This window comes from Paenibacillus sp. VTT E-133291 (assembly GCF_002264395.1).
Lineage (GTDB): Bacteria > Bacillota > Bacilli > Paenibacillales > Paenibacillaceae > Paenibacillus_AQ > Paenibacillus_AQ nitricinens.
The window spans coordinates 1-57,671 of the sequence record NZ_NFVA01000024.1; the positions used below are offsets into that span (position 1 = coordinate 1).

The 57,671-nt window shown below is 40.8% G+C and carries 43 protein-coding genes (1 of these 43 running past the window's edge); 4 read left to right on the forward strand and 39 right to left on the reverse strand.

Translation table 11 applies throughout. From position 1 onward, the window contains the following. The 37 genes from CA598_RS12165 to CA598_RS12350 all read right to left on the reverse strand — a co-directional run. Nucleotides 1–763: CBM35 domain-containing protein (locus CA598_RS12165; protein ID WP_143812162.1), on the reverse strand; the 763-nt coding region annotated here is incomplete at its 3' end. Nucleotides 764–1,119: 356 nt separating this feature from the next. Further along, complete coding sequence (locus CA598_RS12170) at nt 1,120–1,617, reverse strand: LURP-one-related/scramblase family protein (protein ID WP_094876663.1); 498 nt, start codon at nt 1,615–1,617, stop codon at nt 1,120–1,122. 103 nt (nt 1,618–1,720) lie between these two features. Further along, a complete protein-coding gene (locus CA598_RS12175) occupies nt 1,721–2,149 on the reverse strand; it encodes an SRPBCC family protein (protein WP_094876664.1) in 429 nt (142 codons plus the stop codon). A gap of 354 nt (nt 2,150–2,503) precedes the next feature. Then, nucleotides 2,504–2,905, reverse strand: coding sequence for a hypothetical protein (locus CA598_RS12180; RefSeq protein WP_094876665.1), 402 nt, complete (start codon nt 2,903–2,905; stop codon nt 2,504–2,506). Between the two features lie 224 nt (nt 2,906–3,129). Continuing rightward, on the reverse strand, nt 3,130–3,426 hold the full coding sequence (locus CA598_RS32930; protein ID WP_306440463.1) for a cysteine hydrolase family protein: 297 nt from the start codon (nt 3,424–3,426) through the stop codon (nt 3,130–3,132). A 304-nt stretch (nt 3,427–3,730) separates the two neighbouring features. Next, the gene (locus tag CA598_RS12190; protein ID WP_094876666.1) at nt 3,731–4,636 is read right to left on the reverse strand and encodes an NAD(P)/FAD-dependent oxidoreductase; all 906 of its coding nucleotides are present in this window, start codon (nt 4,634–4,636) and stop codon (nt 3,731–3,733) included. Between the two features lie 208 nt (nt 4,637–4,844). Next, entirely contained in the window at nt 4,845–5,678 is an 834-nt protein-coding gene (locus CA598_RS12195; RefSeq protein WP_094876667.1) for an aldo/keto reductase, read from the reverse strand. Nucleotides 5,679–5,719: 41 nt separating this feature from the next. After that, nucleotides 5,720–6,286, reverse strand: a complete 567-nt coding sequence (locus tag CA598_RS12200; RefSeq protein ID WP_094871726.1) for a TetR/AcrR family transcriptional regulator — start codon at nt 6,284–6,286, stop codon at nt 5,720–5,722. A gap of 210 nt (nt 6,287–6,496) precedes the next feature. Next, complete coding sequence (locus CA598_RS12205) at nt 6,497–7,462, reverse strand: glycoside hydrolase family 43 protein (RefSeq protein WP_094876668.1); 966 nt, start codon at nt 7,460–7,462, stop codon at nt 6,497–6,499. Between the two features lie 52 nt (nt 7,463–7,514). Then, nucleotides 7,515–8,369 (reverse strand): carbohydrate ABC transporter permease, encoded by an 855-nt coding sequence (locus CA598_RS12210; RefSeq protein WP_094871729.1) that lies wholly within the window; start codon nt 8,367–8,369, stop codon nt 7,515–7,517. Continuing rightward, entirely contained in the window at nt 8,359–9,345 is a 987-nt protein-coding gene (locus CA598_RS12215) for a carbohydrate ABC transporter permease (protein WP_094876669.1), read from the reverse strand. The genes CA598_RS12210 and CA598_RS12215 overlap by 11 nt, the downstream gene beginning before the upstream one ends. Nucleotides 9,346–9,407: 62 nt before the next feature. Then, nucleotides 9,408–10,814 (reverse strand): ABC transporter substrate-binding protein, encoded by a 1,407-nt coding sequence (locus tag CA598_RS12220; RefSeq protein WP_094871732.1) that lies wholly within the window; start codon nt 10,812–10,814, stop codon nt 9,408–9,410. Nucleotides 10,815–11,016: 202 nt separating this feature from the next. Then, on the reverse strand, nt 11,017–12,198 hold the full coding sequence (locus CA598_RS12230; protein WP_094876701.1) for an extracellular solute-binding protein: 1,182 nt from the start codon (nt 12,196–12,198) through the stop codon (nt 11,017–11,019). 141 nt (nt 12,199–12,339) lie between these two features. Continuing rightward, on the reverse strand, nt 12,340–13,143 hold the full coding sequence (locus CA598_RS12235; RefSeq protein ID WP_094876671.1) for a response regulator transcription factor: 804 nt from the start codon (nt 13,141–13,143) through the stop codon (nt 12,340–12,342). Continuing rightward, complete coding sequence (locus tag CA598_RS12240; RefSeq protein WP_094876702.1) at nt 13,140–14,891, reverse strand: sensor histidine kinase; 1,752 nt, start codon at nt 14,889–14,891, stop codon at nt 13,140–13,142. The genes CA598_RS12235 and CA598_RS12240 overlap by 4 nt, the downstream gene beginning before the upstream one ends. Before the next feature lie 302 nt (nt 14,892–15,193). After that, nucleotides 15,194–15,565, reverse strand: coding sequence for an iron chaperone (locus tag CA598_RS12245; RefSeq protein WP_094871735.1), 372 nt, complete (start codon nt 15,563–15,565; stop codon nt 15,194–15,196). 368 nt (nt 15,566–15,933) lie between these two features. Further along, entirely contained in the window at nt 15,934–20,628 is a 4,695-nt protein-coding gene (avs4, locus tag CA598_RS12250) for an AVAST type 4 anti-phage nuclease Avs4 (RefSeq protein ID WP_094876672.1), read from the reverse strand. A 216-nt stretch (nt 20,629–20,844) separates the two neighbouring features. Continuing rightward, complete coding sequence (locus CA598_RS12255) at nt 20,845–21,591, reverse strand: hypothetical protein (protein WP_094876673.1); 747 nt, start codon at nt 21,589–21,591, stop codon at nt 20,845–20,847. Nucleotides 21,592–21,998: 407 nt separating this feature from the next. Continuing rightward, nucleotides 21,999–22,865, reverse strand: coding sequence for a hypothetical protein (locus tag CA598_RS12260; RefSeq protein WP_094876674.1), 867 nt, complete (start codon nt 22,863–22,865; stop codon nt 21,999–22,001). 219 nt (nt 22,866–23,084) lie between these two features. Beyond that, nucleotides 23,085–25,742, reverse strand: a complete 2,658-nt coding sequence (locus CA598_RS12265; protein WP_094876675.1) for a DEAD/DEAH box helicase — start codon at nt 25,740–25,742, stop codon at nt 23,085–23,087. An 80-nt stretch (nt 25,743–25,822) separates the two neighbouring features. Then, complete coding sequence (locus CA598_RS12270) at nt 25,823–26,287, reverse strand: hypothetical protein (RefSeq protein ID WP_094876676.1); 465 nt, start codon at nt 26,285–26,287, stop codon at nt 25,823–25,825. Beyond that, on the reverse strand, nt 26,280–27,116 hold the full coding sequence (locus tag CA598_RS12275) for a hypothetical protein (RefSeq protein WP_094876677.1): 837 nt from the start codon (nt 27,114–27,116) through the stop codon (nt 26,280–26,282). The genes CA598_RS12270 and CA598_RS12275 overlap by 8 nt, the downstream gene beginning before the upstream one ends. Before the next feature lie 918 nt (nt 27,117–28,034). Then, entirely contained in the window at nt 28,035–29,318 is a 1,284-nt protein-coding gene (locus CA598_RS12280) for a TnsD family Tn7-like transposition protein (protein WP_094876678.1), read from the reverse strand. A gap of 47 nt (nt 29,319–29,365) precedes the next feature. Then, on the reverse strand, nt 29,366–31,171 hold the full coding sequence (locus tag CA598_RS12285; RefSeq protein WP_094876679.1) for a TnsD family Tn7-like transposition protein: 1,806 nt from the start codon (nt 31,169–31,171) through the stop codon (nt 29,366–29,368). A gap of 12 nt (nt 31,172–31,183) precedes the next feature. Beyond that, a complete protein-coding gene (locus CA598_RS12290) occupies nt 31,184–32,911 on the reverse strand; it encodes an AAA family ATPase (RefSeq protein ID WP_094876680.1) in 1,728 nt (575 codons plus the stop codon). After that, nucleotides 32,895–35,069, reverse strand: coding sequence for a Mu transposase C-terminal domain-containing protein (locus CA598_RS12295; RefSeq protein ID WP_094876703.1), 2,175 nt, complete (start codon nt 35,067–35,069; stop codon nt 32,895–32,897). Before CA598_RS12295 ends, CA598_RS12290 begins: the two co-directional genes overlap by 17 nt. 19 nt (nt 35,070–35,088) lie before the next feature. Continuing rightward, complete coding sequence (locus CA598_RS12300) at nt 35,089–35,928, reverse strand: TnsA endonuclease N-terminal domain-containing protein (protein WP_094876681.1); 840 nt, start codon at nt 35,926–35,928, stop codon at nt 35,089–35,091. A 1,009-nt stretch (nt 35,929–36,937) separates the two neighbouring features. Next, a complete protein-coding gene (locus CA598_RS12305; RefSeq protein ID WP_094876682.1) occupies nt 36,938–38,158 on the reverse strand; it encodes a hypothetical protein in 1,221 nt (406 codons plus the stop codon). Nucleotides 38,159–38,227: 69 nt separating this feature from the next. Next, on the reverse strand, nt 38,228–38,425 hold the full coding sequence (locus tag CA598_RS12310; RefSeq protein WP_256990480.1) for a PTS glucose transporter subunit IIA: 198 nt from the start codon (nt 38,423–38,425) through the stop codon (nt 38,228–38,230). A gap of 322 nt (nt 38,426–38,747) precedes the next feature. Then, a complete protein-coding gene (gene glmS / locus CA598_RS12315; RefSeq protein WP_094876683.1) occupies nt 38,748–40,580 on the reverse strand; it encodes a glutamine--fructose-6-phosphate transaminase (isomerizing) in 1,833 nt (610 codons plus the stop codon). A 640-nt stretch (nt 40,581–41,220) separates the two neighbouring features. Further along, nucleotides 41,221–42,561 (reverse strand): phosphoglucosamine mutase, encoded by a 1,341-nt coding sequence (gene glmM / locus CA598_RS12320; protein ID WP_094871744.1) that lies wholly within the window; start codon nt 42,559–42,561, stop codon nt 41,221–41,223. 111 nt (nt 42,562–42,672) lie between these two features. Beyond that, the gene (locus CA598_RS12325; protein WP_094871746.1) at nt 42,673–44,130 is read right to left on the reverse strand and encodes a CdaR family protein; all 1,458 of its coding nucleotides are present in this window, start codon (nt 44,128–44,130) and stop codon (nt 42,673–42,675) included. Next, the gene (gene cdaA / locus CA598_RS12330; protein WP_060625814.1) at nt 44,123–44,953 is read right to left on the reverse strand and encodes a diadenylate cyclase CdaA; all 831 of its coding nucleotides are present in this window, start codon (nt 44,951–44,953) and stop codon (nt 44,123–44,125) included. Before cdaA ends, CA598_RS12325 begins: the two co-directional genes overlap by 8 nt. Nucleotides 44,954–45,171: 218 nt before the next feature. Further along, nucleotides 45,172–45,786 (reverse strand): zf-HC2 domain-containing protein, encoded by a 615-nt coding sequence (locus CA598_RS12335; RefSeq protein WP_042192079.1) that lies wholly within the window; start codon nt 45,784–45,786, stop codon nt 45,172–45,174. 121 nt (nt 45,787–45,907) lie between these two features. After that, a complete protein-coding gene (gene sigW / locus CA598_RS12340) occupies nt 45,908–46,474 on the reverse strand; it encodes an RNA polymerase sigma factor SigW (protein ID WP_042192081.1) in 567 nt (188 codons plus the stop codon). A 1,153-nt stretch (nt 46,475–47,627) separates the two neighbouring features. Then, nucleotides 47,628–50,420: a phosphoenolpyruvate carboxylase gene (gene ppc / locus CA598_RS12345; protein WP_094871748.1), complete on the reverse strand. Its 2,793-nt coding sequence runs from the start codon at nt 50,418–50,420 to the stop codon at nt 47,628–47,630. 236 nt (nt 50,421–50,656) lie between these two features. After that, the gene (locus CA598_RS12350) at nt 50,657–51,550 is read right to left on the reverse strand and encodes a LysR family transcriptional regulator (protein ID WP_094871749.1); all 894 of its coding nucleotides are present in this window, start codon (nt 51,548–51,550) and stop codon (nt 50,657–50,659) included. Between the two features lie 167 nt (nt 51,551–51,717). Here CA598_RS12350 and CA598_RS12355 point away from each other — a divergent pair, with 167 nt between their 5' ends. The 4 genes from CA598_RS12355 (at nt 51,718) to CA598_RS12370 (ending at nt 56,848) form a co-directional block, all read left to right on the forward strand. Further along, on the forward strand, nt 51,718–52,686 hold the full coding sequence (locus CA598_RS12355; RefSeq protein WP_094871751.1) for an ABC transporter ATP-binding protein: 969 nt from the start codon (nt 51,718–51,720) through the stop codon (nt 52,684–52,686). A 90-nt stretch (nt 52,687–52,776) separates the two neighbouring features. Next, nucleotides 52,777–53,856, forward strand: coding sequence for an ABC transporter substrate-binding protein (locus CA598_RS12360; RefSeq protein WP_094876704.1), 1,080 nt, complete (start codon nt 52,777–52,779; stop codon nt 53,854–53,856). A gap of 5 nt (nt 53,857–53,861) precedes the next feature. Further along, on the forward strand, nt 53,862–55,541 hold the full coding sequence (locus tag CA598_RS12365; protein WP_094876684.1) for an ABC transporter permease: 1,680 nt from the start codon (nt 53,862–53,864) through the stop codon (nt 55,539–55,541). Next, complete coding sequence (locus CA598_RS12370) at nt 55,538–56,848, forward strand: MBL fold metallo-hydrolase (RefSeq protein ID WP_094876685.1); 1,311 nt, start codon at nt 55,538–55,540, stop codon at nt 56,846–56,848. Before CA598_RS12365 ends, CA598_RS12370 begins: the two co-directional genes overlap by 4 nt. Nucleotides 56,849–56,951: 103 nt before the next feature. Here CA598_RS12370 and CA598_RS12375 read toward each other — a convergent pair whose 3' ends face one another. Both CA598_RS12375 and CA598_RS12380 read right to left on the reverse strand, forming a co-directional pair. Further along, entirely contained in the window at nt 56,952–57,233 is a 282-nt protein-coding gene (locus tag CA598_RS12375) for a holin (RefSeq protein ID WP_094876686.1), read from the reverse strand. A gap of 13 nt (nt 57,234–57,246) precedes the next feature. Next, nucleotides 57,247–57,671 carry the 3' portion of a M15 family metallopeptidase gene (locus tag CA598_RS12380; protein ID WP_094876687.1) on the reverse strand. It continues 268 nt past the right edge of the window, so 425 of the gene's 693 nt are visible here — the last part of the coding sequence; its start codon lies beyond the right edge, outside the window; its stop codon occupies nt 57,247–57,249.

The window sequence follows — 57,671 nt, forward strand, 5'->3', positions numbered from 1 at the left end:
CTGTTGGCGTTGATGTTGGTGCTGCGGTAGAAGTTGGTGTTGCTGTGGCTGAAAGAGTTAGATAGTCGATATTGATATTCCCAGTATCATCCGAGTCATATTTGTAGGCGATTGAATTATTGCCTGCCTGTAAAGAGAGCGTTTCAGGTTGGTCACCCCATGCATCCCAGCTTGCCAAATTCGCTAAAGTGGTCTGCTTTACCTTTACACCATTTACATAAATGGAAACGATCTTAGCACTGCCGGACCCATTGGCGTAGTGGAGCGTGGCATTATAGGTACCAGTCGCGGAGGATTGAACACTAAAGGTGGTTGTTGCTCCTATGGTTGTGTATCCATCCACAAAACCGGTGCCAGTATATCCGGTGTGATTCGTATTTATTTTGGCGCCACCTGACAAGGCTGCGTTCTCAGCTTCGTATTTACCAGCAACCGGGACAACAACCGTCCAGTTCTTCCCTCCGTTGCTATCCCAACTATCTGTCGGGGCCGTAATATGATAACAATAAATGAGTGTGGCGCCTTCCTGAACATTGAGGTTGGCCGTAAATGTGGTTCCATTTTTAGTCATAACCGTATCGGCAATATCCGTCCAGTTATTCGTGGTCCAATGCAGTGTTACAGCAGATGCTGTGGAGTTCGTGTAGGAGACTGTATAATCAGTATTGCTGGCTGAAGCCCCGCCGGATAAACCAAATAAACTAAAAATAAGCGAAAAAATAATCAACCAAGAAACAAACCGCCTAGATTGTTGTCTTCCCAAGTAAATAACCTCCTCATTATTTAGGTGCAACCACTTGTGCAAACGTTTGCAAAAATAAGAAAAAAAGAGACTTTCTAACTTATCAAATCCCTCCTTCAAAGAAAGTATGGAGAAACTTCATTGTATGCGTTTACAATTAGACCTTTTGAGAAATCCTCAAGTTCCAAATCACTCCATATCAAATGAATTTTCCCTGTTTTTGATTATAGGCTCCAACCTTTTCCAGGTCAATGCATCTTTTAGGCTAAAAACATAAAAATTTTAAAGTCTAGATATAAAAATACAATCGTTTTCATTCATCAGTTGTTCAAACAAATCAAAATCTTAGACTACCGCTATTTAAAGAACTAGGCTAATTATATCGTTGCTGATGAGGAAGAAGCTGCTTGGTCAGCTTTTACACAATCAATTGCAACAACAAACGCAATCATGATTGCCTCCATCTCCTCATTTAGTATTTGAACCTTGTAGCTATCGCCCCAAGTAAACCACTCCTTGTTCACTTTACCTATGACTACACCGTACTGCAAGACCTGAAAATCCATGTCCCACCAGTTACCATGTACCTCAATGTCAGCCGCATGAATCGTATAGCGCGCTTTAATGAAAGTAAACTCTTTCTTAATCGTTAACACCTCTCGACCATTGACCTCAACAAAAAACTTCGGTAAAAAACTAAATACCTTCTTCGTAATAAGTCCGACTTCATCTCTTGTGGTATTCATAATGGAGAACGTCTTTGGTATTTGCATAAAACTGCCCTCTACATAATAGACATCCTGCTCCTGCTGATTCTTTACCGTAAATTTACCACTTAGACTAAATACCTTCTGCTTTATATAAAGTTGCTTCATTCCAATGCCTCCTTCGATATAAGCATATTATTAAAGCGCAGTACTTCCGAAATCAGTTCTCGGGATCATGTACTTTAGTCACCCATCCGTGTTTGGGATGGTTCTAAAACTTCCGTTTATGATACGGAAGACCCAGGCCTTCTTCACAATACTGTTTAAGACTGTACAAAAAAATAGCCCAGTTATAATTACATAGGCGATAAAATGCGGTTACATTCTCCCAATTCATCTGACGAAAAATGATTGAAGTCTTCCCGTTTTTCTCCTCTAAATTAAAAGAAATTGTCGTACCTATCCATTCTGGATCTGAATCAACACATTGCCACAAAATCTTTTTATCGGTAACAAGCTCATCAACTCGCATCTTTGTTAAGCCTTTGCCGCCGAATCGGAACTCGTTTATACAACCGATCTGATCATTGACTATTAGTTCATTTGTCCATATTTCTGAAAGTCCTTTTGCAGTGGTTAGTGCTTCATATACCGTTGAAGCCGGAACATTCACGGTCTGCAAGTGCTCGATATTTGCCATATAGTGCATTCCCCTTTTTCATAAGGATTTAATTTATGTAATTATTTGTATGCGAATATTATACCATGGTACGGTTGATTTGATTGCTTAGTCCATAACCTTTGTTAATTTTTTACCATTTGAAAACAAAACATCGATTGTGATTTTTTTCATGTGATATATCAGGATTCCAATCCACAGCAAAGGATTCATCACCGAGTTGTTTCATGTTATCTGCTCCTTATAGTTTCCCGCCGATTTCTTATAACGTCTTATTCACGAAATTACTGAATTATACTGCCTTTTACTTCAATAAAACGGCAGCTGATCCTCTGATCGGCTGCCTTCTTGTTGCGATTGAACTATCGTGTCCCGTTAGCGTAATGGATGATTGTTATTTTCGCTACGGATAACACGGAAATCACTCGCTTTATATCCGTCTGTATTAGCTTTGAAAGTAATTTGAACTATATCCGAGTTAGAATCTTGTGTCATAACTTTCCCTTCAAGTATGAACTCTTGTTGAGGATAAGAATCCGATTTCCTGATTGGTATGATATGAGCGCCGCCGATGAGATAGTTATTACCATATTCTTTTTCAAGTACGCTCATAATTTTAAGACGAAGTTCAAAAATAAGGATCTCATCCAAGCACTCCCGTTGAATGTCGACGTTATATTTAGTTGGTGACTCCTCATCGTAAGCTTCAGCACAATCCATTACTGTAAAGTTGGTGACCCCTATTATCAAAATCAAAATTAGACCTCTCCACCACATGAGAAATAACCCCTGTCTATTTTTGGTTATTTTCCCCAATCGATTATTAAACTATCCTACCCGTTGGCATAACATTAACATAGCATACTGATACATAGGTTCTATTCATCAAATGAATATAGAAGAATCAATTAGTGAAGGACGATTCTATAAAAAATGGAGTTACATATTAGTTATCTAATACGTAACTCCACTTATTATCATTAGCTTCTATTAGTAGAATCTCAAGCAATGGTCTCCATTAAAAATTCGATCACCGGGTAAGAGATCATATGCCGATCACGGTAAATCGAAGTAATTGCCTCTGGCTGTGTGCTAAGGACACCCTTTTGTAGAATGGCTGCTTGAAAACCTCTTTCTTGTGCACCGTTAATAGTAAAGGTTACGCAATGTTCTGCGGCGAATCCCGCAACGATGATGAATTCAACACCATGTTCACGTAGCAGTTGTTCCAAATCCGTTTTCCAAAAAGCATTAGAGAATTCTTTCGCCATCTGGATATCCGTGGGTGCAACTGTAATTTACGGTATACTATTTCTAGCTTCTGGATCCGTATCTGTATTCGCCCCTTCCATGTCTTGTATATGGATAACGATTTGGTCCTTCGCACGAAGTAACCCAGACACATGATTAATATATTCACAAGCCTCACTTACATTTAATCTCTCCATATGATCGTGTAAGAAAAGGTTTTGCATATCAATAATTAGGAATCCGATTTTTATTTTGAACTACCCCTCTCAGAACAAATATAGTTTCTATATTAATCTGGATGTAGATTCAGCTCAAGGGAATAAATGAATTAGACGATTTTGTACAATAGCATCATATGTTACGCCACGCCTCTTCATTTAGTTCGTTATTAATGCCGACCCCAGCTAAGGAGCCCATAGAAGCGGCAATAATGGCTTGATGAAGATGTGTTGTTGCATCACCGGCACTATAAACGCCTGGAACGTTCGTTTTACCGAGATTATCGATGATTACTGTTCCTGTTTCTGTGAATTCACAACCAAGGGCTTGTGGCAAATCCGACCCGATCATAAGCTTCGGTCTAAAAAATATCCCCGTACATACTATGCTAATACCATCCTTCAACACAACTTGCTGCACCATGCCATTGTCAGATTCGATCGACTGAATCGGTGAGTCATAGACAGGAATGTTATGTTGATTTAGCTCTTCGCGTTGTGCATCCGTCAAGTCATCAGATCCATTAGTACATATGGTTATCTTTTTCGTCCAACCAGATAACACTCGGGCCATATGCGTTGCATCGGCTCCCTTAACAATTACGACAAGAGGCTGATCTCTTAGTTCCCATCCATCACAATAGGGGCAGATAAAGGCGCTTTTACCATATACGTCTGTGAGTCCCTTAATATCCAACGGGAGGTCTTTCATCCCTATGGCGAAGAGCACCTTTTTACTTTGAAAGGTCTGACCCTGAACCGTCTTAATTTGAAAATCACCATCGGTTCCCGTAATCGATATGGCGGTATCTTCCGCAAAAGTAACGGAGTGATAGGCACTAATCTGCTCCTTCGCAATTCTCCTGAATTCGCTTGGACTTATAGAATCTCTAGTAAGAAAGCCATGCGTTTCTCGAGTCACCCTATTACGTGCGCGACCTTCATCAATCACAACCACACTTTTTCTTGCCCTGCCTAGCACCAGAGCAGCATTTAGACCTGCCGGTCCTCCACCGATAATTACACAATCATGAGTCATCCTAATTCTCCCTTTCGCTTTCAATTTATATTAAAGATATTAGAGACTTACGTTATCCATTATGGATTTAAAAAAAGAACACTCCATAATCAGGAATATTACACTCGAATCTTTAATTAAAGACTTTATGAATCTATAATAACTTCAATAAATCTAAAAGGCAAGGATTTTTCTATTTAATCATTGCCCTCTTGGAATCCCAGCTAGATTACCGCAAAAGTGTAGTAGCCCATAAAAACAGCTTGTTGTCAGGATTAACAAATCCCTTTTTATTTTTATCTAATGTCGATATTTGTTTCATTTCCTCATCAGATAAACTAAAATCAAAAATTTCCAGATTCGCCTTTAATCTTGCAGGATTAACCGATTTGGGAATAACTCCAACATTGCGCTCAATGTTCCACCTTAACATAACTTGAGCCGTTGTTTTACCGTGTCTTTCAGCAATGCTTGTTAATATAGGGTTATCGAATAAATCTTTATTTCCATGTCCAAAAGGACTCCACGCTACATGTTGGATATTCTTATTCACCATATAATTATGCAAATCGGGCTGCTGTAAAAACGGATTCGTATGAATTTGATTTACAGCAGGGACTATTGAGCCATGCTTCAATACATCACTCAGGTGCATTTGTTCAAAGTTAGACACACCAATGGCTCTAATTTTACCCTCTTTGTACAATTCCTCTAATATCAACCAGCTCTCAACATATTTCGGGGATGGCCAATGGATCAAATAAAGATCTATATAATCTGTTCCCAGTTTTTTCAAACTCATTTCAAAAGCCTGTTTCGTTCTTTTACCATGATCTGAATTCCACAGCTTTGTTGTAATAAATATATCCTTTCGATTTACACCTGATTTTTTAATTGTACTTGCAACAAGTTCCTCATTATGATAAAAAGCGGCGGTATCAATATGCCTATATCCATTTCTCAATGCCCAAATGATTGCATCTTCGTGTTCATTTTTCATTTGGTATACACCCAATCCGACTTTCGGTAACAAAACTCCATTATTTAACAAGTAATTTTCCAAAGAATAATCCTCCCATACACTATTATTTTATATCAGCAGAGTCAGTCGATTCTGATAGCATTCCAGCAGCTTCGTTCTATTCCTTGAATAAGCTCTGGTGTCTCAATTATTTTTCCATGTTGAATTTCTTTGAAGAAGCTAACAAATGCGCCATAAACAATACAGATTAATGCATTTGAAGGAAGCGAGCTGAACACCTCTCTCTCTTTGCCACTTTCTATGATTGCGACTAAAAAATTCATAAATCCATCAAACACGCTCCGGCTCTTCTCATTTAAATAATATGACTCTGCATGTGAATCTATAAATAGCAGCGCGTATATATTGCTTTTTGCAAATCCGACCATTTGATAAAACACATGGCGAAATTGCTCACGAATTTCATTTGAGTTTGGAAAATCAGTTTTAATGGTCTCTGAAAACTCCATCACTACTTTTTGAAACAATGAATTAACTAGTGACTCTTTACTTTCAAAATATCGATAAATTGTTCCCGCTCCTACTTTTGCCGCTTCCGCAATCATTGGAACAGTCGTTCCATCATAACCTCTTTCTGCAAATAATTTTAAAGCCGCTTTATAAATTTCCTCTTCCTTGTTTGTAGACAATAAGAACACCTCTCCTTCTTGCGGAATGAATATTCATTCCTCTTCACAATAAAACTCCTTTATAAAAAAAGCAATCAAAATATTAGAATTTTTTTCCTATAATTTAAAGATGAAAAGACAAATAAGGATGTCTCTGAAGTATTTGCTTCAAGACATCCTTAAGTACAATTTCATAATAAGCCCTATCAATAAGGGATGCTGTACTTTCAATTAGAGCACTACCGGCCGGATTCTGCCGTCTTCCTCATAATGAAGCTCCGTAAATTTCATACTGCGTTTATGGTCCACACCGCCAGACAGCGATGCGTCATGATAGAACAAATACCATTTCTCGTTAAATTCCACAATAGAATGATGGGTCGTCCAGCCAATGACTGGATTCAGGATCGTTCCTTGGAAGACAAAGGGTCCGCAAGGCTTGTCACTCACCGCATAGACGATCTTATGGGTTGTGCCAGTAGAGTATGAGAGATAGTATTTCCCTTTATACTTGTGCATCCATGGACCCTCGAAGTATCTCCTGTCTTCATCACCCGCAAGGATTAATTTCCCTTCTTCATCAATAATGGTGATCTCCTGAGGATCAGATTTGAATGTCAGCATGTCTTCACTCAGCTCACCCACCCAAGGACCGTAAGCCGGTTCCTCTGGGCCCTTTTCTACCGCATCTTGTTGAAAAATACCGTCTTGCCACTTTTCTAATTGTCCGCCCCATAAGCCTCCAAAATACATGTAGCCTCTTTCGTCCTCGTCCACGAATACGGCTGGATCAATGCTGAAGCTCCCTTTGATATAGCTTTCTTGAGCCTGGAAAGGACCAGACGGAGAAGTTGACGTAGCCACTCCGATACGGAAAATCCCCTCCTTGTCACGGGCCGGGAAAAACAAATAATACGTCCCCTGCCGGTACGCGGCATCGGGCGCCCACATTTGCTTCGAAGCCCAAGGCACATCCCGAAGATGAAGTGCCTCTCCGTGATCTACACAGGGAGATGTAGGATCTTCCAAGGAAAACACATGATAATCTTCCATTGCATACTGGTCACCATTATCATTCGTAGGTCCATCATGGTCGATATCATGGGATGGGTAAATATACAGCTTGCCCTCAAATACATGAGCGGAGGGATCGGCTGTATAGAGATGGGTAACTAACGGTTCATTTTTTGTGGCCATAATAGGACTCTCCTCCTGATTGAGATTACTTATTTGAAGCCAGAAGCCAATGTTATTCTTTGACGCCACCAAGCGCTACGCCGGCGATAATATATCTGGATAACAAGAAGTAAACCACAAAGAGCGGTAAAGCCGTCAAAGCCAGACCCATATAGATCGAGCCGAACTCCGTTTTGTAGATATCACCTCGGAGCAAGCTGACCATGATTGGCATAGTATATTTCTCCTTCTGTGTCAGCAATATCAGCGGCATGAACAGGTTGTTCCAGTTAGCCACAAAGGCAAAAATGGCCTGTGTTGCAACTGCCGGCATCATCAGCGGTAAGATAATCCGGTTGAAAGTGAAGAATTCACCTGACCCATCTACGCGCGCAGCTTCCACGATCTCTATCGACAGAGTTGCGAGCAAGTATTGGCGCATGAAGAACACCACCGCCGGCGCAGCAATTGCTGGTAGAATCAGCGGGAGAAAATTATTGGTCCAATGTAATTTATACATGAACTGATAGAATCCGATGGCGCTTGCCTGGGAAGGAATCATCATCACGCACATGATGAAGGTAAAGAATGGCCCCCGTAGCTTCCAGCTGTAAGTCACCAGCCCATAGGCCGCCAAAGACGAGAAATAGACCGTGCAGAGGGTTGCAGAACTGGCGATAATGAATGAATTCATGAAACCTTGAAGCGGATCAAAGCTCTTGTCGAGCAGTACTCGCAGATTGCTCATCATGTGGCTCGAAGGAAGCAGTGAAAGACCACCTTGGATTTCCGGTGTAGAGCGCGTGGCATTTACAAACATGATCCAAAACGGCAGGATACTGAGCACCGCCAAAGAGATGCAAACCACATAGATAATCGTCTTGTTGATCTTTCGGTTAACGGTCCCGCTTTTCTGATTATTTGCCATGTGTTACGCCTCCCTCACGGGCTGCTGCAGCAGCTTTTCTGTACTTTTGTTTTTGTATTTTTTTAAGTCTTGATGCATCGCGGTCACGCATCACGTAGAACAGAATTCCAGCCAATATTGCTGAAATCAAGAACATGATCATGCTCGCTGCTGCAGCACGATTGTACATATAGCTGCCCTTGAATGCTTGCCCGTAGATAAACATAGACGTGGTAAGCGTAGAATCGTCCGGACCGCCTGCAAGAAATAATTGCGGAATATCGAACATGGTCAAACCGCCCACCATCGATGTAATCAGTGTGAACAGCAATATCGTACGCAGACTCGGCAGTGTGATTCGGAAGAAGGTTTGAAAACCATTCGCCCCGTCAATCGCTGCGGACTCGAAGAGGGCAGGATTTATACCCATAACGCCAGCGATCAGGACGATCATGGTGTTGCCGTACCACATCCAAAACTGGATGAACGCGACAATGCCCCGTGCTGTCGTCTTATCCTGCAGGAAGAACACCGGAGCGTCTGTCCATCCCAACATTTGAAACAAACTGTTTACAGGACCCATCGGGTAGGCGAATAAAGTGCTGAACAACACGGCAATCGTACTAGCAGTAATGATATTAGGCATATAGAGCAGAACCTTGAACAAGCCTTGTCCCTTTATGTTTAGACGCTTATTCGTGAACCATGCAGTTAGCAAGAGCGCGAGAAGCATCTGAGGAACGAAGTTAGTAATCCAGAGTAAGCCGGTGTTGAATAAGGACTTCCGGAACGAGGGATTATCAAAGAGAAGATCTTTGAAGTTCTGAAAAGGATTATCAAGGATATGGATCGGTTTGGGTATGATTCCTTTCATATCGGTGAATCCAATAACTGCGGTATATAAAATGGGATACAGTGAAAAAATCAGAAATGCAAGAACAAATGGAAAGGTAAAAATATAACCGTATTTCGCATAGTTCACATTTTTGCGGCGCATGCTCTCACCTCTTTAGTTGATATGAAGGGGCGGGATTACTCCCCCGCCCCTCCGAATCCTTCTTATTCGCTTTCAATGCCAAGTTGGTCTTTGACTTGTTGCTTAAAGGTTTCGATCGCTTTGGCACGGTCCTTATTGCCTGCGGTGTATTCGCGTACTTGATCACGCCAGAGCTTGTTAATTGTTTCGTCGTACTGGGTCAAGTTCTTACCTGAAGCGTTAGCATTGGCCGGTACAAACACGTCGAACATGTTCTGGCCGCCGAGCAGCGGAACTTCGCCATTTGATTTGGACATGACAACGGAGGATGCAACGCTATCCTTCGTTCCTTGCTCGCCTTCCTTCATAGTACCGTTAGCCCAGTAATATTGAAGTCCCGTTTCAGAGGTATCGAGTGTAACCCACTTCACAAAGTCCGCAACAGCCTGTTTCTTAGCATCGTCCTTGGTCACGTCTTTGTTGGCAAGCAGCCAAGTACCGCCCCAGAAGAAACCTGTTGTTGGTTCGGATACAGCCCAGTCGCCATTCGTGTCTTTTACTTGACCGTTCATCACATAGTTGATGAGCCAAGCAGGACCGAAGAATCCGAAGATCGGTTGAGCGCCGGCACCGGACATATCCGCATACCATGCTTCCGTCCAGTCTGTCGTATCATTGTGATAACCATTGTCTTTCAGCTTTTTAGAAAGATCCAGGAACTCTTCACGCTTTGGATCGATATGAAGCTTGCCATCAACAATCCAGCCCTTGTCAGAACTGTTCTCGATCGGGTGCCAGATATCGCCGTCGCCAGAAACGATGCCGTATCCTTTAGCTTTCAGCTTCGCGGCTGCATCGTAGAATTTATCCCAGCCTGGTCCAATTTCATTTTTGATGGTGGCTGGATCGTCTGTTCCAAAAACATCCTTCGCAATAGAGCGGCGATAGATAAAGGCACCGCCAGTTGCTTGATAGCCGAGGGCTTTTAATTTTCCATCTAAACTGCCGATATCAACCGAGTATTGCGCGATGCCAGCGTCCTTAACCATTTGGTCATCAAGACCCATATCAGAATAGTTGGCTGCATAGCTGGATGCATCGCCTTGGGTATACTTAAGCACGAATGCTGATTCTGCAGCATAAATGTCAGGGGCATCTTTACCTCCCGCTGACAGAGCCTGATCAAGAGCAGGCTGATAAGCGCCGTCAGTGGTAGCGATAACTGTAGTTTTGAACTCTACATTCGCATCAGGATGGGTTTCCATATACTTCTTGGTCATGTTAGGAATCTCGTCCGTAAAGCTCCAGAGATTGATAGTGACTTTCTCACCTGTTCCTTTTGATGGAGCTTCGGTAGCGTTGGCTGCTGGTGCAGTCGTTTGACTTGGGCTAGATGAGTTAGAATTTGAGTTCCCACCACATGCTGCGAGAGCAGATGACATCACAAGCAATGTAGAGATCCCCACTAAACTACGTTTCATACTTTTCATATCTTTGCCTCCCCTTTTGTATTATTACTCCGGTTTTTTGTAACCGCATACATAATTATAGATCCTGCAATCCTTAAGCATAAGGACACCCTCTTTAGGAAAACTTCCACTATTTTTAGATTCAGTTCTATAGAGCGCAAAAAAAGAGACATCAAAGGATCTATCCCTTGACGTCTCCATGATCTGTTGATATTTCTGAACATTACTTATCCGCTTTTAGCGCATCATCCTGTTTCTTGATAAATTCTTCTGGCGTGACGGCTTCACCGAACAATGCCTGAATCTGATTCATGTGTATAGCAGATGCGACTGGCTTCATTTGTGTATCCAGATAAAGAGTTACTTTATTAGCCTTATTTAACTCGTTTAATAGATCAATGAACATTTGCGGTAGCTTGATGGCTGCAGTATCTACTTTGGTAGCCGGGATTACACCTGCATTGACAACAGAATGCTCTCCCCACTTTTGAACGAAAAAGCTCACGAATTCTTTGGCCTCCAGAGCATGCTTCGAATTTTTGGAAACGAATAATCCAGTGCCCGGACCACCGACCCAATCATCCACGTTGCCTTTACCGCCTTCAACTGTCGGGAACTTGAAATACCCAATGTTGACTTTAAATTCTTGGGCTATATTTGTAGTGGTCGTGAAATCTGGCAGCTCCCAAGTCCCTGTAACGAACATGGCTGACTTACCGTTCATGAACTGTACCTTGGCTTCATCATTGGATAATCCGTTGTAGCCTTTGATGAATGTGTTCAGGTTTACCAACTCTTGCACTTGTCTTGCAGCCTCTAGCAAGGAAGGATCTGTGAAATCCTGATCCGCTACAGCTTTATCCATCAGGTTAGGTCCCCCAATACGATCAGCTAGATACATGTACCAGAAGGAAGCCGGCCAACCGTCCTTACCGCCAAGAGTAACAGGTGTTATGCCATTGTTATTCAGTGTTCGAATGATCGCTTTGAGATCATCCAAGGTTTGGGGAGGCTGCAGATTAAATTCTGAAAATATTTCTTTATTATAGTAGACCGGAACTATGTTTAGTTCGACAGGAAGGGCATACGTCTTCCCATCAAAGGAGTACCCCTCCGTCGTACCAGCTACGAATTTTCCTTTCAACTCATCCTGTAAAAGATCGTCCACGGCTGCAAACTTATCTCCCCTAACATAAGGATCCATAAAGCCTGCTGCCCAGGTGAATCCGATGTCCGGTAGATCGTTAGAAGCGGCAAGTACCTTCAGTTTGCTTTTATACTGCTCATTTTCAAGAACTTCCGTCTTGATGGTGATATTCGGATTAGCTTCTTCAAATTCTCTGATGATTTCTTTTACCATTTTGTTTTGCGCGGAGTTATTGCTATCCGGCCATAGATGCATCATTTTTAAAGTGATTTTCTCGCCGTCGCTCTTGCTGCTATTCCCCTTATCCCCATTGCAAGCAGTTGTTATCAACAACAATGTTAAGAAAAGGGTAATGGATAATCCGATCCTCTTCGTAGATATTCCCCCCTTGCCGAGCCGTTATTGGATATTCGCTTCTATACCATTCCTCATGGAAGAACGATACTGCCCTGGACTCATTCTTTCGTATTCCTTGAACAGCTTGTTGAAATATTTAACCGTCTGGTAACCCGTAAGGCTGGCAATTTCCGCTATAGGCAGATTCGTTTTCAGCAGTAATTCCTTCGCTTTCTGCAATTTTCTACGGGCGACGTATTCGCTGAAATTCATCTGGCATTGCTCCTTGAAAAGAGAACTGAAATAGCTCCCGTTCAGATGAACAAGTCCGGCTACTTCCTGTAGACTGATCGCCTCTTCTATATGCATTTCCACGTAGTCTATCGCCTGACGGACCGGATCGCTTAATGCGGCATCTTCATCTCTTATGGCCATTAATTGTGGATCAGCCATCTTTCGCATGAAGCCGATATATTCCTGCTCCTCCCCTGCCTTCAGGGCATTCTCAACAGATGCGATTAGCTTTTCCCGGCTGGCTGGCTTGAGCAAATATTCAACTACGGACAACTGAATCGCTTGCTGAGCATACTCGAACTCGGCATGACCGGAGATGAGAATAACGGATGGCTGACGCTGTATTTTTTTATCCCTTATTTGGCTAACTAAAGAAAGACCACTAATTCCCGGCATGCGGATGTCCGATATCATGAGCTCCACTGGTATTTCCTCCAGAATTTCAATAGCCGAGATCCCATTGCTTGCCGTAAGGATTTCATAATGACCGGCTGCCCACACCTCTAGTATTTTCTTCATTCCTTCTCTAGATCTCGGTTCATCGTCGACAATAAGAATTGTTCGGCTTCTCATGGCATTTTGTCTCCTCGAACAGGAATTTTGATGTTTATACGGGTGCCTTGACCTTTTTGGCTATCGATGGTCATTGCCGCACCCTGCTCATTCTCTCTCGAAAAAAATAGTTGAAGCCTTCTATGCACATTAGCGATTCCGACTCCGGAATCTTTTGAAGAAGATACCTTTCCGCTATCCAGCCCTTCCACAAGAGAGCGCAGCATCTCCTCGTCCATTCCCATCCCATCATCTTCCACCGTAATGGTGACCCATTCTTCATCTCCAGCAACCGTTAGCTTTATCCATCCCGGTTCTATCTTGCTCTCCACCCCATGCAATACAGCATTCTCTACAAGGGGCTGCAGCAGCAGTCGGGGTAACTCCACATTCGAAAATTCAAGAGGAGCCTCAATTTCCCACTCTAAGCGATCTTCAAATCGCATCTTCATAATAAGCAAATATCGCTTTACATGCTCGAGCTCATCCTGTAACTTCACCCAACCACCTTTACTCGAGCCGGTGATCGTATAGCGGAATAAATCAGACATGGCGACAACATACTCCGCCAGTTGATCCTCATCCCTATCCAGCAGCGACCAGTACAGAACATCTAGGGTATTGAACAAAAAATGCGGATTAATTTGCGCTTGAAGTGCCTTCAACTCCGTATGACTCCGGGATAACTCCTTCTCATAAACCAACTGGATCAGCTCGTTGATATTATCAACCATTTTGTTATAGGAATAATTCAGTTCCTGAATTTCCATAGTGGATGATACGTTTTCGATAGGCTTCAGAATGCCTAGCCGGGTACTTCTCATAGCTTTGATCAACCTGAACACAGGTCTGGTAATAAGTATAGATAGAAAAAAAGAAAGCAAGGTGAACAGTAAGGTACCCATCAAAGCCGATACGACAATGGTCGTCCGCAAGACCGATATCCCCTTGGTGATGACGTTAACCGGGGTTAAGATGAGCAGCGTCCATCCTGTCACGGAAGACCGCTGTTTGACAACGATAAAGGACTGCTTGCCGATAGAAGCAATTTGTTCGTCGGATTCTTCTACCAGCTTTGCTGCTGTCTTTTGTGAAATCGTGTCATCGTTGGACGTGATGAACTGGCCATCCGGCGCGAGGAGCAATACTGTTTCTCCGTCCCCCTCCCCGGATAAGGAGTCTTTGAGCGCAAACTTGTCACGGTCTGAACGAATGAGTAAATACCCTCCAGTTGTGAAATGCCGATCAATAAGACTGATCTGTCGAATCGCTACAAGCGATGTAGAATCGAGCGGATCAATACCGAACCAAACGAGACTGCCATCCTTTCTCGTCGCCATTTCAATCCAATCCTCGGGTACCTTATCTCTAAGGGTGCTGCCGTCAAGAGGATACAGCCTCACTCCGTCTTTATTATAAAGCTCAACAGATTTGATGCCGTCCGTGTAGATTTGGACCAGATTGATAATAGATGGCAGGGCTTGCCGTTCCGTAAAGGTAGCGGGATGACCCTCTATATCGCGTAAAAGGAGTTGCTGGATATAATCGTTAGTAGATACCAGTGTCGTCAAAGAATTGATCTGCTCGAGAACGCTTTCTAAACGTCCGTTAGCTTGAATCGCAGTCTGCTGAATATGCTTCTCCGCATTGTTCTTGAGAAGCGTTGAGACTGAATGGAACGTAATCCCTCCAACGAACGTCAGAATGATGAGCATGACGGCGAGGAAACCGAGCAACATTTGATTTCGCAGCGTATTTAACTTTAACATCGACAGTATCCGCCGCATGCAATTTCTTCCCCTCTTTGTCATGTGAGCATGAGATGATCGCCCCTAACCGCTAAAAGTAAGGGCTTTCAACCTTTTCAGTCATTATATTAGCATGTTTGCTAATGATCCGCTAAGAAAGAATTATGGATTCGACAAAAAGAACTGATATTTTCGCTCCCAATAACGACTAGCAAGCATATTAATCCCATTTCCAGTAACCCTTTATATAAGAATGTCTTACTCCTAATTAAAAAAATCCCGATGATGTATTCATCATCGAGGCTAACTACTTTTTTTATATTTTATTTTCGCCAAAAAGTTGAACAATCTGCCTTGTCCATAATGTTAAACTCGATCATTTTCTCAAGTAATGAGAAATCAACCGGGCTATCCCACCGGATCCGTAACAACTGCTTGGTGTGATCATAGCCTGCCTGTACAATTTCATCAGAGAAATGATTAATCCCTGCGATTTCAGGCGCAACAGCCATATGTTGTTTGGATACGCTAAAGCCAATAATATAGGTGTCATGATCGGTGAACATAGGCTGATTCCACGCAATTTTTGGTTTTAAATCTGTGAATTTCTTAGTTACCCAAGCCAACACCTCTTCCATTCGCTCCCGATGCTGCGGGTTATCAATTTGCGCTAAATAGTCTGCAAAAACCTCCATGTCGATCACTCCTAACCTCAGAATCGCCTTTTGTTCAGGCGCAGCTACAAAAAAACACCCCGTTAGATAATCATATCTAACGGGGTGTTAGGGTGCAACTTTTTATAATGTTACGATTGTTCAGTGACAATATAGTTGGTGTCTGAAAAAACCTGTAAAATCAAGGATTTTTTTTATTTTACCTCTTAATTAATTTCACAATATAGTTGGTGTCTAAGAAAAAGACATAACCTACTTGATGACATTAAAGTTTGTTTCTAATTTTTACATTAGAGTTGGTTCCTAACATTTATTTACGATTGAGAATTTTACTTTTCCATAGTTTCATAATGTACGAAATATTGTAAAACCTCACCTGAAGTAGGACATCATAAAATACTTTCTCTTAATAAATATCCATGTATAGAACCTCGTTCAATCATGAATTCAAGAATCGGAATAATCTTGTTTTTCAATCTTATTTCTTGTTTGATTTTCTGTCTATTAATGAAGATATATTTTCTCAAGAACATTTCCAAATAGTATAAGGTATTAGATTCTAAATCATCAAGATTTAAAGACTTGTTATTCGCTACAATTGTATGAAGCCACTCAATACCTTCATCTTTAAAATTGCTTCCGATTGTATTCAAAACTTTTACAATAGAGTACATTACAGATGGGATATTCCCAATTTCTTTAGAGGCGCTAGTGTAGAGAGTCAAATTTTCCTTTTTTAAGCTACGCCATTCTTCAATTCCTTCACGCCACCAACGCCATGCAAACAAGTAATTTATTATGATTTCTTTTAAATGATAGGCACTTGGATTTGAACATAGTTCTCTTATTTTAGGGTAAATATTATTCCATACATGCCAAAACTGTTCATAATTATTCAAGTAATCTTCCGCACTTACTAATGCTTCAATGAATGAAGCTGTTTCTTCTGTTGAAGAAAACGAATCAACAAATGGTTTTAGAAACACATCAATTTCACTTTTTTCTCTTAGTAAAATGAAATAAGCAAATCTTTTGAAAATATGTCTGCGTAACAAGTAAATGTTAGAGTCGTCTCCCGAATCATCTTTGTAACTTCTTCTGTCTTTAAATAACTGTGCAGCTAATAAAGGTAATGTTTCCGTATAAATGTCTAAGTGAATTTTATCTTTCGTCTCAGAGGGAATTAACTGAAGTACTATTTCCAAGTCATGAATATCAAGTAAGGCAATATTATTTATATCAAATAATATATTTTCAAAAGTGAAATCTTCATCTATTTTGCCTAATCTTTCAAAAATTGAACTTTTAGAAATTCGCCCCCAACCTTTTTCTTTCCTTATTTCAGTAATAATATTTTTATAGATAGGTTTGATTTTTATATAACCAAACAAAATTGATTGTGCAACATTTGTACTATTTTCCCATAATTTTGATTTGTGAATTGCTTCAATAACGTAGTCACATATTCTCTTGTAATTCCCAATTGACGTTTCATCTAAAAGTGCCAAAACCATTATCGAAATATAATCTTCTGTTTCTTCTGGATTTTCAAATACTAATGCTGGAATTGCATGAACAGCTGCTTCAACTCCTTCACTTATTTGATAACCATAATCATCTGCAAAAAGATAAGATATTGTTGCAAGAACCGTTTCTTTACAATAAGCTTTATCTTCTTTTGATAGTTTGTCTTTGTGCTCAAGTAATAATTTGGAACACGAAAACGCAGGTATAGAATAATCAAGCATACCTACATTTCGTCCCGCTTTCAGTTCTTCAACAAGTTGTTTTGTTTCGGATAAAGCTAACAGCGGATTGTCGTCATATTCCTCTTGTTTTGTGTTTTTAGTTTGATTTGTTGTACCAATCAAAAAATCTGCCCACACTCTTAGCGAAGAATATTTAAAAACATCTTGATAGTGATTTAAGGTTTCTTCACTTTCCTTTTCAAGCTCATCAGGAAGCTCCTTGGGACTAAATTCTACTAGAAAATGGTTGTCGTCGTGTTTTGATATTTTTGGTATTAAATTCCTTCTGTCCATCCTTGCTAACAAAATTCCATAAGATTTACTTGTTGAGGCGCTTGATTTATGTTGGTCAATTATCTCATACAATTTTTTGATAAATTCAGTGTTTTGCTCTTCTATAAAATCTTTTACACCAAAAAGCTGATAATTCAAAAACAATGACTCTAAATTTGAGTTTCTATGTTTATCTTCGCAAGTGTTCAATCTTTCATCTGTGTATAAAATATCTTTGATTTTATCCATTCCATATCCTATTGAATACAGCGATTTTGTTTGAAATTCATTTGTGGACCTGAATGTATCCATATGAAATAATTCTATTGTTTTGAATAAAATCAAAGCAACATCATAGAACTTATCAGGTTTTGCAAGCAAAATACTACAAACTATAGAAGTAAGAGAAGCTGATTTGGATCGTTTCAGAATTAGTAGAAGAATATCCTGAATTATTTCAGAATTTAGGATTTGAGAAAAATCCAGAAGAGTTTTTTCTAATGCCATATGTATTGACTGCAATACGTTTGGCACACTAGGGCTTCCGTTTCCACGATACATATTCCATATAGCACCACTCAAATATTGTGTTACTTCCCTTTCATTAATGTGTAATGTAACTCCTACGACATCTTCTTTTCCATAATCAGATTTACTATAAGATTCAACAGCCCTATTCGTAAAATCTATAATAAAATCAAGCGTTTTATAGAATTCAATTTGTAATAACCATTTTATTGGTGTTTGATTAGCACTTGAAGGAAAATATTTAAATTCGTGTTTTCCTGATAGACCATATCTACTTTCCATTGTGTCTCTATCATATCCAAACCTAAATCTGTCTTGCTTTTCCGGCTGTTTTTGCCAAAACAAATCACACAATTGAATAACGGATAGCGGAAGCGTTTTAATTAATTCGGTAGCTATGTATGGTTTCTCTAGAATTTTTGAGCAAAGTTCTTCGTATGGATCTCTGTGTTCAGTCCATTTATTAAATACTACCTTGTCAAATATATCTTTAAGTTCTGATTTTAGTTCATTGGCTGCATTGAAAACCACTTTCATTAAATTTTCTTCTTTTTCTTCTTGTATATAGAAGTTTTCTTCAGTTTCAGTTTTTTGAATTACGCTCAATGCTAATAAGCCTGCGTATCTTGTTGTTTTTCCTGTTTTGTTAAAATCGCACCAATCGGTTAAAACCGGTAAAATAAGTTTTAAATTGTTATCAAAAAACTCAGATTTATGTTTGTAAATAAGGGTAATTACTTCTTCCCAACCTTTACCTTTAGGTTTTATAATTTCAATATTTTGAATCGCTGAGATATCAGTGCAAGCAATTCTTAGTAGAAACAAAATTCTTTTTAGTATTTTAAAATCGTCAGCAATTATTTCCTTTTCTAAAGTGTTGAAAAATATCTCTGAATAATCAGACAATAAAACAGAAACTAAAATTTCATCTTTCCAAAATTGTGTTATTTCAACGTTTGTGAATGCGCCTTGAATAAAACTTTCTATTTCTTTACTGTTTTCAGATAAATGGTCTGATAACCAAAATCTAAATGCTCTGCGAATTGGCAATGAAATTCCTAAGTCATCAAAAAATTCTTTTGTGTTTGTATAATTCGAAAAACTGCGGGAAACTATTTTGTCCAACGCCCATTCTTCATAAATATCATGAGTAATAAAATATCCGTAATGTGTGTCGTCATATCCAAGTATTTCGTCTTGCTTTAATTGAAACAATGCTGATTGTGGCAAATCATCTGCATTGATATAAAATCGTCCCGTTTCACATCTTTGTTTGGCAATGCTGATAATACAGCGTTCTCTTTCAAGATGAAGGTTGTCTTTTTGAACAATATCTTGAATTCTTTTTTTCCAAAGTAAGTCAATAAACCCATTATAGTTTCCTTGTTTGTCAATGTTTGAATATTGTTGAGCATACTCTCTTAGATAAAACAAGTTTCTAAGTCGTTCTAAGAATTTTTGATTATCAGGAAGTGAGAATTCGTATTCATCTGCTATTGATTGCAATTCACTAACACTAATCAAAGAAACGTTATTCACATCAAAAGGCAACTGATAACTCTCCTTGATGTGAAAAATCAAATCATTAAGATAAGCGTAGCGTGTTGTAAAGATTATACTCCAAGCATTCTCTTTTAACTTTTGTATTAGAGTAGTGAGAATGTCATTGTTAGAAATCTCTGCAAGTTTTTCTGCGGAATCAATTACAAATATTTTAAGTGGTTCATCTTTGTAAGCATTGAGAAACTGTGCAAAAGTAAATTTGTGGTCAATGTGAAATATGTCGTTGATATGATTTACATTCAGTTCATTTGCTTTAAACACAGAAATCGGCATTTTATTACAATAAGAATTATAGAACTCTTTGAAAATTGCGGTTTTACCGCAACCGCCTTCACCTGAAATAATTATGTTTTTTTTCTTTTCACAAGTGGTAGCTAGTTCTTTAACCACAGAACTTCGGTCAATTTTAATCCGTTTATCTCCAAATGATATTTCTGTTTGAATTGCTTGTAAAATATTCTCGTTGTGTTTAGAAATTTCATCAAGCAAATCTCCTTCGTTCGGTTCAAGACTAAAAAAAATATCATTGATGTATTTGTTCTCAGGCAAAGACAATTGTAGTTCAAAATGACTTGGAACTCGCCATTGGATGTTAATTCCTTCTGTCTTAGCTGCTTTCTCAATGTCTAATTGGTATTGAGGCTTCTTCTTACTTTTATTGGTGCTTTCGGAAAGTTCTTTATTGATGTATAAATGTAATTCATCTAATTGTTTGTTTTTGGTTTTGGCTTTCTTGATCGAATCAATAATGTCGTCTTTGTTGTCAGCGATTGCTGTTGTATAATATTTAGATTGAAAACCATAATATTTGCCGCCTTTTTCGATTGGCTCTGTCTCAATTCCTGTTTGGTTTTTATAGCGAAATAATCCAATTCGGTTATTAAACTCAGCACAGAAAAGCAAATAAGACATTTGTTCAAATGCCCATGTCTCCTGATTGTCGTATTTCACACCGAAAATTTTCCAACTCATTTATCTGCATCCTTCCTTGTATGTTATAGCCCGCCAGAGAAGGCGAGCACCTTTGGGAGGGGATTAGGAATTCTTCTATTAACACTCAATATACATCTCACTGTCTTGGCGCTCTGCCTTTCAACATTGTTCCATTCACGATGTCGATCCTCTTGATAGCTCTTATGGGTTGACATTATTCAATTCTGATGGCTGCTTGAGACTCATCTTGATATATTAATTCAAATCGCCGAATATGGCATCAGTAAGAAATGCAAGTTTAGTTTTAGCTGTCTCTACTTCAGTCTCTGTCATACCATTTAATATAACAAAAACTTTAGTCCCTTCATAAAAGGTCATTCCTAATGTTTGACATTTGAATCCATCAACTTCGCTAAATTGGTATGTAAAAATATCAGGATTATTCCCTTTTAAGTCTGACTTCCAGTGCCTTTGTTCTGACTCTAAAAGATTGGATGACCGTTTGTTGAATTCTGTTCCGTTTGGATCATCAGCATGATCAAATAATGTTGATACCACCATGCAATTACCTTTAAAAACATCATTATATTCATAGAAATATAAAGCTCTTGCAATAGCCTCAAATGAATGCCTTAATTTAAGAGTATCAACTGTAATCCAAAGAACCGGAAATTCTTTCTTCTTCAGTTTTAAAACTGCTTTTTTATCTATCTGAATTATTTTTGGATTACGTAATCTACTACGGCTGACTTTCGTTGCTGTATGCACATAGGCTACAAAGTTATTACCTACTTTACCACTTAAATTGGCCATCAAGTATTCATCTAAATTAGACTTATTCAAATTATGTTCATCACAAGAAGGAACTGTAATCAAGTTATTTCTATAGGTTTTATTTAAAATATCTTTCACGTCTTTCTCTTCGGGAAAAAGGCATTTCGGTGGAACATGCTCCATTGAATTAGCTTTATTACCGCACCAGTAACATCTTTCATTATCCATAATTATCTATTATCTCTCCATTAAACATATGATTTTTGTATTGTTCTTAGTCAGTTTTGTATTCATGAACCTGAGAGGCTTAAGGCGCATCAGTAACGGGCTCACAGATGTTATTCGCATAAATCAATTTCAACTTTCAGCAGCACTTCCAACTTATAGCGGATGGATCGTCCCGCACTTAGTGGCTGTAAACAGTAGACCAGGAACCATAAGATTCCGGTAGAACCCGTCACGGTGCCCTGTTCATGCGACCCAAAGCATCGCGTTTAGTATTTCCCCGACCTGACGGCAAAATTTGAGTTTCATAAGTATGTTCTTAAACCAACAAAGCTATATGTATACTAAGTGTTAAGGGCAGGAATACACCACTTGAAAATAAGGCATAACACTCTGTTGGTAAAGAAAAATCAGGAAATATTAACCTTAGACTTATCGTCTTCAATCGCTTGTTCTAGTTCATTGTAAATAGGGAAGTTATCGGCATACTTTTTCATGAACCACTTCATTGTCTTCTCGTCTTTCTTGACAATCCAAACGTTCTCTATACGGTATCCAATAAATGCTTTGTTTAAGAACGCTGCAAATATCCAAATCAAAAAGAATAATAAAGAAAATGAGTAGATGTACGCCTGATATGGAACCAATAACGCCGGATAGTCATTGGAAAACATGAATTTTCTTTCTATTTGCTCAGTTAAAGTTAATAAGCAAAGGCCTCCACCTATCATTGTAAATCCCGTTACTGATACATAACCTATACGAAATGTCTCACATAGCAGTCTTAATATAGGGTTCAAGCGATCCATTCTATATTTCCAATCATAATGTTTAAACAAAAGAACTCTGTATTCTTTGATCTTAATTGAAAAAGATTCTTGCAAAGCTAAAAATGAACTCCATAAAAAATTATGATTCTCATGGGTAGGATTGCTTTTGTAAATCATGTATGAGCTTTTTAATGCCTTAGTTTGAGCAATAATTTGCTTATTCGATTCAAGAAATATTGGCGAGGAAGTTCCACCAAGCTTTTTAATAAACAATTCAAGCGATCTCATCTGGGACGCTGGATGCTTTTGCTCAAATATAGATTCCATTTCAGAAAATAATGGCCCACACACATCTTTTAAATTCATCTCTGTTTTAGCGAGAAAAATATCATGTAATTTCTGAGAACGATTTAATAAATACGTTATGAACCAACCTATAACAACTACGATCGCTGATACTAAAGGGATCAGATCTTTCAAAGTATAATCATCAAATAATTCACTCATGCATATCTCCCCTGCTCTTTATTAAGTTCTGCCTTCCTTATAAACTAATCTTTTATATATTATCTAATCATTCATAATTGCCTGGGTAACGACATGGTGAGTGTTTATGCTTATTAAGCATGAGTGACCCTTTTTCTGTAACAACTTTATTTTCGTAAAATACCACTCCTCCATCTATCAAAATTTGATATTGTTAACAGCAGTATATTATTTCAATTATTAGTTCCCATCTTTGTTTTGGTTGTACAGCATATGTAAATGTACTCGACCATATATGGTTTTGTGTTTATTGATAAATTCCAACTTTTCTACACTATCGAATCCCTTTCTAACTGCTGAGGAAAGGCTGTTCATCAAGCTTTTTTCAAGGTCTTCTTGTAGTGAAAAAAGATCGAGTTCCTCCACCATTCGAGAGACTACCATCATAATAAAAGAGAGCCCTCTCGGAATAAACGTAGATACCAATTCGCGAGCACGCGGACAAATTCTTGCAGTATTGGTGGCACCGTCTGGGTCACCACCTAACATCTGTTCAATTTCATTTAGTGGTCTGCCACTGATCCAACCTTTTATGCCAGGAAGAAGGTTAGACAGCGTAGTCTCGTCCAATGGATAACTGGATGGTTTACCTGCAGCTTTAAGTACGGACCTATAAACATCTTGAAGCAAATAAAACCTAGATTTCTCGTCTTCGATAAGCCATTCAATGGTCCAGTTAACCCAGCCGTTAATCGTGGTTTGTAGATGACCTGCATTAGCTAGCAATCTAAATCTCAATCGTTCCAAGAGATCTATTGGTATACCGCTCTGAGATGCAAGCTTAATTTCAATTATATCAGTCTTGTTCTCAAGTAATGTGTTTGCTTCATCCCACAGTTTCTCAACTTTTTGTTTATAATTTTCTTCACTACCCATATTCTTCGCTAAAAATGCACCGAATGATCGTGATATAAAGTCTTCTGATAATGTCTCATCCGCTTCTGCTTTTAGAGCGGCGAGACGATTTATAGTATATTGGACTTCACGATCTTCCAGACTTCCTTCAGAAACACGTTCAAGAACCACTTCTAGTGGATCACCAATGGTCACACATCGGTCATCTTCAGGCAGTACCGACAATAGTTTTTTTTTCAATTCCTCTGTAGGGGGATATCCTTGATTAAACGTGACAATAGGCTCTGGAATTAGTATAACAACACCGTTTGCAAGGTGACCTGCTCGCCCGGCTCTGGCTGCTGCATTTAAAAGCTCATGGGCCTCCAATTCTTCTCGTTCCTGGTCCTCACCGGTGCGTTTGTCACCCGCAAGCACAGCAAGATGAGCAGGAAGATTTAATCCCTGTGCTAGTGTTGGTGTTGCAACAATGACTCTGGCTCCGTCGCTTCTTCGAAAAAGTCTCTCTGATAGCATTCGTTCCAATCGTAGCATAGATGCATTGTGTGGTACGGCAACAAAATTGGAGCTACCAAAGATCGAGTGTTTCGAATGACCCAATTCTAGCACCAAACTTTTCCACAATTCATTTTCAGAATTATTTAAATCGACTGTTCCCCCAAGGTTATTAATTATATTCCGTGCAGTAATCACTGCATCATCCTTAGTGTTGACGAAAATAATTGTTTTAAGATTAGCTCCATCCGCTCTTATGGCTATTTGAGATGCAATGATATTTGCATTAGGACTTATTCCTATCCCTCCAAATCTAGTTAGCTTACCGGCAAGTGTTACAGGTTCATCCATAATTTTTGTAAAAGCAATTGAATTAGTAGGTAGCCAGTTATGCTGTAAACCCCATACTACATGAGGAAATGCTGTAAGCTCTCGTTTAGCTGACGCCCGCAAAGTAGTAGCATGTTTGCCCTTCTGTTTATTAAGATCACGTTGTGTCCTAATAGCTCGCCTTTTAGCCGAATTGATCTCATCTTCGTTATAAACAACCACCCCGCGGGCCTGACGGCTTGGCTTCCATAAAAGTTCAACAGCATTACATGGACGACCAGATAGATCAGCGATCCAATTCGCAAATTGCTTACCATTTTTAAGCATGGCCGATAAAAATAACAAATCTGCTTCCGGAGAAGCAGTACAAAATGCTAAGAGACATAACATACCATCTAACGAGCGCCTGATTTTACCCGACTGTGGGCTTAGGATATGACATTCATCAAACACCAATAATCCAACATTTTCAAAGGATGAAGGGGTAAACGATAGCATTGCAAGGCATCGTTCTGGAGTCATGACCTCAATATCCTGAAGTTGAGCACCCTCCATAATTAGAGAATCGAAGTCGCTCGATACATCCAGTCCAAATTGTTCCTTTGGAAAAATGGATTGTAAATCCTCGGTAAGTTGCTCAACAAGTGCATGAGTAGGCACTAAAAATATAACTTTTTTTCCTCGAGAAAGTGTTCCAGCAATTTTCAATACACTAACTGTTGTTTTACCAGCACCTGTTGGAAGAACCAGGACCGCAGATTGGCCGGTTTGATAAAACTGATTCTTAATCGCTTCTCGATGATTTGGCCAAAGGAAGGGCATTTCATTCGCACGGAAGCGCAACCACCTTATCCAAAAATCATCATCCGAACCATCAGGTGGAGGGAGTTTGGTCAGGGCTGCTTGTTCAATTGCATTAGCTGAAGAAAGCAGTAATGAAGCCAAGTGAGCAGGACCTGGATAAGCCGTGCTTAATTGAACCTCTCTAAGCTGAGATTTCTTGTAAGATAATTCGATTACATGGGCAAAAGCCTCTTGAGCGCTCGAATACTTACCTGATACCGTCTTAGGAATGGGCATAGACATCATATGAGCGGCAAGAAGCTCAATACCTTCCACAAGCACTGCAGTTAAAGAACAAAGTGCACGCTCTTGCATCGTTCTGCTTTTAGGATTTACATCTCGCCACTTAGTTGCTCGTATTAAAATGTCATTTAGTTTGCCTGTGGTGAGATCTTTTATATGTTCGCCCAGAACTCTGATTTCTTGGGGACCTCTCGGTTTGGGATAAAACTAACAGCTTCAAATGCGTCAGCGTATTGTTCTGCCGCAAGGAACAAAATAGCTGCTGCAGTAGAAGGATCTAAACTATCACGGTCGATCGGAGAAAACCTTTCCTCACTTGATACACTCACCCGACCTCGCGAAATAATGAGCCTTGCTGTTCCTGCAACAAAAGCAGCTGCTTTCCTAAGCGTAGGGTTCACTTCAATGGATGCAACCGTTTCATAAACATCTGCTATACGATCCAAGGGCCATTGCTCATCCGGTTCTTTCATCAAAAAAATTCCATCTGCACTCTTTAACCGGGTAGAGACGAGTTCCGCATAATGGCGGGTCAATAATGATGGAAGAGTATGGGCATCCAAGTCGGGAAGACTAGGTGCCTCGCTCAGTAACATTGAAGTTCGTGCATCAAACATCGGAACACTCCCCTGCTTCAAATTCATCGAGAGAATTGATTACTCGATCCGCCAACTCTTGAAACCATTCCCGCAGATCACCTATTACGATGAACGTTGCACCAATTCGTTGGAGCTGTGAAATATCTGTCAACCCCTCATATCCCTTAAATAACTTCTGCCGCTCCTCAGCCGTACTAATGTCCGAGTTGACAGTCAGTGCAGCTCGGTAGCTTCTGTATGTTTTATCATGAACTCTTGCCGCAGCTAAAGTTGCAGCCGTACCTGTCAACCCGCTTTGTTTGATAAGAGTAATTGCATTTGCCAACAAATCACGTCCACGCTTATTCTGATGATGTTCTTTAAATGCAATCATAACTTTGTTTCTAAAGGTATCTCTTGGGTTTTGTGTGCACTTATCCTCACAAATTGTAGTATGAAGGACTATCTTCTCTACTGGATCCATTTGGATGATCAACCCATCAAGCCCTTGAGTTGTTGAGCTAATATGAGGATCTTTAAGGTAAGTATTCTCGTCTGCTACCTGACATGCCACTATCCATGAGATGCATTCAAATAAAAAGCCATCCCTATGATAGTGAGAGACCTCTATTTCCTTAGGAGTATTTCCACGAATTCGTAATTGTTCACGAGCTTCTTGATAAAACTCTGATATCGTATGTACAGGAACAGTCAAACCAATTTGACTTATTATTTCAGCTGCATGTTCAGCTTGACCTAGAGCGATCAACGCAATAGTCTTGGCAAGCTCATGAATCTCATCAACTGTCCATAAATGGCCGGCAACATTATCATCAACATCTACTAATTGCGAAAAAATACCAGTCATGCTCATAACCACCTAAACTGATAGAATGAGAATCATATATGAAAATGAAGCTTTATCACACTAGATATACACGTATGTTTTATTTTTCTTACCCTTTAGTCAACATATATCCCTGTACAGGGGTTTTTCTGATTATTTCTGGCCGTTTTTGATAAATCACGCGTATATTTTCCTTTCCCCCTCATAATACTAAATATTCCATCAACCCAACTGGTTAGTCTCCTATTATCTTCTTAATGAATTTCTTTGTGCACTCCTTAGTTCTTGGTGCTTATAATGCATTGCTTTGTTGCTGCCAAGCTTATGATATTAGAGGTTTTGAATATATCATTTCACACTTCTGTTTCATTAGATATCAAAGTAACCTAATGACCCAGGTATCATGCTTTTACACAATTGTATCCTTTTTATATAAGTTCAGTTTCCTGATCATAATCTTCAACAATGTAATTGATGCATATTACAGAGGGGGAAGGGATGATGACATAACTTGGCTCGGTCACTTTCTGTTATACTCTTCATGTCGAAATTCATGTTCTAATGCGAAAGAGATTAGTGATTTTAGTTGAATAACAAAAACACAAATTATTGGGTAACCGTATCCATTTTCAGAGCACCACAATACCTAAATACCTATATATTCGACAGCGAAACGGTTTCCCCTGTCATTAGTCCCAATTTTATACACAAATAGACAAATAAAAAACGCGAGAGCTTAACATAATCGCGTTCTTGTTTACTAAATTAAATTTTTTCGAACATGGTAAATTCCGATCATCTTCGTTGTCCTCGCGTATGTTGCTCTTATTCTGAAACCTTTACCGTACTTATAGAAGTTCTAGATTATTACCAAAACAAAAAAGGATTTTGCGCTGCATCACTCACTTTTCTCATAAAAATCAACTGAAACAATACTTCCTATATCAATCGCTTTTGTTGATTAACAATTGTTTGTGGATCACACCCCAGCAACTCAGCTTGTTTTCTTAAAGACAGATTTTGAAGCGACAGCTCTGCATGTTTTATTCTCCACATGCTGCCAAAATCCTTAATCCTTCCGATCTTAAATCGATCCGTGTCCGCCTTATCGGGTCCTTTGCGTGAATATATAAAACCGCAGTCACATATGAATGTACCGACGGGATTGCCAGAGCTCGAACATCTGGTAATCTTACAGGACACAATCACCGGTTGTCTGTAATGGTTTGCCGCTTTATTAAGACATGGCCAAGGTCCATGCCCGAAGGGTTCATAATATATTGTTTTTTCCTCTGCTAGATTATTCATCATGCTCTCAACAGTTTCTCCTAAGAAACCAAGTAATAGAATATGTCGCAGTGGATGGCACGAGACCCTTGGCTTCCTCAATATTTTATGTAACCAGCTATCCCTTTCTCTTATCGTTCCATTTAGTTCAGTCAACAGCCTATCACCGTAGTGAGACCTAAACGCAGAGACCAATCTGTCCCATTTAATTCGATTGCCAGCACGACATACATAACCCTCACTACGTAACTTAGAGACATAGTAGGATTGTATTTTATTAAAACCCACTGAGGGTAATTGTTTGTTTAGTAAATAAAGCGATTGAACAGCTATATATTGGTAGTGCTTTAGGTAAGAGATATCAATAATAGCAGAACTCCTGCCAGTATCAACTACTGATTTCTCCAAAGTAATGAAATGAAAACGATTCTTTTGTGTTTGATGAGATATATTCGATTGTGTAAGCAAAGAATTATGTTTAGGGCAAATATATACACCTTCCAATTGGTGACAACGATGCCAATATGCTTCTCCAAACAACGTTCTATCTTCATCTACACACTCTGAACAATACATTAGTTTTTGTTTTGGTTTGACCGATAAAGCAGCGCGTCCTAAAATCATATTAGCTGATGAAGCTATTTCTGTTTTTACCATTTCGATTAGATTTGTTGATCTCTCATGAGGGATAAATGGAATAAAGTAAGGAAGCAGTGTATGGTCTCGGATTAAGTCTTCAGAGTTGTATACGTGCCCTGGAATCTGACGGGTAAGCTCATCTAATTGAGAAGGGAACCAAATGGAGGAGCAAGTAGAGGGATTTGCAAAAAGTTCGTTCATTGTTTGTTTACTACCTTCATTTCCAGAATTACGATGATATCGGGCAAACACGCTATATAGTAATTCATTCGGAAAGATTGTAGGGAAGAATATCAAAGGGATTCACCTCTTTAATAATTCTTCCCTACTTTGAAAGACTATATTCATCTATCTATCAATACACCTTTCTTCTGAAGAAAATTACGTATATGTTTATCTACATCTTCATCCCCATGCAAATGATAAGAGATCGATGCCTTTACTTTAAATTCTTTTACTGTCATCGAAACATAACCCAGCTTTACAAGCTTCGCATAATTCCTAGGAATACTCCGAATCAAAAAATCCTTAGAACTTTCAACATACTTGTTTATTTCCATCTTAGATAATGGCAGACGCTCATGATAATGACGAAATCTATTAGCATCAGATGGCTCCAACAAATTCAAAATGGTAAGAGTTTTTATAGGACGTTTGTATTCTAAATCTAAACGAGACACTCCATTACGAATCTTTAGTTGCAATTGCTTATCTATATCTTTAAAATCAAGCTTCACCATATCTCGAGGGATTTTAGGAGGTATCCTCTCTTCTAACCATTCCTTATCATTTTTTATTAACCAAAAATAAAGATAATCAGCTTTCTTAATAATATCTTTTCGATTTTGAAATAAATGATTATTTAGCAATTCGGTCATTTCAGCTCTTTTTTTATTTTTCAAAGCTGTAATGTCAACTCCAACTGCAATCTGCTTATAGGCAAGTGTTGCTTCATTATGCATTAAAGATCCTTTTGATACATATTCATGAGATGTAAGTAAAGTTTCCAATTCAGGAACGAAGCCCTGAATTAAACTTTCATATCCACAACCTTGACAATTGTATCGAATTAAAAACAAGCCAGTACGATCATTTGTTTTTCTTGTGCATGTTCTTATAATGGGCTGCCCCTTATTATTGCATTCAGGATTAAGACAGGTCCAGGGCCCGTGTCCAAGGGGAATACTTGTTGCATATGGTTTCTTGCTTAACAATATCTCTCTTAATGAACTATTCAAAAACTTAGCCAACAATAAATAAAAATTTATAAACTGAGGCATACACTCTGGTTTTAGAAACGAGTTTTGAAAATACAAACTGGATAAATTATTCACGTCAAAAATATCATTATACGGAATCGTATGCCAATTCTTATAATCTTCAAAAAGCTTTTTCTTTAGAAATGTACCAGAGATAGTAATATAGCCTTGCTGAAATAAATGTTGATAAAGCTTTATTTGGATTTTTAAAGCCGTCAAATCTTTATAATGATATCGAACGTATAGTAATTCTTCCATAAGTTCGATCTGAAGTTGATATTTCGCCTGATTAATATCAATATGCTCGGCAGGAAAGGCATGTCCATTTTTACAATATGGTTGCCGTAACAGTTGACCAGTCTCATTGGATCCGTATAGAACATCACACTCACGACATTTCGCAATCAATTGAACATTGTGATAAGGGCAAAATTTCAAAAAAGATATTTGATGCTGTCGATGTAGATAGATTTCACCATACTGTTCATAATCATTAAAGATGCATAGAGGACAATACTTCATTTCTGAAGATATTATGGAATTAGCGGTGTTCGCTGGCTGTCCTTTAGAATTCCTTTGATCGGGTGAGCTAGCCATGATTGCTTTAAGCATTATTTTATGCCGCTCCACTGTAAAGAACGCACGATACAATCCATACCAGGTGTAATCGTTTAGTATTTGTTCTAACGAAAATGGATGTCCTTCCGGTAATCTATCAAGCAACACTTGTAAATTCTTAGGAAAGAACGTGTGCTTATAGGAACGAACACCGAATAAATCATGTTTACTTTGCATGATCTCACTATTGCCAGATCGAAGATGATATCGATATATAAGGCTTCTGAAGTCTTCATCCGGCAGAGGTTCTGGAAAAGTGAGTAATTGTATCATATATCCCCCCTTTCAGGAAGTTAAGTTGCGCAATTCATTTATATCTCGTATATAATTTTTTTTCTCAAGTGCCTCTTCTGTGGTTAGTCCCTGCTTATGACCTTCAGCCACTATATATCGAATATCACCTGAAGAAGCCGATCGCTCGACTTTTTCCTTTACAGTTTTTCTAGAAGTATGTTTACTTCCCTTTGATTCATTCCCTTCATACTCTTCTTTGCATACAAGTTTCTTTGCAATTTGAGCATACATTAGAGTTAGATCACTTAATCCTTTGCCGGCTTCATAGACTTCATTAATAACACTCGTCAGTTTTGTAGATGGCTGATCAAATTGCAAGGCAAAACTATTCAATTGCAATAATATTTCGTCTTCTTTCTTCTTTTCAAGTACTCGTGAATGCTCTTTAGCAACACTTCCTTGAACGTTTATTTGATGTGATACTTGTTTAAGATATCCGTTCAAAGGTGCCCAATCCGGTTTAATCTCGTCTAAATCCTTATAAACGGAATAGTCTCCTGAACGGATTTTTTCAAATATAGGCCGAACTAAACCTAAACTGATTTCTGCAACCTCTCGGATAAGACCTACTGTAATTTTTTCATCTCCCCCCTGTACTATAGCTTTTGATTGTACGTGCATAAACAATTTAACTGCAAAATCTGGTATGCCCATTGAATAGAAATACATTGCCTTACAAAGAGCAGGTGTGAGTTCTGTATATGTTAATGTGTATTGCTGCTCCCAGAGGTTCTCAATAAAATACTCCCACTCCCAACTTTCTTCAATCATATGTCCCGATATATTCTCAGAAAACCCATTTGGTATTCCTCTTCGAGTGTTAGCCAACGAATCCTTAAACAGATACAACGCTTTAAAGGATCCTATCAAGATCGTTGGAATTCCTAATGTATTAACAAGTTGAGTAATAAAATCGATCATATTTTCTTTCCCGCCTGAGTATGCCGACTGTATTTTTTGAATTTCATCAATGACCAGAACTCCCAGATTAACTTGAGAGGCAACTTGAATCATTCTCATTACATGTTTGTCGATGGTTCCCGGCCTCTCTCCCCATTTTTCATAAAAAGCTGTACCAAGTGCCTTGTCGACCTCAGCATAAAAACTTTTTATAAAAGTACCTACTGACTTGTTATACGGACACTCCACTTTTAACCACACGAGTTGAGTGGTTGTTATCAACCTTTCATGATACTTATTATGATGAATAACCTTAGGAAACAACTGATTTAGCATCCGTTCATATATTTGTGACTTTCCAAAGCCATTAATAGCAATCTCCACTAAGCTTTGCGCAGTATGAACGTTACCTGCCAGATTTCTCCCTTGATCATCCACACCTGCTTTAAAAATATTATCAAGTCCGACTGCAAACTGACGATTATATATCGCTTGAAGTGGATTACGCGATTGATAACCCAACTTTATCATTGAATACAAATTTCTATACTTATCGTAATGCGCAGGGAAAGGCAGCCAAAAATCAGGCTTAATCTGCTGAACAAGTTCTAGCCTGTCTTCAGCAGGCAATTGTTTAAACTTCAAGTCTTTCGGTGGTTCCGAATTCAATGTATCAATAAAAGAATCAATATCGATTCGATCTGGTAAAGCCTCAATAAAGGGATTCTCACGATTTTTGGGATTAATCTGCTCTGTGTAATGAGCAGCTACATGTACTCCATTATATCCCGAGAAACCACCCTTATTGATCTCGCTCATCACGTATCCTCCGCTCTTGGCTTTTCTTGGTAAAAAGGGACTGAATCTCCGCATTGCCCAACGTAGATCCTTCTTCTACTTTATTTTGAAACGAAATAACTTTTGCGGATGCGGGTGCATCAGCTAAATCAACAGAGTTGTTTACTTCAATAGGGGCTATTGCTGACATTGCTCCCCACGTGTTACTGTCTTTTGCGCGTGTTTCACGCATATTTTGCTTTCTTGAATAAAAGCTTGTTTCTCGTGTAGCTTCCTTCGTCATTCTTGAAGTCAATTTATCAAGCTCAGCAGTAAATGTATGAAGTTCAGCCTTGTGTTGCTTCTCGTTCTTCTCCTGCTCCTTTATCTGGTTGTCTCTGTATTCAAATAGTTTATCAATTTCGTTAAAATGGTGTCCTACAAACTCCTTGGATCTACCAGTAAGTAAACAAGGAATTAGTTTTTTGCCTCGTCTTATAAAAACACTGCTGCAGTTTCTCGGATCATAACTTATTTCCACTTCGCGTTTTCCATCTATCCCAGTACCTTTTCCTTCAAACCAGCCTTCTTCCAGCCCCAACTGAGAAGTATAATATAAGTTTTTGAATTGTATTCCAAAGCGGGTGACTTTACCAATTTCTCGAGGCAATAGATTGTATCGAAGCTCATCTTGACTCTTCTCATGTAGTAATCTTCTGCCCTTATCCCAGTTCCATATTTTTAAAGGAGTCAACTCCACTTGATCCATAAACATATCTTTGGTAGGAACAAAATCTTTGCTTAATGCACTTGCATTATAGGTAATGAAATATACGATCAAGAATCTGTTGAATTCCTCAATCGTCCATGCTGACTCACGAGAAGGATCATAATCCCCTCTATTAATCTGTTTCGCTTCTGTAGAACCTGATAACAATTGACGGATTGTTTCATTGTTAATGTGAAAATGAGACTCAACATATGGTTTCAAATCCCCGCGGTAAGATGGTGCATTTAGAACGTCTACATTCAAATTCACAAACCTTTCAGACATTTGAGCTTTTAGTTCTCCTCTATCGCCAATCAAACTTTGAGGTAACGCATGACACGGCCAATCATCTTCTTTAATATGAATACCATAACGTGCACAACTTTCAACCTTATTTGCTGCAGCATGCTCCACTGCCACCATAGCCTCAAACCAAGATTCAGATGCTAAACTAACATGATAACCAACGATAAGCCTACTGAAGACATCGATTACAACATACAGCGTTGGCTTTCCTAGTATGGTTCTACGGTCAAAAGAAACCAGTATAATGTCGGACCGCGTTGCATCCACCTCAAAAACAGCCCCAACACAGAATGCTCTTTCCGAGGCGTTTCCGATTAATGGTCGAACCTTCATAGTGGCTCTCCGTTTACCTCGTTTATTAACCTCACGTCCAAATTCTGATGAACTGTTTTTGTACCAATATCGAAACTGACGTAAACTGGGGGCCCGGTCAAAATCAACTATAGGTACGCGTACACCATATTTCCTGTAGTAACCGCGTTTATAGAAAGTTTCACACATCCTTTCATGTGTCGTTGAAATATTCATTCCTTGGCGAATGTGAAATATTCGAATAGCGGATTTAAAAATCTCAATATCCGCCTCAGATACTATATATCTATTCGCCGAATAAGGACCTGGTTTTTTTATATATTTCCGCTTTGTTCCCACTGCTCCACAGAAGATATAATTATCCAATAAAGCATTTTTAGATTTCCCATGAAACCAGTATTTTAACAAGTACTCACGTATTACTTTCTGAGATTTCCCTGTATCTAAAAACGCTTCTTTTAGTAACTTCCCTCTAGTTTCAGGGAAATAAATATCGGGCTCGCATTGTGCAAGTCTTTTAATCAGCTCCCATCGTCGATTGCGATTTTCTTTGTACTTCTCTAAATAATTATGGTTAGGTGATAAAAGTTGTATCTCCTCATCAAACTCTATAATCCTGCTGTGGCCCTCATGAATTTCGTCAATTAGGATAGCGTAATTAACCCAATAGGGGACTCTCTTCCGCTTATAGTCTTTAATACTCATCACAACGACATCTTCCAAATTTGCATCAATCCAAAGAACTCGCAAGATATCTTCAATTTTGTAATCTTCAGATAATCTTTCAATCACAGAATTAACGATTAGTTCCACAAAACTCACGATCCTTTCATTATGCAAATTGACTGGAATACCCTGTACTGCGTAAATCCGATATGATTAGTGGCTCTCTTTCTTTGATTATTTTCTTCTCCATATCCGTTCCCCATCTCTTGTTGGCTAAATTATGTTGAAGGACGAACATTGAAGTGCCTGCCTCTAAACCAAATCTCCTGTCCGCACTTAAACATAGATTCGTTAAAACTGTTTTTCCAGCATCATCTAAAAATAATTGTAATAGTGGTTCAGAAACTAGGTTCACTAACTCTACATTGACCCCTTCTCTAGTCTCTAAATACTTAGCACTTGCCATCCACTCTACGTTTTTCACCAATATATCGGGAATCTTATCTTCCGTGATAATGCACCAATCAATGCCTGCTTCCGCAAAATAAACACGCTCAATTTCAAACAACTCTAAAGTTCTGTAATCCAATTCACTTTTAGGTTTGACTGTACGAATAACATCAAATTCACATTTTGAAGAAGATATTGTAAGCCTAAAATCAGTCGTCATAACTACAGGAGTTCCGTCAAGATTAGCATGCTCGATTCCCAGTTCATTTGCAATTTCGATCGTTTTTTCAAGAGGCAGTAAAGGCCATTGCTCTCTGATATCAATAACCTCATCTAGCCATTCACAGTAATATAAGTACTTCCGTTCATGCTCAGAAAGCGTATGGTGGACTCTTTGGGTCTTCCAACCTTTATGTCGTGTAATCCAGCCCTCAGAAGCAATCTTATTGTCATGCCCTTGAATAAAGGGGCTGTAGTCAGCACCTCTTCCCAATCCTCTACCCTTTTTAATATAATTCTTTTGAAGTTGAGCCATTCGAGAGCTACGCTTTGACATCACCCACCTCCAAGGACAAATTCACAGTCATTTGATATATTTTAATCTATATATAAATGATGGCTCCACCTTATATAAAGGGAAGCCATCATTTTACTTGCAAATATTATATGCTGCTCTTCCAATTTATACAAGGATAGTATTTGATTTTTAGAGGCTCTGTTTCGGCTCAGAGTGGGTACACAGCCATGAATTTGAAAACCTTCCACCTTCATTATTATCTATTTTCGGATACTTATGCAGCGTAAGCTTGTCCGCCCAGTTGTTTCCGAGGGCAACCTGAAGTGCGGAGCTGCTGCCGACTCCCCAGCAAACGAAACTCTACGTTTGGTTAAAATGCGTGATAATTCTTTTATTTGTATTTCTTCTGATAATGCTATAAATTTGTTATGTACACCTTGTGTGCCGCCGGTGTAGGTTCAATTCCTTCGCTCTCCTACGCGATGCTTCATTTGCAAAACAACTGGTTCTTAGGAAACCTCTTTGCAGGTCTAACAAGTACTTCAGTTGCTATTCTTGCCTCTTTACCTAAGAAGGGAATGGTGCTTATGAGCTCTATCATTATACTGTTGTCCCTGGTGGCTTGCGGAGAGTTGGTGTATGGATTGCATGGTTCATAGTAACCCTGGGGCAACGCTCAAAGAATAAAGCCGTCCACTGGACGGCTTTTTGTATGCCAAGATTTAAACTTGATTCTGTAGACCTTTAGATGGGGATTTTATATTCACAAATGACAAACTTATCTTATGCTCGACATGTTGATAGTCTATTCAGCTGCCCCAACGCGTTTTTTTCATCTGGATACATGCCGTTAATCCTGAGCAATAGCTATTGTAGTGCCACGGTCGTTTACCTAGAGTAGCTGTTGATTAGAAATCTACTCTCGGCAGGCCACGACAGAAAGAAACGCTTTGCAAACCGCACCTGCCTTCAATGGTCAGCTTCAAGCCGAATCCTGCAAGTCTTTGGCTAATCTACAATTTCATCTCCTTAATCATCAATACTCAGTTTAATCTAAAGCAATATCTGACCATCTTTCAATTATTGAATCAGTTTCTTCCCATATGTTGTTATAGGTTTCGTGTTCATTTAAAAGTATACTGACTAATCCATCAGACGGATCACCCATTGAACGTGGTAACTTGATAACCTGATACTGAATTATTGTATGTTTCGGGAATTTTTTCGGTACTTCTGAGAACCAAAAGCTAGTAGGCGGATTGAGGGCTTCATTTACTAAAGGTACAATATATCGAGCCAAATTGTCTAAATCGATCTCTTGGTTTCTTGGCGGTATATACAGGATTGTAAGACTTAAGTTCGCTAATAAGGGTGTTAATAAAGGATAACGTTTGCAGAATTCATTCATCTTTTGTCTAACAGTTTCTTTAAATACTCCCGTCTCTCCTTCCTGGGTTGGAAGGCCAAATGGTTTTAATTCATTAAAGGGTGAAGAGATAATCCAGCTCCGTCCTTCATTAAATAAACTGTCCATGATATCTCCTAACCCGGATGGTTGGGTAAAATAGATATAAGCAAGATCACTTGAATCAAATTTATTTAATTTTAAAAAAGCGGCCTGTGCATCTCTAATTAAGATGTTTTCAAAATTAGCTTCACTGTATTCCTTACCAATGTCAGACAAAAATTCACGATGATCTAATAACCGATCATATGCTCTCTCAAATTCGATATTCTCCTTATCACGATAAAATATTTCACTGGAATCATAACTATAGCACCAGTCATCTTCAGTAAACCTGTGTTCTGATTTAATTAAGCTTAATAGCTTTAAATCTTTTAAGTAGTCTCCCAGCGAAGCCATGGATATTCTAATACTTGGATTCTCTACTGGGAATTGTACGTGATAATTAACAATTAATATACTGATTTGGCGATCATCATATAACGGAAATCGCAAACGGTGTTCTGAGGATCTTCGGTATAACAAATCAATATAGTTTTTCGGGAGATGGTGAATACTAGGCGGGTTCCCTCTAGAAGGGAAGAAGTCCATCTGCATAATGACTGGCCCTCGAAACGGTCCTCGTCTATTTATTCGCATATAAGCATCTACTTGTTCATGAAATACTTTTTTTTCAGGATCGCGCATGCTCTTTTTACTGTAAGGTTCCTGGTCTATTCTGAGACTAAATCGCCTTCCAAAACGGTCAATGTGAGCTTGGTAATTACCTTGACTTGTATTTAATAAATAATCGAGTCTTCTCATATTTCTCCTGTAATTAATGGAATTTAATGGTATTATCTTACTTATGCAAGGGAGAGAATGGCAACTTAATCAATAGTTTGTACTTAACCCTCCTGTCAGACATAAAAAAAGGAGACAAAAAACACAACTATCTCGCGAGTATAAAGTCTCCTTAATTTTCACACCCCCTCCTTTAACATTATTTGTAAAATACTGACCTTTAAATTTAACTGTATTAATTCCAACGCGGATCAATATTTCTGCTCCCTCATTAGAAGTAATATACACGCATGCCCCGTTCGAAAAACGTTTGAAACCATTCCGTCAACAGGAGAAGTTACATCTCCGATGATTGGGTCAAGGGCATTCCGCCTTTCATTGCTCCCGAGGAAAAGGCTGAATCGCAATAATGAGAAGAAGCTAAGAAATATCATGTCCATATCTATAGAAAGAGCCGTCCTCTATAATTCAAGGACGACTCTTACACTTTTATATCATCATACACCAACAATAATGTTCAGACACCAACTTTTATGTCTAGGGACCAATATTAATGTCCAGACACCAACTTTATTGTCACCAGACACGATTTTTGGGGAAAGGATATAACCTACTCCACAGTAACGCTCTTCGCCAAGTTACGTGGTTTATCCACGTCATGACCCAGCGCAAGAGAAGCATAATAAGACAATAATTGCAGAGGTACTACAGACAACGCTGCTGTCAGCATAGGCAATGTCTTAGGAATAACAAACACTTGATCGACTGATCTAAGCAGGTCAGTCAAATGCTCTTGGTGAGTGATTGCAAGCACGTCTGCGCCGCGAGCTTTCACTTCTTTGATGTTGCTGACAGTCTTCTCAAGCACAGCTTCCTGAGTTGCCAAGGCAATAACCGGAACGCCTTCCTCAATCAGAGCCAACGTACCATGCTTCAATTCACCTGCAGCATAAGCTTCGGAGTGAATATAAGAGATTTCTTTCAGCTTCAAGGAACCTTCTTGAGCAACTGCGTAGTCTATACCACGGCCGATGAAGAACAGGTTCTTGTGCTCAGAAATTTGTTCTGCATAACCCTTGATCGCTTCTTTTTGAGCAAGAATCTCTTCCACTTGCTCTGGTAGAGCTTGCATAGCTGCTAGAATTTTAGCCACTTGTGCCTCAGTTTGTGTACCACGTACCTCAGCCAAGTATAGAGCAAACAATCCGAAGGCAATCAATTGTGAAGTGTAAGCTTTGGTCGACGCTACAGCAATTTCTGGACCAGCCAAGGTCACCAAAACATCATTCGCTTCACGAGCGATAGAGCTGCCCACTACGTTAGTGATCGCCAATACATGTGCACCGTTAGCTTGAGCTTCACGTAGAGCTGCCAAAGTATCTGCAGTCTCACCGGATTGGCTGACAACGATAACCAAAGTTTCTGGCGTCACGATTGGTGAACGGTAACGATATTCCGAAGCGATATCATTCTCTACTGGAATACGAACCAAAGATTCAATCAAAGAGCGTCCTACCACGCCAGCGTTGTAAGCTGTTCCGCAAGCAACAACTTGGATGTTACGAATATTCTTGATTTGTTCTTCAGTCATGTTTAGTTCAGGCAAGACAACCTTGTTTCCTTCGGCATTAATACGCCCCCGCATAGTGTCGCGATAAGCCTTAGGCTGCTCGTGGATTTCTTTCAACATGAAATGCTCGTAGCCGCCTTTTTCTGCGGTAACTTCATCCCAATCGACAGTAATCATTTCCCGAGAAATAAAATTGCCTTCAATTGTCATCAGTTCGACAGCATCTCTTGTCAAGACTGCCATTTCGCCGTCGTTCAAAATATATACGTTACGGGTATATTCAAGCAGTGCAGGAATATCTGACCCGATAAAGTTTTCTCCTTCGCCAAGACCGATGATGAGCGGGCTTGCTTGACGCACAGCGACCAATTTATCTGGTTCATATTCAGTCAGGACGCCTAATGCAAATGCACCGCGCATAAAGGTAATCGCTTTTTGCACAGCTTTCACGATATCCCCATCATATTCGCGAGCAATCAGATGTGAAATAACTTCTGTATCTGTTTCGGAGACAAAGTGGCATCCGCCAGCGATCAGCTCTTCCTTCAGATCCAGATAGTTTTCGACAATGCCGTTGTGAACAACCGAGAACTTCATGCTGTTATCCGTATGTGGATGGGAATTCTCATCGGATGGTTTACCGTGAGTTGCCCAGCGTGTGTGTCCGATACCTGCGCTACCTGCCAGTGGGCTGCCTTCCAGCTTCGACTGCAGATTCGCCAAACGGCCTTGTGCTTTCACTACTTGCAGTCCTTCGCCGGTGAATACAGCAATACCAGCGGAATCATATCCCCGATACTCCAGCTTCTTCAATCCTTCAACCAAGATCCCCTGCGAATTCTGATTACCAATATATCCTACAATACCACACATTATAATTTCCCCCGTCCGAGTTATCGTAATGTGGCGGCATAAGGAAAGAAACGTGCCGTGCGGCATGTTTTTGAGAAAAAGCAAATATTCTGTTGTATTTTGGATCAACAAAATAAACTGTCACTTACATCTTATGTTTCATGAAATGCACAGCCTTCTTCTCTGCCGTGGCAGAACTACCGTGTTTCTTTACGATGCGCGCACACATGAATTTTTATATTTCCTATGCACCCATGAAAACGTTGTGTGAAAGGTCGCCCTTCCATTTTCCGTCTCCATTTACGGCTCTGGTGCATCACCGGGAGGTCCCCGCCGAACATTTCGAACACCTCCACCTCGTCAGCTTACGTCTGCCGTGATCCGTTCAAGCCTTTGTCTACATAACCATGTAGCAGCTTTCCCTTCTCCCCCGCGCTCGACCAAGCTCTGGCGCTTGCTATTGCAAACCTCACAATCCCCGCTTTCCTTCTAGAATGACACTTAATCTATTATATGCACCTTGTATTACTTTGGCAATGCTGAATAACCTAAATTTCACAGATCCCTGTTTAGACGATCCATTCAAGAAATAATAAACACCGGTGTAATGATCCCGATACGATCTCGTTCATCACACCGGCTATAAAGTTATAGTAATGAATTATACCAATTCACGTTGAACAACTTCTACAATTTGATTCACATAAAGATCTAGATCTGCCTTATCAGGGCCCTCTGCCATGACGCGAATCAGAGACTCCGTACCGGACGGACGTACAAGCACACGACCATTGTCGCCTAGCTTGCCTTCTACTTCAGCGATAGCTGCTTCGATAGCCTGGTTGTTAGGATAATTCGTCTTATCTTGTACACGAACATTGACCAGCACCTGCGGGTATTTCGTCATCATGCCCTTAACCTCGCTAAGTTGTTTACCAGAAGCTTTAAGTGTATCTACCAGCTGGATAGCCGTCAGAATACCATCACCTGTTGTATTAAAATCAAGAAAGATAACATGTCCAGATTGTTCTCCACCTAGATTAAAACCGCCACGGCGCATTTCTTCCATCACATACCGGTCGCCTACAGCTGTTTTAGCAGTGTTCAGGGATAATTTCTCGGTAGCTTTGTAGAATCCGATATTACTCATAACCGTTGATACAATTGTGCTATCTTTCAGCTTACCAGCACGGTTCATTGCATCTCCACAAATACAGAGAATAAAGTCTCCGTCCACTTCATCACCTTTATTATCGATCGCAATCAATCGGTCAGCATCTCCGTCAAAAGCAAGTCCCAAATCCGCTCCATGACGTAATACTTCCTCACGCAAAGTCTCTGGATGTGTCGAACCAAATCCAGCATTAATATTCAATCCATCAGGCTCAGCACCAATAGAAATAACCTCAGCGCCCAGCTCTCTGAACAATCTTGGTGCAAGTTCATACGCTGCGCCGTGAGCACAGTCGAGTACAACCTTAATACCCTTGAAATCCTGAGAAATGGTTGTCTTCAAATACTCCAGATAGAGGTACTTGGCGTCATTATCAACCGTAACCATACCTAAACCAGAGCCGATAGGACGAGGCAATTCATCTACCTCAGCATCCATTAGTTCTTCAATGCGCAGCTCAGTTTCATCCGTAAGCTTGAATCCATCTCCGCCAAAGAACTTAATGCCATTATCCTCAACCGGATTATGTGATGCCGAAATCATGACCCCCGCATCTGCCTTTAATAATCTCGTAATATAGGCAACAGCAGGTGTACTCACTACACCTATACGGATTACATCTGCCCCAATAGACAGCAATCCAGCAATAAGAGCCGATTCAAGCAATGGTCCGGAAATACGTGTATCCATCCCAATGACAACCTTTGGTTTATGCACGTTACCCGCTAGTACATATCCTCCACAGCGACCAATGCTATAAGCCATTTCTGCAGTTAATTCACGGTTTGCTACTCCCCGCACACCGTCAGTTCCAAAATACTTCCCCATTATTTTTCTCCTTTGAATACGCTACATTAGCTTAATGTTCTATCCTATGATTTGAATACTATTTTGGTGTACCTTTGGGACATATCCTAAAAGACGTATTTCAATAAAAGGTTACGTGCCCCCTGTACCTACAGGATTTTCGGAATTCGTACTTGTGTTAGCTGTGCCATTATTCTCAGGACTGCTATCCGTGGGGACAGGCGTCGCTGTAGCTCCAACTTCTCCGCTATGGGTAGGCTTCTCAGTGGCCTCCTCATCACCTATAACAGGTTCAGAGCTTGGCTCAGGAGTAGGTACACTACCCGTGTCTGGATGAGGCGTAGGCACCGGCGTTGCAGGTGACAGCAACTGAACAGTTACCGTAAGCGGCACACTTGAATTAGCCAGTGCGATGAATTTAGGCAGTGATACCCGTAAAGAAACCTCGTGAGTTCCGGCAGTAAGGCCAGTCACATCAGCCACAACACCTATATCGTCTTTATTTAATTGATTTAGCAAAGTAGGTGCACCTGTTAAGGTAAGGGCTATATCCTTGCTTGTTGGATTAACAATACTTCCTTCTAACTCATCACCGACACCCTGTAACTTGATGGGTACCGCTTCAACCGTCCGTTCAGCAATTTCTGAAATCGTTAATGAAACGCTCACGGTTTCAGGCATTACTTTCTCAGTTCCTGCCGGAGGTTTCAGTTCTACCTTCAGCTGCTTCGTTCCTGCAGAATCTATAGCGCTAAGATCGACAGTTGCTTCATAGGTAGATAATGCAGCTAATGCATTGGCTTGACCATATACCACGACTGATTCCAGCTCAGGTGTCACATTTGATAAGACAAGGGAACCCGGAAGTTGTCCGGTAAAGCCGATATCCAGCGGTAAGCTCTTAAAAGGCAAGGTAATTGGCAATTCCACCGAAACGGTAGCCGGCTCAATGACGGCATCCTTCACTTCTTTTCCTTCGTTATCATAAGCATGCAGCTTCAATTTCTTCTCTTTAAAGGTTTCGTTCTCGCCATTTAGCTCAATAGTGCCTTGTACCTTCACCACTTTGCTTAACTCATTATCTGGCAACGTAACCTCAACAGTATCCGTAGGCTGCAAGACTGGGGTACCTAATTGATACCCCGCTGCTGGTTCTCCCTTGGTAACCAAAGTTACGGGAAAAGACTTTGTATTTCGCAGCTCTACATGTACGTTGACCTCTTTAGGAGTCATTCTTACAAGAGTTACACCTCTAGGTAATGAATACGAGAGTGGCAGCGTATTATCTCCAGGCTCAACCTTACTTAGATCAAGGGTCACTTTATAGTCGTCCGAGAACTGAAAGGAGATATCGGAGTTCTTCCCCTTAACCTCCATACTGACACTATCTACATCCTTGTATTCCAGCACATATTTATCTTTATCTAGACCGATCTCTTCGATCTTTACATTCTCAATAATCTTCGACTTAGTATCGACCGTGGTCTGTCCAACAGGTGCTGTGTCGACACGCACCATTGTAAACAGAATAATCCCAAACACAAGGGCAAGAATCTTATTGAAATTGTTATTGTTCATCCACTTATCCATGATTTTTGTCCCCCTTCCGTTTCCAGAAAGTTGAACCTTTCTCCTTCAGTGATGAACTTACGCTCAGCTCTTGATGGAGCTTCGAAATCATTGATTCTTCCTTAATGTCCCTTACAATTTGACCATTGATGGCCAGAGAAATCTGTCCTGTCTCCTCTGAGACAATGACAGATACTGAGTCCGCAACCTCACTAATCCCGATAGCTGCACGATGCCGTGTCCCCAGTTCCTTGCTAATAAAAGGGTTCTCAGACAAAGGTAAATAACATGCAGCCGCGGCGATCTGGTTCCCTTGCATAATAAGGGCTCCGTCATGCAAAGGGGTGTTAGGTATAAAGATGTTAATCAGCAGCTCAGAGCTGACCAGAGAACGCATGGCGATACCCGATTCCGTATATTCATTGAGGCCTGTCTCTCGCTCGAATACGATTAATGCCCCTATTTTTCTATGTGATAAATAATTTACGGCTTTAATCACTTCGCCAATTAATTTACTGAGTTCTTCATCACTTTCCCCAGCCCGTCCGAAAAACCTACCTCGTCCAAGCTGCTCCAGTCCCCTTCGTAGTTCTGGCTGAAAGATGATAAAGACCGCCAGTACACCGAATGTAAACATTTGATTCATCAGCCATTTGAGCGTATAGAGGTCTAGGATGGTACTCACAGCCCAAATCAAAACCAGGACCAGAATCCCCTTCAGCAGCTGAATCGCTCGAGTTCCGCGGACCATATTAAGCACTTTATAAATAATGTAGCTGACGATCAGTATATCAACAATATCTTTAATGGAATCTTTCCATGTTAAGTCTGTAAAATAACTCATTGCCTAAAACCCCCGTCATTTCATATTAGCTGGGTTTATGTAAAATGTCTGTTAGATCTGTATCAATATCTAGGTTATAACGTTCGGGCTCCAGTTGCAAGTTTAGCCCCTCACCCATTTTCTAAATTTTCTAATTTTAGGCAACAAAAAAGCGCCATCTTTCCGGAAAAAGAGGCGCAAAATAATATTCCAGCTCAAGGTAACCACTGTCGCTTTCTTTAACGGTAGGCAACTTCAGAGAACATGTTCGTCACTTTATACCAGAGCCAACTTACCGCTTGGTCTATGCTTTTGACTTGCCCGGAAATATGAGCTGTTGAAGCCTGATACAGAGAACCGTCAATGACTGTTACGTTGCCGTTCACTTCCCCATATACCTGTGCTTTACCATTCTCTATGGTAAGGTCACCGGTAATAATCTTGCCGGAAGGTACGATTACAGTATCCCCTTTGATGACCACTTGATCCAGATCTGCACCTCTAACTACAAGTTGTCTATCTGGACTCCAAAAGGTTACGGAGCTCATCAGCATTACGACTAGAAACAGAGATGCCGCTGTAAGTGCAGGGTGTCTCTTGATCCAGGTAACAAAAGCATTTTCTTTCTTGGTCTTTGGCAATGAACTCATTATCCGGCTCACAAGATCATCTGAGGCAACAGGATTCTGATGCATTAGGGAGAACATCAACATATCTGTCTGTTCTAATTCTTTAAACTTTGCACGGCAATCTGGACAGGATAGAAGATGCTCCTTCAATTCCCTCTGCTGCTGATCGGGCAAGTCGTCATCCAAGTAGTCGTGCATCATAGAGACGGCCAGTTTGCATTCCATAGGAGCCAATCCTTTCATGAGTGCTATTTAATTATCCTAAGACAAAGGGTCAGGACACATAAGACTTGCTTAACTTACATACGTCGCTCTCCCAAAGATGTTTCATAAAAAAAATCTATTTTTACATTTTAGGGCCTAATTTTTTACGTAAAAACTCACGACCTCTGTGTACACGCGTCTTAATCGTGGTTACAGGCATGTCGAGCACATCACTTATTTCCTGAAGCGATAAATCCTGCAGGTATCTAAGAATCATCACAGACCTGTATTTCACAGGCAGACTGTCAATGGCCTCGTAGATTAGCCCCTGTGTCTCAGAGAGCAGTAATTCGGTCTCAGGTGTTACATTATCACTTGGAATCAACGAATAGCCGTCAAGGCCCTCCTGATCGTTCATATCTGCATCGAGCGAATAGGTTGGTTTCCGTTTGCGTAATCTATCAATACAGAGGTTCGTTCCAATCCGATAAATCCAGGTAGAGAACTTCTGTTTGTCATCATACCGATCCAAGTTTCTATACACGCGCAAAAAGGTCTCCTGAACAATATCCTCCGCCTCATGGCGATTGTTCAGCATCCGGTACGCCAGATGATATATTTTGTCTTTATATAGTTCCACAAGCTCGGCAAATGCTCTTTGGTCGCCTTTTAAGGCGAGCTTTGTCAATCTGCCTTCCAAATTCTCCACCTGTTAACTCCCCCAGACTTGCCGCCCTTGGTATTTATTTTCAAATATCCACGGTACAAGCAATTAAATCGTAATTCAAGTTTGTGTAAAAATCAAGGATTGTATTGTAACCTTCTCTGTAAACTGAGTTAATTTCTAGGAATAAAAGATAGGGTGAATACAATGACATTCCTAAGAATGTTGGACTTTCGGTCGCTGTTATCCTCTGATTTCCTGATTATAAACCGCATATAGCGGTCGAAATCTGAGGATAAAGGCGATCGCATTCGCTCCTACAGTTCCAAAATTCTTCTCCATGCCCTCTTTCACCCGAATTTATTATTCTTATCATTTCCCTCGGACTACATCTCGGTTACATCGGTGGTGCAAGAAAGATCAATATTGGGCAAAGCACCACAATATTTTTCAGGACAAAAGAATCACTTCGCAGCATAATATTTAGTTTTATGAGCAAAGTAACTCGTATTAGGCAACAAAATCATCCCGTCGGTTGAATAGGCTTCTGTTAGTTTAAATTTGTCGCATATGGAGCAGACATTGTTGTACTTTCCGCAGGGTTTTCGGTGATTTGGCGTGTATGGACTCCAATGTAGGTTGAGGATTTCATTTTGATGGAACGAGTTATAGGGAAAACCTCCCTATAAATTAGGTCACAGCTGTTTTATGACCAAGTTATAAGGAATTTCTCCCTGTATATTGGCCAAATTCAATTAATTACACCAAGTTCAGCTGATATAAAGGGAACAATTCCCTATATTTTATCGAAATGACCTTATAATACCGATTTACGGGTAATAATTCCCTTTAATTCAGCATTTTGACCCTAAAGCAGAGAAATATGAAACTTAAAAATGTTAATGTGTGCGAGCAGACAGTAATTCCTATAAAGAAGCAAACAAACACGGGCTCCGGCGCTCCTTTTGTGTATCCTTTGCACACATTCATGGCAAAGTCCATAACGTGTGTGCCATAGCGCATCGCTTTATTTCGGTCTATAATGCTTCTTATGAAGAATATTGGTCAGATGATGACCGTGCATTTCCATGAATCCATGAAAGTAATCTTTTAGAATCTGCCGGATACTGCATAATTTCCTATACAAGCACAAAAAGTCCGCCCTAATAAAGGGCGGACTTTTTGTGTTAAGACTATATCAGCCGGTATTCCGAAGACCAGCGGCAATGCCATTGATGGTAAGCAATACTTCGCGGAGCAACTCGCTATCGTCTCCATCGACTTCACGGAGCGCTCTAAGCTCAGATAGCAACTGAACCTGCAAGTAGCTAAGTGGATCAACGTAAGGATTGCGGAGTCTGATCGACTCCTGAATCACAGGGACGTTATCCAGAATATCCTGCTGGCCAGTAATCTTCAGGATCAGCTCAGAGGTCAGTTTGAATTCATCTTCAATCTGGCCAAAGATCCGTTGACGCGCTTCCTCGTTCTTGCCCATGCTGGCGTATTCCTTAGCAATGATCAAGTCTGCTTTTGAGATAGCCATTTGCAGCGTATCTATCAGTGTAGTAAAGAATGAGAAGTTCTCATACATATGCTGCATAATCTTCAGATTCTCTTCCTTACCCTCATAGAAACTCTGCAGTCCGGTTCCAGCAGCATACCATGCAGGAAGCAAATAACGGCTTTGTGTCCATGCAAATACCCACGGAATGGCACGCAAGTCTTCAAAGCGGTCACTGTTCTTCCGTTTAGAAGGACGTGAACCAATGTTAAGCTCTCCAACCTCAGGCAGAGGTGTTGATTCTTTGAAGTACGTCAGGAAGTCCGGATCACGGAAAATCAAATCCTGATATTTGTGAAGCGAAACTTCAGAGATACGGGCAACAATCTCATCCCACTTCTCTTCATATAGATCCGCTTGCGGAATTCTTGCATTAATCGCTGCAGTCACAAGCGCAGATGTCGCTTGCTCTAGACTGCGGTAAGCAATCCCTTGCATTGAATAGCGGGAGGAGATAACTTCTCCCTGCTCTGTGATCTTAATCCCGCCGCCAATCGTTGAGGCTGGCTGAGCAAGAATGCTGCGGTTAAGCGGCATGCCACCACGTCCGAGCGCTCCACCACGTCCGTGGAAGAACTTCAGCTTGATTCCGAACTTATCGGCTGTAGCTGTAATCTCTTTCAGAGCAACACGCAGTTCCCAGTTCGCAGTGACCACACCGCCATCTTTGTTACTATCTGAATATCCAAGCATGATTTCCTGCAAATCATTCATTGCTCTTACTGCATCACGGTAGATAGGCATGCTGAGCAATCTATTCATAATTTGTGGGGCTTCATGCAAATCATCAATCGTTTCAAAAAGTGGCACAGCTTGCAGCGTGCATACGACAGTACCGTCGTTATCTTTGCGGAATAGTCCTACCTCTTTGGAGAAGACCATAACCTCCAGAATGTCGCTTGCCGCTTCTGCCATACTGATCAGGTAACTGGTGATACACTGTTTGCCGTACTCTTCTTGCGAAGCAAAGATCGTCCGGTACACAGCAAGACATTCCTCAGTTCCCTCACTATACGTCTGATAAGAAGAAGTGATTGGACGTGGATCATTCAACAGCTTCTCCAGCAGCTCAATCTTCTCATTCTCAGACAGTTTGGAGTAGTCCGGTGTAATATTCATTTTCGCCAGAATTTCAGTCATGGCATTCTCATGTTCTTGACTGTGCTGACGCACATCAAGTGTCGCCGTATGGAAACCGAACAGCTCCACTTGGCGGATCAATTTCTTAATATAAGTGTCGGCCACATAATCGGCATAGTGATGCCGTAAGCTGCGGTCAATCACGTTCAAATCATCGATAAACTCTTCAGGTGTAGAATAACGCTCAGGAGTATCTTTTTTCTCATCATCCAGAACATTTTGTGTCTTGGAGATCATATAGCTAAGTTTAATACGGTAAGGTTCATTGTCATTGCGCCATTCTTCCATCTTGCCAAGATTAATGATCTCACGATCAGCTTCAATGGATGCGGCTAGCTCAGGCGTCACCTTAACAATACTTGTGCTAAAGCTTAGATATTTCATGAGTTCACGCATAATCCGTTGATATTCCCGAATCGCCAGCTTACGCTGCATGCGCAAGGTCTGTGAAGTAACTGTAGAAGTTACCGAAGGGTTACCGTCACGGTCTCCACCAATCCATGAGCCAAAACGCAAGTAGGTTGGTACATGCCAATTCTGCCCTGGGTAGTATTTACTGAGACAACGTTCAAGTTCCTGATAAACATCGGGCAATACATGGAAGATCGTCTCATGGAAATAGTACATCCCATTACGTACTTCATCTAGTACGGTAGGCTTACGGTCACGCAGTTCATCCGTTTGCCATAGCGTAATCACTTCATTTAATAGCTTCTCACGGAGCTGTTCACGCTCCCGGAAGGTTAAGGTAGGGTTATCCAGACCCATAACATCATCAGATATCCGCTTATGAATATCGAGAATAGCACGGCGCATAGCTTCCGTTGGATGTGCCGTCATTACAAGTTCCAGAGATAATCCTGCAATAATCTCGTTAACTTCCTCATGAGAGAAATCACGTTCACGAAGCTCTTTTATCGCGCTTTCTATAGAACCGGGTTGGACTGTCTCCCCAGCTGAACGTTCATAATCACGTTTGCGGCGAATCCGATGGTTCTGTTCGGCAATATTCACGAGCTGAAAATAAATAGCAAACGCTCTTATTACCTGATGACGGTTCTCTGGATCCAAAGAATTGATTAACTCCTTAAATTCACTGTGCAGTTCAGGTAAAAATAGTGAGCGCAGCGATTTACTGGTTTCGCGAATTTTCTCCACGATCTCTAGTAGTTCGTTACCGCCTTGGTGAACCAAGACCTCTCCTAAAATGTTCCCCAAGAACCGTACGTCCCGTCGCAGCAGATTGTTAGAGTTGCTTTTGCTGACGGTAGTCGTAAGTTCGGTCATGCTGCTCCCCCCATTCTCTTCCGGATCAATGTGTTAATTATTGTCTGTCTAAAAATCGCCTATTAAAGCTTTCCTCATATCATACAATAAAACTGCGTGAAAATCTCCAACTATTTTGCGCTGTAAAGCGACACAGCATCTAAGATTATACACCAATTTCTCAATTTATACAGTCCTTATATTTTATGTATTCTTTCTTATATATAATGGCTCTAGCATACCTTCATTATGTGTATTTAAATACGGAGCGTTCGAATCTGATCGATGAACAGGCCAATAAGCGGAGAATAATGACGATCACGGTTATACGAATAATAAATATGTCTTTGAAAATTATAATCTGGAATGGTGCGCATTAGCAATCTTCCTCTGGCTACTTCATCCTCCACAGCAAGACGCGATATAAACGAAACGTACCTTCCACTCATAAGCGATTGCTTTATGGCCTCCAGTGAATCCAGTAAAATATAGGTCCTCGGCTCATTCCCCTCCCGCTCAAACCATTTATCCGTCAGTTGGCGTGTACTTGATTCCTTGTCATGTAATATAAAACTCGCTGAAGCAATCATAGCCGGGTTTAGATTAGAAAACGAAGCAAATTCATGAGATGGCGCAAATACAAGCACGAGTTCGTCCTCACACAAGGCTTGAGTATGCAAATCAGGCAGATAAAAAGATTCTGTAGACAAAATACCAAGGTCAATCTCATGGCTAGCCAGCATTTCTTTGATTACAGGGGAAGGCTTAACCGATAAAGAGATCGTAATCCCCGGATGTTGTTCTCCAAACAGCCCCAATATTTTTGGAAGAATATAAGTAGCTGGAACGTAACTCGCACCAATCTTAAGCGTTCCGCGACCCGCCTGACTGAACTCTTTTACAACCCGCTCCGCTTCTGCAGCGAGTGCATTGATTTTAGTTGCATAATGAAGAAACGCTTTTCCACTCTCCGTAAGAATCATTTTATCCATTCTGGATTCAAATAACTTCTCCCCCAATTGCTGCTCTAAATTCTTCAAATGGTACGTAACAGTGGGCTGCTTCAGTCCGAGTTTATCGGCTACTGTAGTTATTTTCTTATGTTTATTTAGCAGTTCTACGATTTCCAGCTTGATTAAATTAAGGTTCATTTTTCTCCACTCCCTCGCCTATTCCCTAAACGGTACCATAGAAGAATTCTATGAATGTTAAAATAAATCGGCAAAAAAGTTAATATCACAGTTACATTCAGCAAATATAGCGGGAATTCTTTACCTTTACACTAAGAACAAGCTTAAGAACAGGCAGGTAGATAGAGATGAAGGAAATTACAATCCACAGTTTGGAAAAGAAATTCGGAGATGTGCATGCTTTGAAGGCGGCAGATCTGAAGATTCCCGCTGGAAGCTTTACGACATTACTCGGTCCTTCAGGTTGTGGAAAGACGACACTACTCCGTCTGATTGCTGGGCTAGAAACACCGGATGCGGGAGAAATCCTAATGGATGAGGAGTTTATCTTCTCAGGCAACAAAAGAATTAGTCGCCCGATCCATAGCCGCAACTTTGGCATGGTCTTTCAAGATTTCGCACTCTGGCCGCATCTGACTGTCTTCGAGAATGTCGCCTTCGGACTTCGAGCCTCTAAGCAGAAGAAAGATTTACGGATTAGGGTTCAGCAAGCCCTTCGTTCTGTAAAGCTGGAAGGACTCGAGCTACGCTTTCCCCATCAGCTGTCCGGTGGACAACAGCAGCGGGTTGCTTTTGCCAGAGCTGTAGTTACTAGACCCCAGCTCGTATTGTTCGATGAGCCTTTAAGTGCGCTGGATGCGGTCTTGCGAGATGAAATGAGGCTGGAGTTAACCTCCTTGGTGAGGAACATGGGCATTACCGCTTTATATGTTACCCATGATCAAACCGAGGCGATGTCTATGTCAGATGAAGTGGTCGTTATGCAGGGCGGCACGATTTTACAAACAGGCTCTCCTGAGGAGATTTATCAGAAACCAAATCATCCCTTTGTAGCTCATTTTATTGGAAAATCCAACTGGATCGTTCCTGATAAGCAAATGCTTCGTCCGGAACATTTACGTTGGTCTCAGGAGGATGCTTCCTCTCTACCTTTTACAGGGACTATTCGACATGTGAGCTATATGGGTGACCGTTATGAAGTCATTCTGGACATGGAGAATGGAATCACTTGGACCGCTTATCATGATCAACGTTTACCTGTTGGAGAAACGATCCAGATCTATGCTTCTCAGCATCAGATCCATCATCTGAATTAAGCGTCCACTGCATGGAATAGCTATGTTTAATGCTGTTCCATGCAGCAAGATGCACAAAAAAATATTTGGGAGGCATTCAAATTGAAAGCAATGAATAACACTAAAGGACTTAGCACACTTCTTCTAACAACTATAATCGGTGCGAGTTTAGCTGGCTGTAGCTCCTCTAACACGCCTGCAGCTAACGCAAGTAACCCAACTTCAAATGCTAACACTACAGCTCAAACTGAAGCACCACAACCAACAGAGAAATCTCTGAGTGGCAATCTTGTTGTCTACAGTGCAGGTCCTGAGGGTCTAGCCAATAAAATTAAATCAGGCTTTGAAGCCAAAACCGGTGTTAAGGTCGAAATGTTCCAAGGCACTACCGGAAAAATATTAGCCCGTATGGAAGCTGAGAAGTCCAACCCAGTTGTCGATGTTGTCGTTCTTGCTTCCCTTCCGTCCATGCAAGGGATGAAGAAAGATGGATTATTACTTCCATATAAAGAGGCGGTTAACGCAGATAAGCTCGTTAGCGATTGGTCAGACACAGCAGATGGAAATTATTTCAGCTATAGCGCATCCGCACTAGGGATTGTCTACAATACCAAAAAAGTTAGCACACCGCCGACCTCATGGGATGACCTCACCAAAGCGGAATGGAAAGGAACCGTTAATATTCCAGACCCTTCGCTATCAGGCTCGGCTCTTGATTTCATGACTGGTTATTTAAGTGCTAAAGGGGACAGTGGCTGGGATCTTTTTAAACAATATAAAAGCAATGAAGTAGCGATGGCGGGCGCCAATCAAGAGGCACTTGATCCGGTGATTACCGGTGCTAAATCCGTCGTTGCCGCAGGTGTAGATTACATGGCTTATAAAGCAAAAGCTGACGGAGAGCCTGTAGATATCGTCTACCCTGCTGAAGGAACCGTAATCAGCCCTCGTCCAGCTGCGATTATTAAGACAAGCCCGAATGTAGATAATGCTAAAGCTTTTATCGACTATCTTCTATCCGATGAAGCTCAAGCGCTTGTTGCCAAAGCTTACTTGCTGCCAGGCAGAACCGATGTGAAAGCAGAGAATCGTGCAAATCTCGAAGAAATTAAGACATTTGATGTGAAATGGGAATGGATGAACGAACACAGTGATGAAGTTTCCTCAACATTCACACAAATTTTTAAATAAGCGTAATGAATATTAACTCTTTGCGCTCATTTAAATGGGTGAGCGGCGGACTTGCTTTATTTATACTGACAGTGCTTGTACTGCTGCCACTCCTGCTCATCTTCTGGACCAGTATTTATCCGAATGAGCAGCTGGAGATAGCCGCGCCACTACGAACTATTATGGGTAGTCATGATCTGGTAGAGGTACTGCTGAATTCTATCGGGCTTGGGGTAAGCGTCATTCTACTAACTACGCTATTTGCACTACCTCTGGCGTGGATTATGGCTAAGACGGACTTAGGGCATCATAACTGGCTCGATGTCGTGCTGTTAATCCCGTTTATGACACCACCATACATTGGTTCTATGGGTTGGATGTTGTTTATGCAGACAGGTGGGTATATGGAGCAATTTCTACCTGTATCCTCCGTGCTGACTCCGTACTTCTTTAGCTATGGAGGGATGGTGCTGATCATGAGCCTGCATTTATTCCCCTTCCTGTATTTACTGCTGCGTAATGCACTTTTGCAGATCGGGGGCAATCTGGAGGAAGCAGCCTCTGTTCATGGTGCTCCGTTCTTTTACAGATTTAAAAGAGTAATCATTCCCTTGCTATTATCCAGCTATGGGCTTGGAGCTCTTCTCATCTTCGTCAAAACGATTGCCGAATTTGGTACCCCTGCGACCTTTGGTCGTAGGATCGGCTTTTACGTTCTGACCTCTGAGATCCATAAGTATATCTCTAGCTGGCCGATAGATTTTGGAAAAGCTACTTCACTAGCGTCCTTGTTGCTCGGAGTTTGTCTAGTCATGTGGTACATCCAGACTCTAATTAGCAGCCGTTTCTCTTACCGCCTAATTGGAGGAAAAGGGACGCGCACTAAACGTTATAAGAGCACGGGAATCGTAGGGGTTCTTAGTTGGGGGTATGTTATTTTATTACTTCTATCATCTATCGGCATTCCTTATTTCTCGATCATTACAGCCTCATTATTGAAGCTGCGCGGAGAAGGCGTATCTTGGAGCAATTTAACCTTCAAACATTATGCCGAGCTGCTATCACCCGGTTCTCAAGGTCTTGAAGCCTTATTAAATAGCTTCACATTAGCTATCGTTGCTTCTAGTATCGCGGTTATTCTTGGGACTTGGTTTGCTTTAACCGTAGGAAAAGGAGCTACATTCAAGCAGAAAATTACAGATCTGTTCAGTTTGCTTCCCAACACTGTTCCTGGAATTGTAATCGTAGTGGGATTAATTCTGCTTTGGAATGCTCGCTGGATGCCTATCCCGCTCTATAATACCTACTGGATGGTTGTGCTAACCTATGTTGTGCTGTTCATCCCCTATACCGTTCAATATGTAAAAGCAAGCTACGGGCAGATCGATTCTTCCCTCATGCAAGCGGGACAAGTATTTGGTGGAAGCAAGCTTTATGTGTTCCGCCGTATCCTGCTCCCTCTCATCCTTCCGGGGATGGTGGCTGGCTGGATGATGACCTTTACCATTTCCAATCGGGAACTGGTAGCCTCCTTACTCATTCTTCCACCTTCAATGCAGACATCGGCGACCTATATTTTTGCCCAGTTTGAACAAGGTGCAGTAGCGATGGGGATGGCCATGGCCGTAATCTCTGTAGGCGTTACCACTATATTACTACTAGTCTTAGAATATTTAAGCCCAGATAGAAAGCGGAGACAACAATGAGCACACTAACGATTTGGGGAGGGGCCGGAGAGCATGGCCGTTCCTCCTATCTTTTGCAGAACAAGGGTGGGAAAGCTGGGATTCTACTCGATTGTGGTGTCAAAAAAGAAGGCCCAGGTGAATACCCCCTGCTAGATACAGATATCATTCCTCATTTGCAGGCCGTATTTCTGTCTCATGCGCATGAGGATCATTCCATAGCCCTTCCCCTACTATATAAGTACGGATATTCAGGTAAGGTATGGACAACGAAAGCTACCGTTAAACAGCTACCCGATTATTTCGAAGCTTGGGATAAATATGTGGCTGCTCAGTCCGCATCATTACCTTATGGAGAAATAGATAAGCAATCTATTCAGTTCATGTATTTGGAGGAGCATATCCCCCCTCAGACTTGGCTGAGGGTTGCACCTAATCTTCGAATACAATGGGGGCGAAGCGGACATTTAGCAGGTTCGGTTTGGCTGATCCTCGAATGGGATGGAACAATCGTATTTTTCTCAGGGGATTATACGAAGGAGTCGCTGCTGCTCATGGCAGATTCACCAACGATTGTGGAAGCCGGAGCTAAAGATGCCGTCGATCTATCCATTATCGATGCCGCCTACGGCGCGGATCCTGATGAGCAGCTTGTAAAGTTACAGCAATTAGAGTCAGCTATCTGTAGCACTCTGCAAAAAGGGGGTTCAATCCTCCTTCCGGTACCTCTCCATGGCAGAAGCCAGGAATTGATCGTATGGGCAAGCGAGTGCTTCCCCGATGAGCAGCTGATCGTCGAAGAAGAGCTCGTAGCACCGTTAAGAGGTTTGAGCGATAAGGCCGAATGGCTGAAAGAGGACGCTATTCAGCGCGTAGATATGCTTTTTAATAGAAAGAACTTGTGTATTGTATCTAACCCAGACGACCGCGCAAAGGCATTATTGAATCTCAAGGGCGCAATCGTATTTACCAATGATGGGATGATGCAGTCGGCAAAAGCACAAGAGTACTTTCATCAGCTCTCTGCTTCTCCTGACAACCATGTGATTTTTACGGGACATTTGGCGGCGGGTAGCTTTGGGCACCATCTCGTTAAACAATCTAGGGTAGAGGAATCTAGCGACATAAGATGTTCAATTTCACTCATACGCTATAAAGTCCATCAAGGCTTGCCAGACATTCGAGACATGCTCCAAACGCTTCCCAGCCGCCGGACGGTACTCGTTCATGCTCCCAAATCGCATATCGATCATGTTACTTCTATATTAGAAGGAGAAGGTTTTGCAGGACTGTACTCTCTACTTCCGGGTAATACGCTTTCGTTCTGAAGCTTAACTATGTAATCTTGTGATGGAAACAATGGGGCTCTTCCTTAGGTCTATTCAGACTTTTTGGAACAGCCCTTTTTTATGATTTGAACCTAATATCCATCTATTCTTTCGTCGTCCCCGGACGATCCTTAAAAGCTAGCTCAAACAACCCCGTCGCAGATAAACCAGCCAACCCCCCAGCCCAAAGGCGAAGGACGATATCCAGTTCGGTAAAAGGATACGCTGCCGCTCCGATGAGCAAACCTATTAATAGTCCGATAATTGGGACTGCATTACGCGGGATGTTGATACTATTTTTGACCAATTGAACCAGAGCCAGTACGAATACAGCTAATATAGAAGCAAACGCCATAACATCATCTAAAATCTCTCTAGTTTCCATGATATAACCCTCCTTAGTGGGTACTTGTAATCTCAACCGTTCTAGTGGCGGAATTATAACCTACCTGTGCGCCTAGCGCTTCTGCAATAACACGTACGGGAACGTAGGTTATACCTTTTTCAAGCACTCCATCTGCAATCTTAACCCCGTTAACCTTTACGACAGCAATAACCTCGCTCTTCAATTCTTCCTCCACCTTCCGATTGATGATCTTGTACGCGGCCTCCACTGCGGATATTGAGGGCTTGCCCCCTGCACGTAACTGAGTGAGCGTTAAGCCAAACGTCATTTGAAAATGTGGGTAGTCCTTAAAGCTCGTCCAATCGCCACCCCACTCAAAGCCCAGCGCCTTCGCCTCTTTCGCAACCTCCTGCCAATCTGCGATCTGATTGTTATTGCCGTCCCGGCACATATCCCATGACACACTCGATCCACTGG

Excerpts from the sequence above, each read along its gene's own strand:
- CA598_RS12360 (WP_094876704.1), top strand. The coding sequence starts at position 52,777 with ATGAATAACACTAAAGGACTTAGCACACTTCTTCTAACAACTATAATC.
- glmM (WP_094871744.1), bottom strand. The coding sequence starts at position 42,561 with ATGGGGAAGTATTTTGGAACTGACGGTGTGCGGGGAGTAGCAAACCGT.
- CA598_RS12255 (WP_094876673.1), bottom strand. The coding sequence starts at position 21,591 with ATGGATAATGAAAGATGTTACTGGTGCGGTAATAAAGCTAATTCAATG.
- CA598_RS12175 (WP_094876664.1), bottom strand. The coding sequence starts at position 2,149 with ATGGCAAATATCGAGCACTTGCAGACCGTGAATGTTCCGGCTTCAACG.
- CA598_RS12190 (WP_094876666.1), bottom strand. The coding sequence starts at position 4,636 with ATGACTCATGATTGTGTAATTATCGGTGGAGGACCGGCAGGTCTAAAT.
- CA598_RS12305 (WP_094876682.1), bottom strand. The coding sequence starts at position 38,158 with ATGAGAAGACTCGATTATTTATTAAATACAAGTCAAGGTAATTACCAA.
- CA598_RS12220 (WP_094871732.1), bottom strand. The coding sequence starts at position 10,814 with ATGAAAAGTATGAAACGTAGTTTAGTGGGGATCTCTACATTGCTTGTG.
- CA598_RS12265 (WP_094876675.1), bottom strand. The coding sequence starts at position 25,742 with ATGCAAGAGCGTGCACTTTGTTCTTTAACTGCAGTGCTTGTGGAAGGT.
- avs4 (WP_094876672.1), bottom strand. The coding sequence starts at position 20,628 with ATGAGTTGGAAAATTTTCGGTGTGAAATACGACAATCAGGAGACATGG.
- CA598_RS12245 (WP_094871735.1), bottom strand. The coding sequence starts at position 15,565 with ATGGAGGTTTTTGCAGACTATTTAGCGCAAATTGATAACCCGCAGCAT.
- CA598_RS12350 (WP_094871749.1), bottom strand. The coding sequence starts at position 51,550 with ATGAACCTTAATTTAATCAAGCTGGAAATCGTAGAACTGCTAAATAAA.
- CA598_RS12355 (WP_094871751.1), top strand. The coding sequence starts at position 51,718 with ATGAAGGAAATTACAATCCACAGTTTGGAAAAGAAATTCGGAGATGTG.
- cdaA (WP_060625814.1), bottom strand. The coding sequence starts at position 44,953 with ATGAGTTATTTTACAGACTTAACATGGAAAGATTCCATTAAAGATATT.
- CA598_RS12375 (WP_094876686.1), bottom strand. The coding sequence starts at position 57,233 with ATGGAAACTAGAGAGATTTTAGATGATGTTATGGCGTTTGCTTCTATA.
- CA598_RS12325 (WP_094871746.1), bottom strand. The coding sequence starts at position 44,130 with ATGGATAAGTGGATGAACAATAACAATTTCAATAAGATTCTTGCCCTT.
- CA598_RS12275 (WP_094876677.1), bottom strand. The coding sequence starts at position 27,116 with ATGACTGGTATTTTTTCGCAATTAGTAGATGTTGATGATAATGTTGCC.
- CA598_RS12210 (WP_094871729.1), bottom strand. The coding sequence starts at position 8,369 with ATGGCAAATAATCAGAAAAGCGGGACCGTTAACCGAAAGATCAACAAG.
- CA598_RS12240 (WP_094876702.1), bottom strand. The coding sequence starts at position 14,891 with ATGTTAAAGTTAAATACGCTGCGAAATCAAATGTTGCTCGGTTTCCTC.
- CA598_RS12180 (WP_094876665.1), bottom strand. The coding sequence starts at position 2,905 with ATGTGGTGGAGAGGTCTAATTTTGATTTTGATAATAGGGGTCACCAAC.
- CA598_RS12270 (WP_094876676.1), bottom strand. The coding sequence starts at position 26,287 with ATGTTTGATGCACGAACTTCAATGTTACTGAGCGAGGCACCTAGTCTT.
- CA598_RS12205 (WP_094876668.1), bottom strand. The coding sequence starts at position 7,462 with ATGGCCACAAAAAATGAACCGTTAGTTACCCATCTCTATACAGCCGAT.
- CA598_RS12335 (WP_042192079.1), bottom strand. The coding sequence starts at position 45,786 with ATGGAATGCAAACTGGCCGTCTCTATGATGCACGACTACTTGGATGAC.
- ppc (WP_094871748.1), bottom strand. The coding sequence starts at position 50,420 with ATGACCGAACTTACGACTACCGTCAGCAAAAGCAACTCTAACAATCTG.
- CA598_RS12235 (WP_094876671.1), bottom strand. The coding sequence starts at position 13,143 with ATGAGAAGCCGAACAATTCTTATTGTCGACGATGAACCGAGATCTAGA.
- CA598_RS12300 (WP_094876681.1), bottom strand. The coding sequence starts at position 35,928 with ATGTCAAAGCGTAGCTCTCGAATGGCTCAACTTCAAAAGAATTATATT.
- CA598_RS12170 (WP_094876663.1), bottom strand. The coding sequence starts at position 1,617 with ATGAAGCAACTTTATATAAAGCAGAAGGTATTTAGTCTAAGTGGTAAA.
- CA598_RS12230 (WP_094876701.1), bottom strand. The coding sequence starts at position 12,198 with ATGATGCATCTATGGCCGGATAGCAATAACTCCGCGCAAAACAAAATG.
- glmS (WP_094876683.1), bottom strand. The coding sequence starts at position 40,580 with ATGTGTGGTATTGTAGGATATATTGGTAATCAGAATTCGCAGGGGATC.
- CA598_RS12290 (WP_094876680.1), bottom strand. The coding sequence starts at position 32,911 with ATGAGCGAGATCAATAAGGGTGGTTTCTCGGGATATAATGGAGTACAT.
- CA598_RS12260 (WP_094876674.1), bottom strand. The coding sequence starts at position 22,865 with ATGAGTGAATTATTTGATGATTATACTTTGAAAGATCTGATCCCTTTA.
- CA598_RS12365 (WP_094876684.1), top strand. The coding sequence starts at position 53,862 with ATGAATATTAACTCTTTGCGCTCATTTAAATGGGTGAGCGGCGGACTT.
- CA598_RS12215 (WP_094876669.1), bottom strand. The coding sequence starts at position 9,345 with ATGCGCCGCAAAAATGTGAACTATGCGAAATACGGTTATATTTTTACC.
- CA598_RS12285 (WP_094876679.1), bottom strand. The coding sequence starts at position 31,171 with ATGATACAATTACTCACTTTTCCAGAACCTCTGCCGGATGAAGACTTC.
- CA598_RS12370 (WP_094876685.1), top strand. The coding sequence starts at position 55,538 with ATGAGCACACTAACGATTTGGGGAGGGGCCGGAGAGCATGGCCGTTCC.